Genomic DNA, 57671 nt, shown 5'->3' on the forward strand with positions numbered 1-57671 from the left:
GCGTTGATGAGCCGCCCCGCGAAGCGCACACGCACGCGCGAACCCACCGTCACCACCTGCGCAAGGTCTGCGGGCACCAGGTAGTCGAAGGGCCTATCGAGGTGCGGCAGGGCGCTGTCGATGCAAACGCGAGCGACAGTGCGGGGCGGGTCAGAGGTTATTGGGCAGCGCTCCGCAGCTGGTCCACACGGTCCGTGCGCTCCCAGGTGAACTCTGAAAGCTCGCGCCCAAAGTGGCCGTATGCGGCCGTGGCCGCGTAGATGGGGCGGCGAAGCTCGAGGGCGTCGATGATTGCCGACGGGCGCAGGTCAAAGACCTCGTCGATGGCGCTCGCGATGCGGGCAGGATCCACGGTTTCCGTGCCGAAGGTCTCAACGTAGAGGCCAACGGGGTGCGCGGTGCCGATCGCGTAAGCCACCTGCACCTCGCATCGGCGCGCGAGACCCGCGGCGACCACGTTCTTGGCCACCCAGCGCATCGCGTAGGCGGCGCTGCGGTCCACCTTGGAGGGATCCTTGCCGCTGAACGCGCCGCCTCCGTGGCGCGCCATGCCGCCGTAGGTATCGACGATGATCTTGCGTCCCGTCAGCCCCGCGTCCCCCGCAGGGCCGCCCACCTCAAAGCGACCCGTGGGATTGATGAGCGAACGATGGCCGGCGCTTTCGATCTCGAACGCAGCGAGCACGGGCGAGATCACCTCTGCCTCGATCGCGCCACGCAGCTCACCAATGGGCCATGCCTCAGAATGTTGGCTCGACACCACCACGGTGTCGACAGAGCGCGCAATGTCGCCGTCGTAGGCGATGGTCACTTGTGCCTTGCCGTCGGGGCGAAGGCCCTCGAGTATCCCCTCCGTGCGCACTTTCGCGAGGCGCTGCGTGAGCGCGTGGGCCATGGCGATGGGCAGTGGCATCAGTTGCGGGGTGTCGTCGCACGCGTACCCGAACATGAGGCCCTGGTCTCCTGCGCCCAGCTCGTCATCGCTTGAGTCGGTGGCGTGGCCAACGCCCTGCCAGATGTCGGGGCTCTGTTCGCCGATGCTCACCGACACTCCGCACAGGGCGCCGTCAAAGCCCACCTTCGAGGACGTGTAGCCGATGTCCGTCACGACCTTGCGGATGATGCCTGGTATATCGACGTACGACTCGGTGCTGACCTCGCCGGCAACGTGGACGAGTCCGGTAGTCACCATTGTCTCGACGGCCACTCGCGAGAGCGGGTCTTGCTCGAGCATCGCGTCGAGGATCGAATCGGAGATTTGGTCGCAGACCTTGTCCGGGTGGCCCTCGGTCACGGATTCGGAGCTGAAAAGGCGCATGCGGCGAGTCTAGTGCGAGCCTCAGACGCTCTTGCGGATTGTCCCCAGACTCGCGATGGCGTCCAACACCGCGTGGGCAACGGCGAGCTTTGAGCCGGAGGCCGCGGCCACCTCCGCACCTGCCGCGTCGAGGATCCGCACCGAGTTGGGAACGTCGCCAAACCCCTTGGTGGTGCCCACCTCGTTAAAGACGAGCAGCGCGGCACCCTTGCGCCGCGCTTTGGCCGCCGCATGTTCCGCGGCGCTCGCGGCGTCATCGCCCGTCTCCGCGGCAAATCCCACCACAACCGGAACGGTTCCACGCTCCACGAGCCCTCGCAGCAGGTCCTCGGTGGGCACCAACTCCAGAGTGAGGCCGCCGTTTCCTGCCTTCTTGATCTTGTGATCGCTGCGCTGCGCTGGCGCGAAGTCCGCGACTGCGGCCGCCATGACCAGCACGTCGCATTCGTCCTCGACCGTCTCGATCGCGTGCGCCAGCTCCGTCCCCGTGGACACGTCGATGCGATTCACTCCCTCGGACACGGGAAGCGACACGTTCGCGGCGACGACGGTGACCTCCGCGCCGCGCTCTCGAGCGGCCTCCGCGATCGCGAAACCCTGGTGCCCGCTCGAGCGATTGCCCAGGTAACGCACCGGATCGATCGGTTCCCGCGTGCCTCCTGCCGTCACCACCACCCGGACGCCTGCAAGGTCACCCCACCCAGCGTCGGGCCCCTGCGAAGGCAAGCCAGCGCCCTCGGCGACCGCGTACGCGGCGGCCACAATAGCGTCGGGCTCGGGTAGGCGGCCGGGGCCACTATCGGCCCCCGTAAGCCGCCCGACGGCCGGGTCAAGCACGTGCACGCCCCTGGCTTTGAGCGTGGCGACGTTAGCTTGGGTGGCGGGGTGCTCCCACATTTCGGTGTGCATCGCGGGCGCGACCAGAACGGGAGCGTGCGTTGCGAGCAGGGCGTTTCCGAGGAGGTCCCGCGCCTCTCCGCGCGCGTATGCGGCGAGGAAGTCAGCCGTGGCGGGTGCGACGAGCACGAGGTCGGCGCTCTGGCCAAGGCGCACATGCTGCACCGAGGGGACATCCTCGAAGGTGTCTGTTGGCGCGGGGTGGCCGCTCAGCGCCTCCCATGTGGCGCGCCCAACGAAGTTCAGCGAGGCGGCGGTGGGGATGACGCGGACGTCATGGCCGTCCTCTGCGAGGCGGCGCAAGACGAGCGCCACCTTGTACGCGGCAATGCCGCCGGTCACGCCCAGCAGCACACGCATGGTTAGTCCTCGGTGCGTCCAAGCTCGAGGAGGCCGCCCTGGTTGATCTCGCGCAGAGCGACAGAGAGCGGCTTGTCAGTGGAGTCGGCCTCGACAAGCGGGCCAACGTTCTCAAAGTGACCCTCAGTCAACGCCTCGTAGTAGGCGTTGATCTGACGAGCGCGCTTGGAGCTGTAGATCACGAGCGCGTACTTCGAGTCCACCTTGGCGAGCAGCTCGTCAATGGGAGGGTTGGTGATGCCCTCGGGGGCGGCAACGGTTCCGGCCACAATTACTCCAATGCTTGTTTCAAACCGCTTAAGTCTACCGTGCGGTTGCCTGTTTGGCCCCCAAGCCGGGTCAGGTCCGTCGCTGCTCCACACAAACGCGGCGTTGAACCTCAATGCGAAAAGCATCATGCCTGGTATATGACATGGCGGTCATCGCCGCACTGCAAAATGTGTGGAGAGGTGATCAGCGCGTAGCGTCGATGAGCGCCTCAAGCTGCTCGGCGGCGTGCTCCACTGTGTCGTTGATGATGACCTCGTCGAACTCGGCCTCCGCCTCAAGCTCCTCGCGAGCGGTCTCGAGACGCCGCTCCTGCTCCTCGGGCCCCTCGGTGCCGCGCCCAACGAGACGGTTAACGAGTTCATCCCATGAAGGCGGCGCCAAGAACACGAAAAGCGCATCCGGCATCGTCTGCTTGACCTGCCGGGCACCCTGCAGGTCGATCTCCAGCACCACGGGAACACCCCGCGAAAGGTGCTCCTCAACCGGCGCCCGCGGAGTGCCGTAACGGTGCACCCCATGCACAACTGCCCACTCCAAGAGCTCGCCGCCAGCGATCATCTCGTCGAACCGCTCGGGCGTCACAAAGAAGTAGTGGACGCCGTCGATTTCCCCTGGCCGCGGCGCGCGCGTGGTCGCGGACACGGAAATCCAGAGATGAGGTTCGCGCTCGCGAAGGGCGCGAACCACCGTGCCCTTGCCCACGGCCGTTGGCCCGGCAAGGACCGTCAGTCTGCTCATCTGCCGCGAATCACCTGCGCTCGCGCTCGATGAGCGCGGCCACCTGGTGCTGGCCGAGCCCGCGAATGCGGCGAACGTGTGAGATCCCAATCTCGTCCATGATTTGCGTGGCACGCTTGGGGCCAATGCCGGGCAGGCACTGGACAAGGTCGTGCACGCGAATGCCGGCGAGGGCCTCATCCCCCTTGGCGCGGTCGATTGCGGCGGCAAGCGTGAATTCTCCAGCCGCCAGCTGCTCCTTGAACACGCGGCGTGCACTTCGCACTGCCGTGGCCTTGACCAATGCGGCGGCGCGTTGCTCGTCGGAAAGCTCCGGAGTTGCCATGGTGTTCCCTTCCCCTAATCCTCGTCTACGGGAGTGAGGATGTACGCGGCGGCCCCTGCGGCCGCCTGAATAGCTCCGCGGAGCTTCTCAATGAAGGGGCCCGCCTGCAGCACCCCTCGTGATTGGCTGACGAGCACCCTGCTCGTCGCGTTCCCGAACACCTTCGCCACATCGGCGGGTGTCGCGCCCTGGGCGCCAACCCCAGGTGCGAGCAGCGGCCCATTCGCCGCTGCAAGATCTATGCCCAGTTCGGCGGCCGCGTCGCCTACGGTTGCACCAACAACCAGCCCGACGCTACCCATGGGTTGGGCGCCCCTGTTGAGTTCGGCGGCGGCTTCCACAATTGCTCTGGCCACGGGCCCGTCGCGCCCCTCGGCGTGCTGAACGGACGCACCTTCTGGATTGGAGGTGAGGGCGAGCACGAACACGCCCTTGCCATTGGTTTCAGCCAGCTCTAGCGCGGGCGCGAGCGAACCGAAGCCGAGGTACGGGGAGAGCGTTACAGCGTCGGCCTCAAGGGGTGCCCCAGGCTTGAGGAAGGCTTCCGCGTACGCCTGCATCGTGGAGCCAATGTCTCCGCGCTTGGCGTCGAGGATCGTGATGAGGCCCTGTTCGCGAGCGGATCCGAGGATCCGCTCCAGCGCCGCGATTCCCCGTGCACCATGGCGCTCGAAGAAGGCCGCATTGGGCTTGACTGCGGCCGCGGATCGGACGCTTGCTTCGATGACGGCCTCGCCAAAGGCGAGCAGCGACTCTGCGGTGTCCGGAAGACCCCACTGCGCCAAGAGCGAAGGGTGCGGATCGATGCCGACGCAGAGCGGACCCCACTCACGCATGGCACGATCGAGCCGCTCACCGAACTGCAAGGTCACTCCCCCATTCATCGGTTAGTCGCCATGTTACCTGCGCCAACGTCTGTAGGCGCGGCGGCGTCCTGAAGTGAAAGAACATCGAATTCGCGATGTTGAATCACCTCGATGGCCAAAACCGCGGCAGCCAGTTGCTGAGTGGTGGTGACGATGGCACTGTCGGCGGCGGTCGCGGCCGCGCGAATCTCGTAGCCGTCGGCTCGCGCGCCCTGCCCCGAAGGTGTGTTGATGACGAGCGCCACCTCGCCATTGTTGATGAGGTCAACGATCGTGGGCTCGCCGTTGGGGCCGCGTCCCTGGGAGTTCTTGCGCACCACGGTCGAGGGGATGCCGTTGCGCTGGAGTACGAGTGCGGTGCCGTCGGTGGCGAGGATCTCGAACCCAAGCTGGCGTAGCCGCGCGACGGGGAACGTGATGGAGCGCTTGTCGCGATCCGCCATCGACACAAACGCCTTGCCGCCCTTCGGCAGGCCACCAAAGGCGGCGGCCTGGGACTTGGCGAACGCGAGCGGGAAGGTGGTGTCGAATCCCATGACCTCGCCCGTGGAGCGCATCTCCGGGCCAAGCACGGTGTCAACGACCGTGCCCGCGTGAGTGCGGAATCGCTTGAACGGGAGCACTGCCTCCTTCACCGCGATGCGCTGTTCCGGATCGATGCGCGTGGCGTCGTGGTGCGGCAGCACCCCGCTCGCGCGAAGCTCCGCGATCGAGGAGCCGGCCATGACGAGCGCCGCGGCGGTCGCTAGCGGAACGCCCGTTGCCTTCGCCACGAACGGCACGGTGCGGGACGCGCGCGGGTTCGCCTCGAGCACGTGCAGCACGTCGCTGACGAGCGCAAACTGCACGTTCATGAGGCCGCGCACGCCGATTCCCCGGGCGAGGGCCTCCGTGGAGACGCGAATGCGCTCAAGTTCCATCTTGGACAGCGTGACTGGGGGCAGCACGCAGGCCGAGTCGCCGGAGTGGATTCCCGCCTCTTCGATGTGCTCCATGACGCCGCCGAGGAACAGTTCCTCGCCGTCGTAGAGCGCGTCCACGTCGATCTCGATCGCGTCATCCAGGAAGCGATCTACCAGGAGTGGAGCATCCGACGCGTGATCACCCACGAGGTGCATTCGCGTGCCGTAATCCTCGAGCTGAGCGCGGTCGTAGACGATCTCCATGCCGCGCCCGCCGAGCACATACGAGGGCCGCACCAAGACCGGGTAGCCGATCCCCTCCGCGATCTCGATCGCCTCGTCGATGCCGTGCGCCGTGCCGTACGCGGGAGCCGGGAGGCCCGCCTCTGCGAGCACGCGCCCAAAGGCCGCTCGGTCCTCGGCGTTGTCGATCGCCTCAGGCGACGTGCCAAGAATGGGCACCCCAGCGTCGGCCAGGCGCTGCGCCAAACTGAGCGGCGTCTGCCCGCCAAGTTGCACGAGCATGCCCTTGACCGGACCCGCGGCAACCTCGGCGTCGTAGACCGCCATGACGTCCTCGAAGGTGAGCGGCTCAAAGTAGAGGCGGTTCGCGGTGTCGTAGTCGGTGGACACGGTCTCGGGATTGCAGTTGACCATGATGGTCTCGAACTCGCCCTTGAGGCTCAGCGCCGCGTGCACGCACGAGTAGTCGAATTCGATGCCCTGGCCGATGCGGTTGGGGCCGCTGCCAAGAATGATGATCGCTTCGCGGTCGCGCGGCTGCACCTCGTTCTCGGCGTCGTAGGAGCTGTAGTGGTACGGCGTGCGCGCCTCGAACTCGGCGGCACACGTGTCAACGGTCTTGTAGATGGGCGTCACCCCTGCTGCCCGACGCTGGGTAAAGACCGCGCTCTCCTCAAGACCGCGCAGGCTGGCAATTTGGGCGTCCGCGAGGCCGTGCTCCTTCGCGAGGCGGAGGATCTCTGGGGTGAGTTCCGCGGCGTGCGCGACGTCATGCGCCACCTCGTTCATGAGGAGGATCTGGTCGAGGAACCAGGGGTCGATGCCCGTGGCGTTGTAGACGTCCTCGAGGTCGGCGTGACCCGCGCGCACTGCTCGCAGCACCTGCTGGGTCTGCACGAGGCGGTGCTCGGTGGGAACCGTGATGGCCTCCAGGAGCTCGGTGAGCGCCTCTCCTGTGGGGAAGTCGCCGTCCCAGTGGAAGTTCGCGGCGCGCTTGTCGATCGAGCGCAGCGCCTTACCGAGGGCCTCGGTGAAGTTGCGGCCAATGGCCATGGCCTCACCAACGGACTTCATGGTGGTGGTGAGCACGGGATCGGCTGCAGGGAACTTCTCGAACGCGAATCGCGGCACCTTGACGACAATGTAGTCAAGGGTGGGCTCAAAGCTCGCCGGCGTGGAGCCCGTGATGTCATTGGGGATTTCATCGAGCGTGTAGCCGATTGCCAGGCGGGCCGCGATCTTGGCGATCGGGAAGCCCGTTGCCTTGGAGGCGAGCGCGGAGGAGCGGGAGACACGCGGGTTCATCTCGATGACGATGAGCCGGCCCGTGTTGGGCTCGATCGCGAACTGCACGTTGCAGCCGCCCGTGTCTACGCCCACCTCGCGGATAATCGCAATGCCAACATCGCGCATGCGCTGGTACTCGCGGTCGGTGAGGGTCAAGGCGGGGGCCACAGTCACCGAGTCGCCGGTGTGCACGCCAACGGGGTCCACGTTCTCGATCGAGCAGACCACAACGACGTTGTCTGCCTTGTCGCGCATGAGCTCGAGCTCGAACTCCTTCCAGCCCAGGATCGACTCCTCGAGGAGCACCTCGGTGGTGGGGCTGTAGTGCAGACCGGCGCCAGCGATGCGGCGCAAGTCCTCCTCGTCGTACGCGAAGCCAGAACCAAGGCCTCCCATCGTGAAGGACGGGCGCACGACCACCGGGTACTTGAGGTCCTCTGCCGCCGCGAGGCACTCCTCCATCGTGTGACAGATGTGGCTGCGTGCGCTGTCCGCGCCGCAACGCTCCACCACGCCCTTGAAGAGCTCGCGGTTCTCGCCGAGGTTGATCGCCTCGAGGTTGGCGCCGATGAGTTCCACGCCGTACTTCTCAAGGATCCCCGCCTCTGCCACCGCGATGGCCGCGTTGAGGGCCGTCTGGCCGCCGAGAGTCGCGAGCATCGCGTCGGGGCGCTCCTTGGCGATGATCGCCTCGATGACCTCGGTGGTGATGGGCTCCACGTAGGTGGCGTCAGCAAACTCGGGGTCCGTCATGATGGTGGCCGGGTTCGAATTGAGTAGAACTACTCGGATTCCCTCGCTGCGCAACACGCGACACGCCTGCGTACCTGAGTAGTCGAACTCACATGCCTGGCCGATGACGATGGGGCCGGAACCGATGACGAGAACGGAGTTGATGTCCTGGCGCTTTGGCATTACTTGGCATCCTCCATGAGGGCGTCGAAGCGGTCAAAGAGGTACCCGGCATCGTGCGGGCCGGCAGCGGCCTCCGGGTGGTATTGCACCGAGAACGCGGGGATGTCGAGGCACTCGAGGCCCTCGACCACGTCGTCGTTGAGGTTCACGTGGCTCACACGCACCTTTCCGAACCCTGCGGGGCTGTCCGACGCTCCCTCCAGTGGGGCGTCGACGGCGAACCCGTGGTTGTGGGCAGTGATCTCGACCTTGCCGGTGGTGCGGTCCACGACGGGCTGGTTGATGCCGCGGTGCCCAAACTGGAGCTTGTAGGTGCCATATCCGAGCGCGCGGCCAAGAATCTGGTTGCCGTAGCAAATGCCGAAGAACGGCACTCCCGCGCGCAACACGCCCTGCAGGGTCTCCACGGAGGCGTCGTCCGCACCAGGGTCGCCGGGGCCGTTGCTGAAGAACACCCCATCGGGCTTCTTCGCGAGGATCTCCTCGGCCGTGACGGTCGCAGGCACCACGGTCACGCGCATGCCGCGAGCCGCCATGAGCTCCGGCGTCATCGCCTTGATGCCAAGGTCCACGGCCACCACGTGGCGCGTGACCGGCGTGCCCGCTGGGGGTTCCACGGTGTACTCGTCCGGCACGGAGACCTCGCGGGCGAGCGCGGCACCCTTCATGTCGTCCCCCGCCTTGACCCGCGCCACCAGCTCGGGCACCGGAGCCAGCGCATCGCCGGAGAAGATCCCCGCCTTCATGACGCCGCTGGACCGCAGGATGCGCGTCAGCTGGCGCGTGTCGATACCACTCAGCCCCACGATCCCTTCCTTAGCCAGCACCTCGTCAAGCGAGCGCTTCGAACGCCAGTTGCTGGGCCGTCGGGCGGGATCGCGCACCACGTAGCCGGCCACCCAAATCCGGCGGCTTTCCGGGTCCTCGTCATTCATGCCGGTGTTGCCGATGTGCGGCGCCGTCATGACCACGATCTGCTTGTGATAGCTGGGGTCCGTGAGCGTCTCTTGGTAACCCGTCATGCCCGTGTTGAAGACGATCTCGCCCAGCGTCTGCCCCTCGGCACCGTAGGCCTGGCCCTCAAAGGTGGTGCCATCTTCCAGGACGAGTACCGCGGCGCTCATGCAAACAGCCCTTCGAATCGATCATCTAGGTACGTGGGCGCTCCGCGCAGGAACGTGGCCACCGCGCGGCCGGGCAATTCGATCCCGCCAAACGGAGAGTTGTTGCTGCGGCTCGCAGTCTTGGTGGGGTCAACGGTCCAGGCCAGCGCCGGGTCTACCAGCGTAACCGTTGCGGGCTCGCCCTTCGTCAGCGGGCGGCCATGCTGGGCATCCACTCGCCCGATGCGCGCGGGCGTCGAAGACATCTTCTGCGCCACGTGCGCCCACGTCAGCAGGCCCGTGTCCACCATCGTCTTCTGCACAATTCCGAGCGCGGTCTCAAGGCCGATCATTCCCATCGCGGCCGCGCCCCACTCGCAGTCCTTGTCCTCGTCTGGGTGAGGCGCGTGATCCGTGGCGACGATGTCGATGGTGCCGTCCGCAAGGCCAGCGCGCACCGCGTCAACGTCCGCTTGCGTGCGCAACGGAGGATTGACTTTGAAGCGGGGGTCGTAGCCGCGAACGGACTCGTCCGTGAGCAGCAGGTGGTGTGGCATGACCTCCGCCGTGACGTTGATACCGCGGCTCTTGGCCCAGCGGATGATGTCCACCGAACCGGCCGTCGACACGTGGCACACGTGCAAGCGCGAGCCCACATGGCCCGCAAGGAGCACGTCGCGAGCGATGATCGACTCCTCGGCAACCGCGGGCCACCCGGCGAGGCCGAGTTGTGCGGAAACCACTCCCTCATGCATTTGGGCGCCATCCGTGAGGCGCGGATCCTGGGCATGCTGCGCGATGACGCCGTCGAACGTCTTGGCGTATTCAAGGGCGCGGCGCATGATCACGGGATCGTGGACGCACTTGCCGTCATCGCTGAAGACGCGCACGTGCGCTCGCGACATCGCCATGGCGCCCATTTCGCTGAGCTGGGTGCCCCCAAGTCCAACCGTGACGGCGCCCACGGGGAACACGTCAACCAGGCCAACTTCGCGCCCTCGAGACCACACCTGCTCCACGACGCCTGCCGTGTCCGCAACCGGCGTGGTGTTGGCCATCGCGAACACCGCGGCGAAGCCTCCCCGGGCCGCGGAACGCGAGCCGGACTCGATCGTCTCCGCATCTTCCCTGCCGGGCTCGCGCAAGTGCGTGTGAAGGTCAACGAGACCCGGCAGCGCCACGAGGCCACTGCCGTCGATCCTGACCGCATCGTCAGGTGCGCTCGCAGGATCCGCGAGCAGGCCGTCGGACAGGAAGAGCGTTCCGTCCTCCTCGCCAAGCAGCGAGACATTCTCAATGAGCACGGCGCGCGACGTCATTCCGCGGCCTCCTCTCCAGCAAGCAGCAAGTACAGGGCGGCCATGCGGACCGCGACGCCGTTCGCCACCTGCTCGACGATCACGGAACGGGGCGAATCGGCGGCCTCGGCGCTGATCTCGAGGCCGCGGTTCATGGGCCCAGGGTGCATGACAATCGCGTGGTCAGGGAGGCGGGCCATGCGCGCGGCGTCAAGGCCATAGAGGCGCGTGTACTCCTCGGGGCTGGGGAAGAAGGCCGCTCCCCCGCCGGTCATGCGCTCGCGCTGCACGCGCAGCATCATGATCGCGTCGTAGTCGTGGGCGTCGAGTGCGTCGTCGAGCGTATAGAAGACCTCAAGCTCGTCCCTGGCGCCGAGGCCAACGGGAAGCAGCGTTGGCGGTGCCACCACGGTCACATCAGCGCCAAGCGTGGGCAGCAGGTAGCCGTTGGACCCCGCCACGCGCGAGTGCAGGATGTCCCCAACGATCGCCACCCGCAGGCCATCGAGCCCAGCGCCCTCAGGCGGGCCGACGAGGTGCTTGCGGATCGTAAACGCGTCTAGGAGCGCTTGGGTTGGGTGCTGGTGCGTGCCGTCGCCGGCATTCAGCACGCTGCCATGAATCCAGCCCGACGTTGCGAGCCGCTCCGCCGCTCCGCTCGCCCAGTGCCGCACCACCACGGCGTCGGCGCCCATGGCCTGGAGGGTCAAGGCCGTGTCCTTGAGGGACTCGCCCTTGGAGACCGATGAGCCCTTCGCGGAGAAGTTGATGACGTCCGCGCTGAGCCGCTTGGCCGCGGCCTCAAAACTGATGCGCGTGCGCGTGGAGTCCTCGAAGAAGAGGTTCACCACCGTCTTTCCGCGCAGCGTGGGCAGCTTGCGGATCTCGCGCTCCTGGGTGGCCGCCATCTGGGCGGCCGTGTCGAGGATGAGAATCGCGTCCTCGCGGGAGATCTCCTTGGCATCGAGGAGGTGCTTCATGACTCGTCCCCGCCCTCTTCATCCTGCGCGCGGCGCAGGATGACCTCATCCGCGCCGTCAATCTCGCTCAGGTGCACGTCCACCCGCTCGCTGCGCGAGGTGGGGATGTTCTTGCCCACGTAATCCGCGCGAATGGGAAGTTCGCGGTGGCCGCGATCCACCAGCACAGCAAGCTGCACAACATCGGGCCTGCCGAAGTCGCTGATCGCATCCAGCGCGGCACGAATGGTGCGGCCCGTGTGGAACACGTCGTCCACAAGCACCACTGTGGCGCCATCAATTCCCACGTCAGGAAGCGTGGTGGTGCCGATGGCCCGCGTGGGATGGCGATGCAGGTCATCGCGGTACATCGTGATGTCGATGGCCCCCGTGCGTGCCGCGTGGTCGAACGCAGGCTCGATCCCGGCCAGAGCGTGGGCCAGGCGGTGTGCCAGCGGAAGCCCACGCGTGGGGATACCCAGCAGAACAATGGATGCGGCGCCGTCGTTGCGCTCCACGATCTCGTGAGCGATGCGCGTGATTGCCCGTTGGATGTCGGGCGCGCCAAGAATGGTCCCAGTCACCTGGCGACCTCCTTCCCCGCCTCGCAGGACGGACTTAAAGGATGTCGGTTTTGGGTAAGCGTACCGGACTCAGGTCACCCGCGCGGCACGACGCTTCGCCGTGCCGCAACGAGTGCCTACTTGCGAGTGACGCTTGCCGTGCTGCTCGCCACCGAGTAGCCAAGCGCGTTCTTCGCATACACCTTGAAGTACACCTTCTTGCCCTTGGTGCCCTTGGTGGTGGTCACCTTGAGCGTCGAGGCGCTCGTGGTCTTGAGCGTGTACCAGGTCTTGTTGTTCGTGGAGTACTTCACCAGGAACGACGTGATCGCCGAGCCGTTCGAGGACGGCTTCTTCCACGTCACCGTGATGACGCCCTTGGACGATGTGGCCTTCACTGAGCTTGGGGCCAGCGGCTTGCCCGCGGGAGTTGCGGCCACGATGCTCGAGTACGTTCCCGTGCCGTTCGCCGTCTTCGCCACCACGCGGAAGTTGTAGGCGGTGCCGTTGGTGAGGCTCTTCACCTGGTACGTGAGCGTGGTGCCGCTCACGGTGGCCGCGGTGGTCCACGTTCCCGTGGTGCCAGTCCGCTTTTCCACCACGTAGTTGGTGATGGTGCCGTTGGGCTCGAGCGGCGCCGCCCACGTGATCGTGGCGACCTTGTCCCCGCGCGTCACCTTCACGTCCTGAGGGGCCGACGGCGTGCCAAGTGTGCGCGTACTCACCTGAGTGGATGGCCCAGTACCGATGAGGTTCACGGCCGCCACGGCGATGTCGTAGTCCGTGGTGTTGATCAGACCCGTGAGCGAGTACGTGGAGACCACGGGAATAGTGGTGTACGTCCACTCGACGTCTCCGCTGCGGCGGTGAGAGACCAGGTAGCCGGTGATGGGGCTGTTGCCGTTGGCGCCGACGGTGCCGATCTTCAGTTGCACCTCGCCCACCTTTGGCGTTGCCGTCACCGTTGGCGCCGCAAGCGGGGCCGACGCTGTGGCCAGCTCCACTACCGTGGACCACGGTCCCGTGCCTTCCGTGTTCTTGCCGGCCACACGGAATTCGTAGGTCGTACCAGGGGTGAGCTCCGGGATCGTGACGCTCGTGGCGAGAGCGGCCGTGGTGACCTCGGTGGCTGCCGACCAGTCTCCCGTGACGCTCTTCTCGCGGTACGCCACCACGTAGGTGATGGGGTCGTCAGTACCGGCGTTGGCTCCGGTGAGCTGCGTCCACGAGGCGGTGAGGCCAACTCCGGCCCGCGTGAGCTTGAGCCCTGTCACCTGCACGGGGGTGGTGCGGGCGGTGAACGACCCGTTCGCGGAGGTGGCCAACACCTTGAGCGCGGTCCCGGAGCCCACGGGCTCAGAGAGCGCCTTGACGCGCCAGAAGTACTGCTTCGCGGCGACGAGCGCGTCCGGAATCGCGAACGAGCTCGCCACGGTCTCGTACGTCTTGATGTCTTGAGAGAACGCGGCATCGGTGGCGAACTGCACCTGGAAGCGCGTGGCACCCTCCACCGACGACGTCCACCGCAGCACACGGTCGTTGAGGGCGAGCACGGCCGTGCCGTCCAACTCGATTGCGGAAGAAGCGGCGCCAACGGAGAACGTCTGGGTGGCCGAGTATGCGCTCACGTTGGACGTCTGGTTGGAGGCGTCGTGCGTGCGCACCTGCCACTCGTAAGGGCCGTTGTCGAGGCCGTTGATCGTGGCAGCGGTCTGCGAGATGTTGGCGACCGTTGTCCAACTCGCGGTGCCCACCTTGCGGTACTGCAGCGAGTATTTGAGCGCGCCGGGGACAGAGGCCCACTCAACGGTCGCGGCGCTGCCAACCACCTTCGCGGCCTCGGTGACCTCGGGAGCGACGATTCCAACGCTGAACTTGCCGGAGCGGGTCACGGGGCCCGGGTTGCCGTTAGCGTCAAGCGTAGCAACATCAAACGAGTAGTTGTTGCCTGGAGGCAGCGGAGTGTCTGACGGGGTGCTTGGGAACTCGCCCTCGCTGTTGGAACCCGCCTTCTGCGCCATGAAGAAGGGGAACTCCACCTTCTTCGCAATGCCCTGGATGACGTCGCCGTTGTAGACCCGCACCTGGTAGCCGCGGCTGCCGCCGTCTTCGATACCCGTGACTGCTTGCGGGCTCCACGAGAGCCGCACCGAGCCGTCGGACAACGTCTCCGTAGCCAAACCGGTGAGCGGGTGGCTCGCCTTCTCCCAAATGAAGGAGTCCGTGGTCTCGTTCTCGATGCCGCCCACCACGCTGATATTGGCCGAGCTCCAGTTACCGGGCACGATGGGCCGCACGGACGCGTAGTACGGGTTGGCCGTGGTGTTATCCGCGAAGACGGCATTGATGCGAGCCGTGGTGCTCGGGGTGCGGAAGCGCGCAATCTCTGCGGTGCGCTGCGGGTTCTTGTAAAGGATGACCTCGTAGCCGTCAACAAACGCCCAGTTCCCATTGACGATCTGCCCGGAGGCTCCCCACGTCATCAGCGGTGCGGGCTGGCCCGCGATGTCGGTGGGGTTGTCATCCGTGAACGCCCCCTGATCAAGGGTGATCGGGAACGACGTGGGGATCGTGCGGTCCTCGGTCTTCACGTAGAAGTGGCGCACGGGAGACCAGCTCGAAAGCTGAGCACCCGCAGGCAGGCTCCCCTGGTAGGACGTCGAGGAGGCTCCGGACAGGTCCACGGCACGCACGCGCCAGTTGTAGTCGCGGCCAGACTGGATGCGCTTCGCGGCCTCAGAGTTCCACAGGCACGTCGCGGCGCCCTTGAGCACCTGGCTGGTGCCACTGTTGTCGAGGCCGTCCGCGTAGTACGCGATGATCGTCGCAGACGTGTTGGGCGTGTTGCACGTCATGACGTTCGAGAGGTTGTCGCGCACCTCCACCTGGTAGTACGTGGCCCTGTTGAGGGGCTCCCACTCGAGGTTGAGGTCGGAAAGGTATATCTGCGGCATCGACGCGTAGTCCGTGGAGCCGGTGATGGTCTCCGGCGCTACGTCGCCAAGGTCCGCGGGAGCAGAGGGAGCGATCTGCGTTCCCCACTTCTTGCGGTACTGGTGCACGGCCGACGGCGTGCCCAAGTTCCCTGCATAGTCCAGTGGGGTGACCTGCCAGAAGCGCGTGGTGTCAGACACCTGCGCGGTGGGGATGTAGGTGGTCGTGTAGACGTCCCGCACGATGGGGTTGAGGATCGTGATGTTCTCGCCGCTACCCTCAACGGCGGTGCCGAACGTGACGCGGTACTTGGCCGCTCCGGCAACCGCGTCCCAGCTGAAGGACAGGTCCGAGTGCACCGTGGTGACCTCGTCTTCCGGGTACAGGTTGGTTGGCTGATCCGTCCACGAGATCCGGAACTCGCGCGCCGCGGACCACGCGCCGTACACCTGGTTGGTGGCGGAACTGGTTGTGCCGTTGTAGAACTGCGCGCGCACGTGCCACTTCCACGTGAGCACGTTGCCGCCGTTGTCAACGCGAGCAAGTGGGTTGGCGGGCGTATATGCCGCGCCGGGAACGGTGACGGCGGTGATGCCGGAACTGCCATCAAGGCTGTCCGACGTGTACTCCAACTGGTAGGCGATCGCGCCCGGCACGGGCTCCCACGCGAACACGGTGGGGTCTGGGTACGTGATCTCCTCGATGCCGTCGGCAAGACCAGGGCTCGTGGGGACTGGCGCGGACTCGAGGCCGGTGGTGACAAGGCCAGTAGACGAGGGGTCGCCAAGAGTCGCCACGCTGAGCGCCGTGCCGAACGCGGAAACGCGCCAGTACAGGTCCGTGGAGCTCGTGACGTAGGGCTGCCAACGCGTCACGTAGTCGAGCGCGTACGTGTCAACCGAGGTCACCGTTCCCGTGGCGAAGCCAGGATCAACGGACCACTCCACACGGTAGCCACTTGCTCCAGGCACGGCGGCCCACTCGAAGTGAACCGTGCCGTCGGCCTGTGCCTCCGCGGCGAGTCCGCCGGGTGCCACCGGGCCGGCCGCCTGCGCGGGCATAGCCACCAGTCCAGCAACAACGAGCGCGCCAACTACGGCGCTCGATACGACGCTACGAAGTCTCATTCCCCAGCTTCTTTCTCACAGAAAGCAACGCCAGCACCCTCTACTGGCGATTCGAGATGACGTTACCCCGGAAATCGGCCCAAACCCCATGAAAATGAGGGTGCTTGTGACCCATTTCACCCGTGCAAAATGCACGCAAAACGGGGCGTTGACGAGCGGTCTGCGCTACTCCGTAGAAGAGGGAAGCGCGGGGGCGTCACGCGCAATAGTCCCGAGCACGCCATTCACGAACGACGGCGAGTCGTCGGTGGAGAGATCGCGAGCAAGCTCCACCGCCTCATCGATGGCCACGGAGGTGGCGACCTCGGCATTTGCCAGGATCTCCCACGCACCAATCCTGAGAATTGCACGGTCCACTGCGGGCATGCGCTGCAGCGTCCAATCGGGCGCCGCGGCGTCCGAGAGCAGGGTGTTGATTTCGAGCCAACGCTCGGCGACTCCGCGCACAATCTGCGCGGAGTACTCCGGTAGGGGCGTCTCCCTTCCGGACTCGGAAAGGCGTGAGTTCAGCACCTCAAGCACGTTCTCGCCGCGCTGATCGGCCTCAAAGAGCACGTCAAGCGCGCGCTTGCGGGCCTTGGTACGTGCTGCCACTAGTCGTTGACGCGGCCCAGGTAGTCGCCGGTCTCCGTGTTGACCTTGACCTTCACGCCAGTCTCAAGGAACAGGGGAACCTGAATCTCCTTGCCGGTCTCAAGCGTCGCGGGCTTGGTGCCGCCAGAGGAGCGATCGCCCTGCAGGCCGGGCTCGGTGTACGTCACCTCGAGCACCACGGATGCGGGAACCTCAAGGAAGATGGGGTTGCCGTTGTTGGAGCCGATCACCGCGGTGTCGTTCTCGAGCAGCCAGTCGGTGGCGTCGCCCATCACGGCGGGCGAGACGTTGATCTGATCGAACGTGTCGGGGTCCATGAACACGTACGACGAGCCGTCGTTGTACAGGTACTGCATCGAACGGCGGTCCACCGTCTCGAAGTCCACCTTGGTGCCCGCGTTGAACGTCTTGTCCACGACCTTGCCGGTGAGCACGTTCTTGAGCTTGGTGCGGACGAACGCGCCGCCCTTGCCGGGCTTCACGTGCTGGAACTCGATAACGGACCACAGGTTGCCGTCGAGGTTCAGTACGGAGCCGTTCTTGATGTCGTTTGAGGTAGCCACGAGGGGCAATTCTAGCCGACGCGTGCGGCAATGGCCTCTAGGGCAAGCCGGTACCCGTCCACGCCAAAGCCCGCAATGGTGCCCGACGCTACGGCTGAGATCACCGAGACGTGGCGGAATTCTTCCCTCGCCGCAGGATTGGTGAGGTGCACCTCTACCAAGGTGACCCCAGCGTCGGGCAGAAGGGCGCACGCATCTCGCAACGCGTACGAGTAGTGCGTGAACGCCGCTGGGTTGAGGATGACGTGGAAGCCGGAGTCGGCGGCCTCGTGAATCCAGTGCACCAGGTCCGTCTCAGAGTCGCTCTGCCGCACCACCGTCTCGAGTCCAAGGCCCGCGCCCCACTCGGCAATCAGCGCCACCAGCTCGTCGTGCGTCGTGGAGCCGTACTTCTCCGGCTCGCGAGAGCCGAGGCGGCCTAGGTTGGGACCGTTGAGGACCAGGACTGTGCTCATGCGGCAACTCTAGCGAGCGGCTCCGCAAGCGGCGTGGAGCCACCCGGTAACCTGCGAGCGTGAAGATCACGAGCGAGAGCAGCAGTTCCGACCAGTTGCGCATGTCGCTCGCAAAGTATTGGCCCTGGGCGTTCGCGGCCGCCGTCACCCTTGCGCACCTCGTCATCGCGGCCCGCTCCGTTGGCGCGCTGTACGTGCGAGAGGAGGGCGCGTTCATCGCGGGCGCCAATGTGCTCGCGGGCCAAGACGTGGCCTGGTCGATGTGCGGCACCTTCTCCCCCGCCGGTTACGCGGGGGTGCTCGCACCGCTGTGGCTGCTGCCGATGGGCCCGCTCGAGGTCTATCAGTTCGCTGCGTATCTTGGCGCCGCCATTGGGGCGCTCGCGATGTGGCCCGCCACCGCACTTGCCAAGCGTTTTGGGGCTCGCGGCTTCGTGGCGCTCGCGATTGGCGCGATCGTCACGCTTGTTCCCGCGCGCGCGCTCATGGACAACTACGTCCTGTCCGCCAACCTGCTCACGGTGCTGGTGCTGTGCTCCGCGCTGCTCGCGGTACGCATCGCGCAGGATGACCGGCGCATCGACGCGGCGCTGCTTGGCCTCAGCGTGGGTGCGGCCGTGGTCGTTGACCCGCGCGCGCTGCCGCTCGCGGTGGTGACAGTTGCGTGGCTCGTGGTGCGCGGAGCAGTTGGGAAGTCGCGGTGGCTCGACGTTGCGGCAGGCTCCATTGTTGCGGCCGCGCTCGCGGCGGGCGGGCTGTATGCGCAGATGGCACTCGGAGCCGAGATCTTTGGGGAGGGCACGTCGTCGGCCGTCGCAGCTCTCGGCGCCTCTCGCTTCCTCGACGTCTTGCTTGGGCAGGCCTTCACCCAAGCAGTGTCTTGGTCGCTGCTCACCGTGCTGGGGCTTCTCGCGTGCGTAAACAAGGCACGGGCCGACGCTCGCGCCGGTTGGGCGCGCGGCCTCGCGTCCGCGTGGGGCTGGCTGGCAGCAATGGTGCTGGCACAGGGCGCGTTTGTGGTGTGGCAGCTGACCGCGCTGAAGCCGTGGGCGGACACCTCAGACGTGCCTTTCACCGGCTCCACTTTGGACACCTACATGATTCCGCTCGCGGTACTTGGCGCCACCACCCTGTGGCTTGGTGTGCGAGCACGGCTCACCAATGTGGCGGCCGTCGCGGTTCTCGTTGCGATCGTTGCGTTCATCGCGGTGAGCATGCCGCGCTTGGCGCCGGACCTCGCATGGCGCAACTCCGCCGTCCCGGGGCTCGCGATGTTCCGTGACCTTGTGGCCACAGACCTACGGTGGACCATCGTGGTCGCGTCCGGATTCGCCATTCTCGCGACGGCGTTGTTGTGGATCTCTCGCGGACGCACGCGAAACGGCGTGGTGGTGACCCTCGTGGTCGTGGCCGCGCTCTCCGTGAGCGCCGACCTGTTCCGTGTTGATCCCGCGGAGGGCGAAGCGCGTGCGCAGAGCCTCATCGCCTCGACGTTGTACAAGACCCCCGATCACACCGCCACGCTCGCGGCGGATCTGCTCCCCTGCTACGAGCGCAATAAGTTGCAGCTTGAGCTCGCGGGTATCGCTGCGATCGTCCCTGCGGACGGTGACTACGGCGACGACCTTGTCGTTGGCCCCGCCGAGTGGCCTGAAGCGGAGGACGCCGGGTGGAAGAAGGTGCAGTTCGCCACCTTGGGCGACGCCGCGTTGTGGGCGAACGTTACGGGTAGCTGATCTCGTCGTAGGCGGCGGTCAGCAGCGCGGGGTCTGGGCCCTCCAGGCGAACCGGGTTGCCGATCCCCTGCAGGATCACAAACCGCAACAGGTCGCCGCGCGTCTTCTTATCGCGGCGCATCGCCGTAAGCAGCGCATCCCACCTACCGGCCGGGTACGTGGTGGGCAGCCCAAGCCCGTCGAGAATGCGACGGTGGCGATCAAGGTCCTGCTCGGACAGCTTTCCCGCCAAGTGGGCGAGCTCCGCGGCGAACACCATCCCCACCGAGACCGCAGCGCCGTGACGCCACTGGTAGCGCTCGGTGTACTCGATCGCGTGCCCAAAGGTGTGGCCGTAGTTGAGGATTTCGCGCTCGAACGACTCCTTGAGGTCTGCGGCGACAACGTCGGCCTTCACCTGCACCTTGCGGCGGATGAGCTCCTCAAGAACGTCCAGGTTGTCCTCTGTGGCGCCGCCCGCGAGGCTCTCGAGGTTCGCCTCGGCGATGTCGAGGATCTCGGTGTCGCGTATGAAGCCGCCCTTAACCACCTCAGCGAGGCCCGCCACCACGTGATTCTGCGGCAGCGTGAGCAGCGCGTCGAGGTCGCACCACACAGCGGTGGGCTCGTGGAAGGCACCAACGAGGTTCTTGCCCTCCTCGGTGTTGATTCCTGTCTTGCCACCCACGGCGGCGTCGACCATGCCGTTGAGGCTCGTCGGCACCTGGACCACCGCAATTCCGCGCAACCACGTGGCGGCAACAAAGCCAGCCAAATCTGTGACGGCGCCGCCGCCAAGGCCAACCACAACGTCGGACCGTGTGAAGTCCATCTTTCCCAGCACGGTCCAACAGAACGAGGCGACCGAACCGGTCTTGCCGGCCTCAGCGTCGGGCACTACGGCGGTGACCACCGTGCGGCCCGTTGCCTCCATGGCCTTTTTGAGCGCGGTGGCGCGCTCGGAGAGAACCTCCGAGTGGATGAGGAGCACGCGCTTGGCCTTGGGGGGAAGGCCATCGGCGATCGCTTGGGTGAGGCCGCGGCCGATGGTGACGTCGTAGGGGGCCGCGGTGGCGACGTGAACGGTGTGCGGCATCAGATTCCCTTGTCGATGAGCTCGCGGGCAACGCGGTCTGCCCTGATGTGATCCGTATTCACGGTATCGGTGGACAGCGCCTCGTAGATGGGGCGACGTGCCTCCATGAGGTCAGCCCACTGGCGGCGCGGGTTGCCCACCAAAAGGGGGCGCGCATTGTTGAGGCCCACGCGGGGTGCAACGGCGGTGAGGGACACGTCGAGGAACACCACGCGGCCCCCGTCAGCGACGTAGTCGATGAGCAACTGCTGGGTGCTTTCGTCGAGAATCGCACCGCCGCCCAAGGCGAGCACGCCGGCGTGTTCCGCCATCGCGGTGGCTACGGCCTGGCGCTCGAGGGCGCGGAAGGCGGGCTCGCCGTCGTCGAGGAATATCTCTGCGATGGGCTTGCCTGCCGTGCGCTCCACGTCTTGGTCGGTGTCCCGCCGTGCAACCTGCAACGCGCGCGCCAAGGCCCGTGCCACCGATGACTTCCCGGATCCGGGCGGCCCGATGAGCACAACGCGGGGGCGAGACATCAGGACAGCGTGCTCGGAATCGCGGCCTTGTAGGCGGCGATGTTGCGCTGCACCTCGGCGAGCGAGTCGCCGCCGAACTTCTCGAGCAGCGCGTCCGCCAGGGTGAGCGCGACCATCGCCTGCGCCACCACGGCAGCGGGGGCCACGGCGCACACGTCAGAGCGTTGGTGGATGGCCTTGGCAGCCTCGCCGGTTGCGGTGTCGATCGTGTCGAGGGCGCGCGGCACGGTGGAGATGGGCTTCATCGCGGCGCGCACGCGAATGGGCTCACCATTGGTCATTCCGCCCTCGATGCCGCCGGCTCGGTTGGTGCGGCGCGTGACGTGTCCGTCCTGGTATTCGATCTCGTCGTGGGCCGCGGAGCCGCGCCGGGCGGCGGTGCGCAGACCGTCACCCACCTCCACGCCCTTGATGGCCTGAATACCCATGAGGGCGCCAGCGAGGCGCGAATCCAGCCTGCGGTCCCAGTGCACGTGGCTGCCGAGGCCAACGGGCACGCCGTACGCGACTACCTCGACCACTCCGCCGAGCGTGTCGCCGTCCTTCTGGCACTGGTCGATTTCCGCGACCATCGCCGCGGATGTCTCCGCGTGGAAGCAGCGGATGGGGTCGTCGTCGAGCTGCTGGGTGGCGTCTGCCGGGGGCAGTGGCGCGTCGTCGGGAACGGTGACGGGTCCCACTTGCACGGTGTGCGAGACCAGGCGGATGCCGGCGGCTTCGCTGAGGAAGGCCTCCGCGACGGCGCCCAGGGCGACTCGTGCGGCGGTTTCGCGGGCCGACGCTCGCTCCAGTACGGGACGAGCGTCGTCAAAGCCGTACTTGGTCATGCCGACGAGGTCCGCGTGTCCGGGGCGCGGACGCGTGAGCGCCGCTCCCCTGGCGCCCGTGAGCTCCGCAGGGTCAACGGGGTCCGCGGACATCACGGTTCCCCACTTGGGCCACTCGGTGTTGCCCACCATGACGGCAACAGGGCCGCCCTGGGTGAGGCCGTGGCGCACGCCCCCGAGGAAGGTCACCTCGTCCTGCTCAAAGGACATGCGGGCTCCCCTGCCGTAGCCAAGGCGACGGCGCGCGAGGGCCTCGCGTACAGCGTCGGACGTAATGGGAACGCCGGCCGGGAGGCCTTCTAGCGTCCCAACGAGCGCAGGGCCGTGCGATTCGCCGGCGGTGAGCCATCGGAGCATGGTTGACATTCTTTCAGATGCGCCACAGCCCGCCGCACCGGATGGCCGGGCGGCGGGCTGGGCGCTGTTGGCTAGTTGCTGGGCTCTGGCGAGGGAGACGGGCTGGAGCCGTCGGTTTCGCCTTCTACCGGCGTCTCCTCGGTGAGGCCCGTGCCCGTGAGCACGAAGGTCTCGCTCGTGAAGGTGGCCGTGGTGGTGCCCTCTTCTGCGTCGGGCTCGGTGGACGGTGCAAGCTCCACGCCCGTGACCAGCACGATGCGGTTGGCGCCGGTCTGCAGGTCGTTGAGCGCGGAGAGGACGTCGTCGTACTTGCCCTCGATCGTGAGCGTCACGGGGATCGAGTAGAGCTCGGACTTGTTGGCGTTGGCGGAATTACCGTCGTCTCCGGCAGCGGGCTGCTCAGCGGCGGGGTCCTCCTCCGTTGCGGGCTCTTCCTCGGCGGTGGGGTCCTCTTCGGTGGCCGCGTCGTCCTCCGCTACCTTCTGCTGCTCAAGCATGGTCGCGGTGCCAAACTCCAGGCTCGTGATGACGACGTTGCGCTTCGCAGCGACGTCCGCGAACATGCGCTGCAGTTCCGCGTACATCTGCGTGGGCGGGATCTGCACCTGGAGCTCGGTTAGCTGGGCCTCGTACTGCGGCATTTCCGCGTACTGCTTCTTGAGCTTGTTCACCTGAACCTGAGTGTTCTCGTTGGCGTCCTCTTGCTGCACGGCCTGCTCACTCGCCTCTGAGGCGCTGGCAAGCACGGGAGAGATCAGCAGGAACCACGAGGCCGCGATGATGATGACCGCCGCCAAGGCGGTGAGCATCACGATGTTGCGCGAGGCTTGATTGTTCTTCATGTTCTTAGCCCTCGTCCCCGTCTTCTGACTCGTCTTCGGCCACCGGTTCCTGATCCGGGAAGGTGCGGTTGGCGAGCGCCTCTTCCGTCACCTGCACGGTTGAGGTCACCAGGTAAAGCTCCGTGCCATCCTCGTCTTGGAGCACCGAGCTCTGCAGGTTTGCGTCTGCAAGGCCAGGAACCGAGTTGAGGGCGTCGATCCACGCTGAGGCGTCGGGGAGAGTCTCGGAGAGCGCGGTAAAGCTGATTACCGCGATACCCGCGCGCGTCAACTCGTCCTGTCCGGGAGCGAGCTCCGCACCGGGGCTGATGCCCGCCACGTTGACGGTTTCGACCGTCACACCCGTTGGCAGAACCGCCTGGATCGAGTAGATGTAGGCGTTCCAGTTGACCTCGGTGCTCAGCGCGAAGGTGCGCGAGTCCTTGGTCTTGTTGATGCTGTTGAGAACCTGCGTCACCGGCGAGTACTTCTTTTTCTCCGCCGTGAGCTGGTCTGCCGCAGCGAGGGCGTCGTCGTGGCGCCCCTCTGCGCTAGCGCGGGAGAGGAAGGCTAGTGCATACACCGCGATGCACACCAGAATCAGCGCGGCGATCACCCAGATCATGCGCTTTTTGAGTACCGCGGTGTCGCGGCCCTGGAGCACCTCCGGCGGCATGAGGTTGACCTGCGGCCGCGGCGGGATGTTGTACTTCCCCGTCTTGGGAGCGCTTTCCACCTTGGGCTTCTTTGAGCCCCCGCCAAGCTGCCTCTTGAGGAGCGGAACCTTCTCCGTCACCTGGTCTTCGGTAGTCATGCCGCCACCCCCATTCCAAGGCCGATGGTCATCGCGAGCGTGGCTTCGCGTCCGCGTAGCGCATCCGCCTCGCGAACCTGCTTGCTAACCTGCACTCCCTCGAGCGGGTTGCCGAGCACCGTGCGCATGCGCGTTGTCGAGGCGATCGCCTGGCCAAGCCCGGGAACGAACGCGCCGCCGCCGGAAAGCACCACCGTGGTAACGGGGGCCCCTGGGGTTGTGGACGCGTAGAACGCGATGGAGTTGCGGATGCCGTCAACGAGGGTGCGCACCGTGCCGCCGAACGGCCCTGCGGCGCCCTGGTACTCGGCGGCGTCGGTGGCCGCGAGTCCGCGAGTGCGGAGAACCTGGAAGGCCTCCTCCAGCGAGATGCCCGTAGCGCGGGCAAAAGAGTCCGTGAGGTCTTGGGCGCCATTGGGAATGTTGCGCACAAACTTGGGCATGCCGTCGGTCGCTACAACCACCGAGGTGCCGCGTGAGCCGATGTCCACAAAGGCCACCGTTCCGCCGCTGAGTGCGCCGCGCGCCATGATCCTCAGGAGGGCAAAGCCAGCGAGGTCAATCACCACGGGGTTGAGGCCTGCCGCCTCGACCACCTGGAGGTTGGTGAGCACCGTCTCGCGGGCTGCTGCTACCAGCATGCCGTCGAAGGCGGGTGATCCGTCCGCGCCGGAGATCGAGGTGGTGGGGTAATACCCAAGCAGCGCCTCTTCAACGGGCATCGGGAGCAGATCCTGCACCTGGAACGGCAGAGCCGCCTGCAGTTGCTCCATGGGCAGCTGCGGCATCGTCAACGGGCGCACGGCCACGCGCTGGTTGCCAACGCCCATGATCACGTCCTTCGACGTGAAGCCACCCTTGGCCCACAGCGCCTTGAGGCCCTGCACCACCGTGGCGGCGTCCATGACTTCGCCATCGCGCACCGCGTTGAGGGGAAGGGGAATCTCCGCGTAACGCTGCAGCTCTACCTTCGTGCCTTTGGCGTCGCTTGACACCTCGGCAGCGCGCAGCGCCGTGCCTCCTATATCGAGGCCAATCGCAAGCTTCTTAGCCACGCCCATCCTCCTCCCGCGGAACGGATGTTCCACGCATTTGTGCTACGCCAGACATCGACATGTCGGCGGCAAATCTTGAGTTCGTCATGACGCCCATATCCCGGTGTAGGCGTCCCACAGTTGAGTTCCACACGCGATTCCCACCGCGGCTCCAGCGAACATGAACGGGCCGAACGGAACTCCGCTGCGTCGCCCCGCCTTCTTGATCGCGATCAGCGCTACCCCAACGATTCCCCCGATGATGAATGCGGAGAACGCTCCCACCACCAGCGGGCCCCACCCCAGCCATCCGAGCGCCATTCCCAAGACGCCGGCCAACTTCACATCGCCAAAGCCCATCCCGCCTGGATAGACCAGCGCCGCCACAAAGTAGAAGGCAAAGAGCGCCACGCCGCCGATCGCCGCCTGCGCGAGGGGCCACCAGTCCCCCGTGACGAAGCTCTCCGCCACGAACAGCACTGCTAGTACTGCGTACGACGGCAGCACCAGCGAGTCCGGAAGTCGGTGGTGTTCCAGGTCGATGACCGTGAGAGCCACGGCGATCGCCGCGAGGTAGGCATACGCGACGAACTCGATGCCCAGCCCAAACTTCCACCACACCAGCACAAAGAGCACCCCGGTGATGAGCTCCACCACCGGATACTTCGCCGAGATGTGTGCCCCGCAGTCCCGACACTTGCCACGCAGGATCAGCCACGACAGCACCGGGATGTTGTCTCGCTTGCGGATCTCGTGACCACACTGCGGGCACGCGCTTGGCGGGCTCACGATGGATTGACCATTGGGCACGCGCCAGGCCACCACGTTCAGGAACGAGCCGACGATGAGCCCCACGAGCCCCACGAATACCGGTATCGCCCATGTCACTGCGCCAAACTCTCCGGTTGCAGCCAGCGTCATCAGTCGGACCGTCCGGTCACTTCCTCGAAGTCACCAACGGAGGCGCCAACGGGAGTGTCCGGGACGTTCCACTTCTGCTTCTCATCGCTCGCGTTGCACGTGGCGACAATGACGGCGGTCCAGTTCTTGGCGCCGGAGGTGTCCGCCGAGATCTTCAGGTCGCTTGCGGAGAGACACCTGTTCCACTTATCGCGGATCGTGTATGCGAGCGCGGGATCCGAGTTGTACCCGTAGCGCGTCCACTTCGCTGCATCGCTTGAACAGTTGGAGTTGAACTTGGGGAAGCGGTAACTGTTGTTGGTGCCGTTACCAGGGCTTCCTGACAGCCCGGTCGACTCCGTCGACGTGAGGCAGTACGTGGTGGTGTTGTTCTCCTTCACCGTCACCGTAGTCTGCACCGACTCGATGTTCTCTCCAGGCTCGGCGTAGTACCACTTGTGGTTCCAGTCAAAGCCGCCGCTCCCTGTTGGGTCCTGCTTGCAGGGGTACGTAATCATGTACGAGTACCCAATGCTCTGGTTCGTTACGTCGAGGCAACGCCCAAACTGGTTCTGGTTCACCACCTGGTTTGTCGCGTACGAGGCATTTCCCTTACCTACCGCGGAGAGAGGCTGCAACGACGCGTACGTCACGGTGTTGGCGACGGACAAGCGGTCGCCTGCGTCGACGTGGTTGTCCGAGTTGACGATGTACGAGTTTGCATACGCGGTGTTGGCGGCGTTCTGGCCGCGCCACGTGTAAGAACCGGTCCACGAGAAGCGTTGGCCGAGCGGGTCCGCGGAGCCCGTGTCGCACTTCTGCAAGGTCATGGCAACAGGAGTGGCGTTAGCCGTGTTGCGCCCGGACCAGCACAGCGGGATCTTGCCGTCTCTGTCCGTTGACGTGAGGTGAATCATGTAGTCGTCGCGCCAGCTCCACGAGTTGAGATCCGTCTGATCCGCGCACGCGGCAGAACTCGCCGCTTGATACTTGATCTGCGAGTTCACGGCCGCACTGTCCGCGACCAAGCAGAAGGCGCTATCGGTATCGAGCACCATGCCACCACTCATCTTTCGCGTGGTGAGCTGGAACGTGTACGCGGCCTGAATCACGCGGTCCGCACGGTCGACGATCACCGTTGCAGTGTCGTCGAATCCCTCCGAGGTGATGATCGCGAAGTGCGGCACCTTCTTGAGACCGCCATTGACGCCCGTTCCTGTGAAGCACGGGAGCTTGTTCGAGGCCTTCCATGCGTCGTTCTTGCCGTCTGGGTCCTCAACAAAATACGAGACGGTCGCGGAGTAGTGCGCCTCGCCGCCCGTGCCGTCCACGGTGCCCGTGACGGTGCACGGCAACTTGTGGATGTCTCCCATCCACGCGCCGCTGACGTCCTTGGTGGTGGCGTTGCGGAATTGCGCAACCGCCGAGTCGATACCTGCCTGGGCGGCCACGATGGTGCGGCTGCTCTTGTTGGTGTAGAGCGTGGGAGTCACTTGCGAAATCACCAGGCTGAGCACAATCATCGCGAACATCGCGAGCACCGTCATCAGCAGGATGACGGAGAGCAGCGCCACGCCGCTGTCATCGCGCCTCGCGAGCAATTCACGGATCTTTGTCATGGTCGTTGCACCGATCCAGTCAGGCACACCTTGGTGACGCCGGGATTTGTGAGGGAAGCCGTGGAGGAGTTCTGTGCCACGAAGGACACGGCAAGCTGGCTACCGCGGGTGTCGCCGCTGGTGCCCATCCCTGCATCGAGGAAGATGTCGAGGCTCTGGTGCAGATACACCTTGCTACCGATCGTGCCTGCGCGGTGCACGGTGAAAGGCTGCTGCGCGGTCAGCGAGAGGTTGTTCCTGAGCCCTGTCACCATCGTGCGCCACGACGTCACGCTCGCCGGATCGCCCTGCTCCCATGTGCGTCGCTGCAGCTCATTGGTTGACTTCACGTAGCGCCACTGCACGCACTGGCTCTCTCCAGTGCCCGCGTTCTGCGGCACCCAGTACTCCACGTAAATGGACCCGCCCGCCGTGCCAGGAGTGTTGATATCGCTCGCGTACCGCAATTCCTTGTCGAAGCGCTGGAAGACCGTTCGCAGCTGCGACGAGGCGTCGGACGATGCCTGGCTCTTGACTGTGGTCTGCGCCATGGTGGACACGGCCGCCATGAACACTACGAGCACCACCGAGAAGATACCCATGGCAACGATGAGTTCCACCAAGGTCATGCCCTCGTCGCCCTTTGCATCGTCGCGCCGACGCGTGACACGTGCCCTAACTGCCGCAATCATCGAGTCACCGTCATCGTGGCGGTCGCGGAGAGCACCTGCGGAACGTACGTCGCTGCGGGAGTCGTCGCCGTCCAGGTTGTCTTGTAGGTCAGCACACAGTTTGTGCCCGCTGACGTTGCCGTGTACGTGATCGTGAACCGCAGAGGGTTGGTGGTGGTGGGCTGCGTGATCGTGGCGCTGCAGTTGCCACTGACTCTGGTGATCTCCTTGATCGTCAACCCCGAGTTGGGGTTGAAGTCGTTCGTCGTGCCAGTGGGGTTGAGGCTCACGTCATACGTGCGACTGTACGTGCCACTGCTCGAGACCAGAGACGTCACCGCTGCCGCCGGCGGCACCGGGACAACCGAGACCGTGATGGTGCTCGCCGCCGACGTAATCGTGCCGCTTGGAGAAACTGTCTGGTACGTGATGACGTAGTTGCCGATATTCGCGCTGGGGATGAACGTCAGCGCGGTCCCGGTGGCATTGAGCGCCGCGTTGCCATCGATCTTCACGGAGTTCCCAGGGGTGCCTGGCCCAGTGATGTTCGTGACCCTGATCTTGGTACCCGTGGGGTTGCCGGTCTCGGTGCGCCAGTCAATGGTCTGCGCGGTGGTGGGCGCGGCCGGGTACGTCTTGGTGATCGCCTTGGACGTTGGCGAGTTCTCGGTGGTGATCTTCACCTTCACCGGAGTGGGGTTTGGGTAGCGGATTCCGGAGCCCTTGGGGTCGTCTACGAGGTAGTACCAGAACTCTGTGGTCGTCTCAGTTGACGGCGCCGTGAAAGTGACATCGCCGGTGCCCGACACCGTGATACCAGCAGCAGCGAGGCTAGCCTTGTCGGCGGCACGCGCATCGAGCATCGCTTGGGTGACATCTTCAGTAGCGAACTGGTCTACGGTCTGGACCCACGCGGGAACGATTGTGGTCTTGCGATTCGTGGGGTCAATGTTCGTGACGCCAAAGTCGTTGCCCGTGAGCAGGTTGTTGATGACCGTGGTGCTGCCCGAGGCGACATAGAAGTTGTCCACCACCGGCGTGGGAAGCACGTGGACGGTCACGGTGCCCGGATCCACCGAGATTTCACCACTCGTTCCCTGCACCTTGTAGGTGAAGGTGGCCTTGCCGGAGACCGTTGTTGGAGCGGTGTAGTCGACGCCGTTGACGCCCTTGGCCGTATTGATAGCCACAGAGCCGGCGGAGCTGGGGCTCACCGCAGAGAGGTTCTTGACGGGGCTGGTGGTGCCCGATTCGTTGTAATCAACGGAGTCGTTCGCGACGATCGCGTGATACGTGGTACCGGATCCCGCCGCCACGCTGAACTCGTCGTCGTACGCGTACGGCATCAGCACGGTGTTCCACGTGGCATCTGCCGTGGGATCAATAAGCGTGCTGAGACGGTAGCTTTGCGCGGCGGAGCCGTCCGAGCTCTCATCCCAGCGCACCACCACACGAACGCGGTACATCTCGATGTAAGTGCCCGTATGTGCGTCCGCGGTCGGCGATATGGGAGCAGGGTTATCTTTCACACAGTTCTGGCTAGTCCCTGACGCGGCTTTGAGGCGGTAGCAGGTGCCAACGAGCGTGTCGATCGTGTACGTCTGGTTGTCTACCACCGCGGTGGTGCGGACTGGCACCCACTGATCGGCAACGGCGAGGCCCGTCTCGGGATCCCACTTGACGTTCATGTCCGCCGTGTCGGTTGCGTCGAGCGAGGTCGCATCCGTCCACACGGCCTTCACCGCCGACTCGGAGCGGCCCTTGATGGTGCCGATGGTTCCCACTGCGGTCACCGCGCCGCTCGAGACGGAGCGGGCCTTGTCCATCGCAGAGTTCGCAAGCGCCACGGCTGCCTGCTGCTTCTGCACGTGAGCGATGCTCTTCATGCCGTTGATGAAAAGCCCAAGCGCCGCCATCGCGATGAGTCCGAGCAGGAACAGCGCCCAGATCACCTCAACCAGGGTGAAACCCTCATCATCGCTAGCCGTGATGGCGCGTAGGCGCCTACGAATCGCGTTGATCATGGTGTCACCCCTCTCCCTTTGTTGGTGTGAATTGCCTCGGTGGTGGGGGCGGCTGACGCCGCCCCCACCACGCGGGACTCCAGGTGGATTGCCTTAGTTGGCGAGGCCACCGTCAGCGCTGTTGTAGACGATGCCAGCACCTGCGGCAATGTCGCCCTTGGTGTTGGTACCCGTCAGGATGTAGGACTCGCCGCCGGCCTGCAGGGCATAGTTGACGGCAGTCAGGTCGTCCGAGAGCTGAACGGTCACGGCGCCAGCAGTGGTGGACGTGAACGAGAACACGCCAGCGGTTCCCGAGGCGGTTGCCGGGTACGCCTGGTCGTCAACGTATGCCGTCTCGAGCTCGTTCGCGATGGTGCGGAGGTCAGACTTGACACCGGTGTCCACAGCCTTCTTGCGCTGGTTCATGAACACGGGGATCGCGATGGCGGCAAGGATGCCGATGATGATGATGACGACGAGAAGCTCGATAAGGGTGAAGCCCTTGTCCTTCTTCTCCATTGCCTTGTGAATGCGAGCGATCATGCTCGTTCTCCTTTTTCTGTATGAAGGGTGGCGGGGTGCCACCGGGTTCAAGCCGCCTTGCGGCGGAGCGGGCCGGCCCCACTTCACGGTGCCTTCCCTACTTCTTTCACACCCGGGCCACGGAGCCCGGACGCCCCCACTTTCGTGGAAGATTGCTGTTTTCACTATGGATTTGTGACGAACTCAACTAGCTGATCTGGTCGTAAATCGAGAACATGGGCAGATACATCGTGATGACCATGCCGCCGATCATGATTCCCACGAAGAGGATCATGATGGGCTCGATAAGGCTGGTGAGCTGCTCGGTGGTGGATTCGATCTCTTGGTCGTAGAAATCGGCAATCTTTTCCAACATGTCATCGAGCGCTCCGGTGTCCTCACCCACGGCCATCATTTGCGCCATCATGGGCGGAAACACGGGGCTCGCCTGTAGGGGCGCCGTGATGGAACGACCCTTGCGCACGGCGTCCATGATCTCTTGCGACGCCTGCTCCACGACCACGTTGCCGCTCGCCTCACCCACGATGTCGAGCGCCTGCAGAATCGGCACGCCGGCCGCGAGCATCGCGCTCAGATTGCGCGAGAAGCGAGACAGCGCGATCTTCTTGTTCAGGTTGCCGAACACGGGCATCTTGAGCTTGATCGGGTCCAAGAACTCGCGGATCTTGCGATCGTTCTTGTGCCCCCTCCACCACCAGGCGAACACGATGAGCAGCAGGATGATGGGGATGATCGCCACCTTGAGGAAGTCGGAGAGCGACATGAGGAAGCGCGTGGGCGCGGGGAGTTCGCCGCCCATCTCCGAGAACATGTTGCCGAACACCGGGATGATGAACAGCAGCATGGCGGTGGCCGCGATGATCGCGATCGCGAACACGACGATGGGATACGCCATCGCGGACTTGATCTTGCCGCGCAGCGCCACTTCCTTCTCAAAGTTCTCGGCTAGCGAGATAAGCGCCTTGTCGAGGAAGCCGCCAACCTCACCCGCCTTGACCATGTTGATCATGATGGGCGGGAACACCTTGGGGTGCTTCGCCAGGGCCGACGAGAACGAGCGACCGGTCTCCACCTCGGAGCGAACCTCGGTGAGGATCGCCGCGAGAGCCTTGTTCTCCGTCTGCTCCACGAGGATCATGAGCGCGCGCAGCAGAGACAAGCCCGAGTTGATCATGGTGGCCAACTGACGCGACATCACGGCCACGTCCTTGAGGCTGATCTTCTCCCCCATGCCGGGGATCTTGATCTCCATGTTCATACCGGTAGGCGTGGCATCGGTCACGGAAACGGGCGTCAATCCACGCTCGCGAAGTCGCGTGGCAACAGCCTGCTCGGAGGAGCCGGCCATGACGTCCTTGACGGTGTTTCCGCTCGCGTCGCGAGCGATGAAGTTGAAGCTCTTCGTTGCGGTAGCAGCCATGATTACGCTCCAACCCGTCCACACAGGCGGTTGAACTCTTCAACCGAGCGGCAAATCTCACGAGCGTTGTCGTAGCCAACCGCTCCGGATTTCACGAGCTCCGCGAGGTGCTGGTCCATGGACTGCATACCCATCGCCGCACCTGCCTGCAGCGCGGTGTAGATCTGGTGGGTCTTGCCGTCACGGATGAGGTTGCGGATGGCGGGCGTGGCCAACATGACCTCCACGGCCACCGCACGGCCGGGGCCGTCGGCACGGCGAAGAAGCGCCTGGCAGACCACGCCTTGGATGGCGGTACCGAGCTGAGTGCGCACCTGGTCCTGCTGCTCAGCCGGGAACACGTCGATGACACGGTCGATGGTCTGAGCGGCGTCTTGCGTGTGCAGCGTGGCGAACACAAGGTGACCGGTCTCTGCTGCGGTGAGCGCCACCTGGATGGTCTCGAGGTCGCGAAGCTCACCGATGAGGATGATGTCAGGGTCTTGGCGCAGCACGTGGCGAAGGGCGTTACCGAACGAGTGGGTGTCCGTTCCCACCTCGCGCTGGTTGACGAGCGAGCGCTTGTGGCGGTGCAGGAACTCGATGGGGTCCTCGACCGTCACAATGTGCGCCGCGCGGTTGCGGTTCGCAAGGTCGATGAGCGAGGCGAGCGTGGTGGACTTTCCGGAACCCGTGGGGCCCGTGACAAGCACCAGTCCACGCGGTAATCCCGCGAAGCCGGCAACCGCGGCAGGGATGCCAAGGTTCTCAAGCGGCTTGATCTCGTAGGGAATCTGGCGGAACACGGCGCCCACGGCGTCGCGCTGGCGGTACATGTTGACGCGGAAGCGGGACTCCCCAACGAGAGCATGGGAGAAGTCCAGCTCGAGGTCTTCCTCGAACTTCTCCCGCTGTGCCTGCGTGATGATCGAGTACAGCGAACGCTGCAGGCCGTCCGGCTTCATGCGCTCGTAGCCGGCTACCGCGGCCAGCTGGCCGTCAAGGCGCACCATGGGCGGCGAACCGGCCGTCAGGTGCAGGTCCGAGGCACCGAGGGCGACCATCTGGCGAAGCGCCGTGTTGATGTCGATGTCGTCCTCGTGGTGCTCTTGCGTCATGCCGATGCGCTGACCGGTCTGGGCACGCTGCGCGGCGGACTGACCCGCATTCGGAGCAGCAGCGGGCTGCGCGGGAACGGCGGCCGCAGCGGCCGCAGCAGCGGCGGCAAGCGGGTTGGCAGGAGCAGCCGGCGGGGCTGCGGCGGGAGCCTCAGGCTGAGCGTCCATCGGCGCCCACTGGCCAGCCGCAGGAGCAGCAGGAGCCGGCACTCCAGGAGCAGCAGCAACCGGTGCAGGAGCAGGCGCACCAGGCGCCCCAAGAATCGGTTCGGGGTTGTACGTCATGAGCGCGGCCCTCCCTTGGCTTTGGCGCGGGACGCCACGTGTATCGGCGCAAAACGGACGGCGCTGTAGATGGTCTTCATCACTTCACCACCCGGAACAGCTCTTCGAGCGAGGTGGTGCCCTCGACGACCTTGGCCCACCCGTCCTCGAGCAGCGTCTCCATGCCTGCGTCCTGCGCGGCACGCATGATGTCAGCGGTCGAGGACTGGCTCACTGTGAGGCGCTCAATGGCCTCGTCCACCACCATGATTTCGTGCAGCGCCACACGGCCGCGGTAGCCCGTGTTGGAGCAGCGCGAGCACCCAACGGCCTTCATGAGCGTGGGCACCACGTAGTCGGCTGGCATGCCAAGCGACTTGGGCAGCTGCTCCACCGTCACGCCCGTGTGCTCCTCGGAGCAGTGCGAGCACAAGCGGCGCGCAAGACGCTGGGCAACCACACAGTCAATAGCCGATCCCACGAGGAACGGCTCAATGCCCATCTCGGTGAGTCGCGTCATCGCGGACGGCGCGTCGTTGGTGTGGAGCGTGGAGAGCACAAGGTGACCGGTGAGTGCGGCCTCGATCGCGATCTGCGCGGTCTCGTGGTCACGGATCTCACCAACGAGCACAACGTCGGGGTCGGAACGCAAGATGGAACGCAGCGCGGACGCAAACGTCAAACCAGCCTTGACGTTCACCTGCACCTGGTTGATGCCGGGGATGCGGTACTCCACCGGGTCCTCAACGGTGATGACGTTGATCTCCGGGCGCGACACCTGGTTGAGCGTGGCGTACAGCGTGGTGGATTTACCGGAACCGGTAGGCCCGGTGACCAGGATCATGCCGTACGGCTTGGTGAACGACTCCGCGTAGCGATCGTAGTTGTGCGGCCGCAAACCGAGATCTGCCAGGTCCAACGTGGCCGTGGAGTTGTCGAGAATACGCATGACGACCTTCTCGCCCCACACCGTGGGAAGCGTCGCCACACGAAGGTCGATCTTGCGGCCTTGGTGGTTCACCGAGAGGCGGCCGTCCTGAGGCTTGCGGCGCTCCGCAATGTCGATGTCGGCCATGATCTTGAGGCGAGACGTCACGCCAGCAGAGATCGCCTTGGGCGCCCGCTGCATCTCGTGTAGCACGCCGTCGATGCGGTAGCGCACCGTGAGGTCCGTCTCCGTGGGCTCAATGTGGATGTCAGAGGCCCGGTCCTGCACGGCCTGCGTGATAAGCAGGTTCACGAAGCGCACGATCGGCGCGTCGTCCTCCACCGCTGCGGAGAAGTCGAGTGACTCAAGAGACGTTGCCGCCTCTTCTTGCTGCATCTCCTCTTGCAGGCCCTCGAGTTCGTTGTCCGCGCGACAGTACCGGTCGATCGCCTGCACCACGTCGTCGTACGTGGCCACGAGCGGCTCCACGGGCATGCGCGTGAGCGTGCGGAAGTCGTCGACGGCAACCACGTTGCCGGGGTTCGACATCGCGATCTTCAACACGCCGTCGGCGATCGACACGGGAATGGCGTTGTGCCTGCGGCATACGGATGCGGGAACCAGGGCGATTGCGGTGCGGTCAACGGGGTATTCGCCGAGTTCGACGAACTCCATCCCCACCTGGCTGGCAAGAGCGCGCACAAGCTGGGTTTCGCTGATGATGCCCAGCTCAACGAGCGTGCGACCGAGGCTCTGGCCCCGGTTCTGCTGCTCGTCGATGGCATCCATCAACTGGTCCTCGGTGAGCGCACCGCTCTCCAGGAGGATCGAACCCAGTTGCTTCACGGAGACTCCCTCAGCCCGCAAATCCCAATCGCACCAAATCGGTACGGATGGGACGTTATCAGCGCCGCGGGTCCGGTTTCACGTCCGTGTTAGGTATTCAACACGGCACCCAGAGCGGCGTTCATCTCCTCTATCGGCGCGCTGAGCCCAGTCATGAGTCTCACTTGTTCCGCGGCCTGGTGCAGAAGCATCCGCTCGCCCCCAACGCGCGCCCCACCGGCCGCCTCCCACGCCTCGCCAAGCGGCGTCACAAGCGGTGAGTACACCACGTCTAGCAAGGTGCCCGACGCTGTGGTGAGTTGAGCGCCCACGCTGCCTCCAGCGTCGGCCGGGATGGTGGAAATGGTGACGTCCGCTCCCCCGGCGAACTGCGCGGCCTCCGTGAGATCGGCAAATCGAATGGTGACGCCCATCTTGGTGGCGGCGCGCAGCAGGGCGCCTGCGCGCGAGCGATCGCGCACCGCCACAACGGGGGCCGTCACGCCCAGCTGTCCAAGCGCGGCCATCGCGGAGGTTGCCGTGGCTCCCCCGCCAATGATCACGCCCGTGGTCGCGGAGGTCACTCCGGCCTCGCGCAGCGCGGCAACGATGCCCTGCACATCCGTGTTGGCGCCCACGAGATGGCGCTGATCCGCGAAGCGCTGAAAGAGCACCGTGTTGACCGCGCCGACGATCTTGGCCATGGGCTCGATGAAGTCCATCAGGGGCACGGCCTCCACCTTGAGAGGCATCGTCAGCGACAGTCCAGCCCACTCGGGGCCAAGACCGTCGATGAACGCCGCAAGCCCGCCCGAATCGACGTCAACGGCTTCGTAATGCCACGGCAGACCTAGCGCCTGGTACGCGGCGCGATGCAGCACGGGCGAGAGCGAGTGCGCAATGGGATGGCCTAGGACGGCCGCGCGGCGAGTTTCAAGCACCCCGTGATTCAAGCACAGGAACGGCTACTTGCTTGGGTGCTCGTCCAGCCACTTGTTCAACTGCTTCTGGTACTTCAGGTGCTGCTGGTACGTCTTGGCGTACTTGGTCTTGCCCGTGTCGAGGTTCACGGTGACAAAGAACAGGTAGTCCGTCTCCGCGGGGTTGACCACGGCAGCGATCGACTCCTCACCGGGGCTCGCGATGGGACCCGGCGGCAGGCCCGTGTTGAGGTGCGTGTTGTACGGGGAGTCCGTGGCCAGCTCTGACTTGGTGAGCACCGCGCCCGCATCCGGGAGGATGTACTTGAGCGTGGAGTCGAATCCGAGCGGCATGCCGTCCTCGATGCGGTTGTTGATGACCGACGCGATGAGCGGGCGGTCCTCGTCAAGCTTGGCCTCGCGCTCCACGAGCGATGCCTCGGTGAGCACGGCCTCGCGCTTCTTGGCGGGGACGTCGTACTTGTCGAGGATCGTGACCGTCTTGGCAACCATCGTGGTGAGCACTTCGGTGGGGGTCACGCCGGGGTTGAAGTCGTACTTCGCGGGGAAGAGCCAGCCTTCAAGGTTGCCCTTTGCCTCCGCGGGAAGGCCCAGCGCCTCAGTGTCCTTCGCGGCAGCCCGCACATCTTCGATGCTCGCTCCAGTACCAGCGGCGATGCGCTCGTAGAACTTCTCGAGCGTGGAGCCCTCGGCAACGGAAACCGTCTTGAGGTCGCGGTTGTCAGGGTCAAGCAGCGACTGCAGCGCGTACTCGGCCTTCATCTCGCGATGCATGAAGTAGTAGCCGGGGACGATCGACTGCGAATCGGGGTTGGCGTTCCACTCCTGGAGGAAGGCCTGGCGGGACGCGATGACGCCGGAGTCCATGAGGGTGGTGGCGATGTCCGCACCGGTGTCCCCGGAATTCACCACCACCTGGATGGTGCCCTGGCCCGTGCCCGTGTAGTCCGCGATCTCAGTCTTGGAACGCTCAAACGTGCCTACGAAGTTGTACGCCACGGACGCGCCAAGGGCGAAGATGACGACGCCAGCAACGGTGGCCACAAGGGTCCACTTGCGGCGGGTTGCGCGGCGCTTATTGCGCTGCAACCGACGCAAGTCGAGCGTCGTGGTCGTGGCAGTTTCAGCCTCAAAGAGATCAGTCATTGTTTCCCTCGTGCGGAATCCTCTTGGTCACAATACCCAGATTCCCTCGTCTGTCTACGTCTAGTGCGCTCTCAAGGATCACCACCGCGGCTGCCTGGTCGATGACCTGGCGCTGCTTCTTGGCCGACCTCCCCGCACCCGTCAGGGCGCGCGAAGCGGTCGTCGTTGAGAAACGCTCATCGATCAAACGAACGTCGGCGCTGGTGAGTTCCGCAACTCTCCTCGCAAACTCCTCGGCCATCGCCGCGCTCGTTCCCTCACCGCCCCTGAGCGTCTTGGGAAGCCCAATGAAGATGGCGATGGCGTTCCTGTCCGACGCTATGGCGGCCACGCGCTCGGCGTCACCTTCGCCGGTGGTCACGGTTTCCACGGGGAACGCCATGATGCCGTCGGGGTCGCTTGCTGCGACGCCGATCCTCACGGATCCGACGTCGACTCCAAGCCGCACTCCTGCGTCCATGGATCCTTAGCCGCGCCCAGCCAGCGCGGCCTCGATAGCCGCCACAGCGTCGGGCACCTTGGTGACGTCCGTGCCGCCTCCCTGGGCAACGTCTGCCTTGCCGCCGCCGCCACCGCCGAGGATCTGGCTTGCGGTCTTGACCAGGTCGCCGGCGGCGAAACCCTTGTCGCGAGCGGCGCCGTTGGTGGCGATCACCACGCTTGGCCTGTCGCCCGCGTTGAACAGCGCAACCACAACCGGCTCGCCCTCGCCGAGGCGCGCACGAACGTCCAAGACAAGGGTGCGCAGGGTGTCTCCACTCGCACCGTCCGCAACCGCGACTACGGCCTTGACGCCGCTGATCACGGTGGCTCCCGCGGCGAGGGTCTCTGCGGCGCGCAGCGCGGCCTGCTCCTCGAAGGCCGCGAGCTTCTTCTCGGTGGCCGCGAGGCGGCTCACGAGGCTCTCCACCCTGCCAACGAGCTCACCAGGTTGGGTCTTGAGGCTGCTGCTGAGCTCGCTCACAATGGCGCGTTCAGCGGCGAGGTGCTTGAACGCGTCGGCGCCAACGAGCGCCTCGATGCGGCGCGCACCGGAGCCAACGGAGCCTTCGCCCGTCACGGACACTAGGCCAATCTCGCTCGACGAGCCCACGTGGGTGCCGGCGCACAGCTCGCGGCTGAACGGGCCGCCGATCTCCACCACGCGCACGCGATCACCGTACTTCTCGCCGAACAGCGCCATCGCGCCGAGCGCCTTGGCCTCGTCGAGCGCCATGACCGTGGTGGTCACGGGCAGGTTTTCGCGAATCGTGCGGTTGGCGATTCCCTCGATGTCTTGGCGCGTCTCGTGGCTCACCGGCTGAGTCCACGAGAAGTCGAGGCGCATGTAGCCGGGCTTGTTGTAGGAGCCCGCCTGGTTCGCGTTCTTGCCGAGGGTCTCGTGGATAGCGGCGTGAATGAGGTGCGTTGCGGAGTGAGCGCGGCTCGCGTCACGGCGGTTGATCACGTCAACCTCCGCGGCTACGGGGTCACCCTGCGCGATCTCACCCTCTTCAATGGTCACCGTGTGCACGATGAGGTCCTTGACGGGCTTCTGGACGTCGATGACGTTGAGCGTGCCGTGCTGGCCACGAATCGTGCCCGTGTCGGCGTCCTGGCCACCTGACTCGGCGTAGAACGGGGTCTCGTCGAGCACCAGCTCAACCGTCTCGCCCACACGGGCGGCCGGAACCGTCACGCCGTCCTTGATGATCGCCACCACTTGCGCGGAGGCTTGAAGCTCGTCGTAGCCGCGGAAGTGCGTGGCACCGTGAGTGAGTAGGTCCTGATACACCGCGGTGTCCGCGTGCCCGCCCTTCTTAGCCTTAGCGTCGGCCCGTGCCCTGTCCTTTTGCTCCTGCATGAGCGCGCGGAAGCCGGCCTCATCAATGCTGAGGCCTTGTTCTGCGGCCATTTCGAGCGTGAGGTCGAATGGGAAGCCGTAGGTGTCGTGAAGCTGGAAAACGTCCTTGCCGGGCAGGCTCTTCGAGCCCGCGCTCTTCGCTTTCGCGACGGCGGTGTCGAGGATGACGGTGCCGTTCGCGAGGGTGCGGCGGAACGCGTCCTCTTCTGTGTACGCGATGCCGCTGATGCGGTCGAAGTCGGTGGCGAGCTCCGGATAGGAGGGGCTCATGGCGTCACGGCTCGTGGTGAGCAGCTCCGGCATCACCGAGTCGTCAACGCCAAGAAGGCGCATCGCCCGAAGGCTGCGGCGGAACAGGCGGCGCAGAACGTAGCCGCGCCCCTCGTTACCAGGCACAACGCCATCGCCGATGAGCATCAGGCTAGAGCGGACGTGATCGGCGACCACGCGCATCCACACGTCGTCCGTCTGGTTGGCTCCGTACGCGCGGCCGCTCAGCTCCTCGGCCTTGCGGATGACGGGGATGACCTCGTCGATCTCATACATGTTGGCGACGCCCTGCTTGAGGTAGGCGACGCGCTCCAGGCCAAGGCCGGTGTCGATGTTCTTCTGGCGCAGCTCGCCGAGGATGGGGAAGTTTTCCTTCTCTCCCGCCCCGCGCTGGAACTGCATGAACACGAGGTTCCAGATCTCGATGTAACGGTCCTCGTCGACGACGGGGCCGCCATCAAGGCCAAAGTCCTTGCCGCGGTCAATGTAGATCTCGCTGCAGGGACCCGCGGGGCCCGGCTGGCCCGTGGACCAGAAGTTGTCCTTCATGCCGCGGCGCTGGATGCGCTCTTCAGGAAGCCCGGCGATCTCTCGCCACAACTGGAAGGCCTCGTCGTCGTCCTGATAGACGGTCACCCAGACGTCATCGGGGTCGAAGCCGTACTTGCCCTCTGATTCGGCGCCCGTGACGAGGTCCCACGCATACGTGATGGCGCCCTCTTTGAAGTAGTCACCAAAGGAGAAGTTGCCGTTCATCTGGAAGAACGTGCCGTGACGGGTGGTCTTGCCCACCTCTTCGATGTCAGGGGTACGAATGCACTTTTGCACGCTCGTGGCGCGCGACCACGGGGGCTGCTGTTCCCCCGTCATGTACGGGATGAACGGCACCATGCCAGCCACCGTGAAGAGCAACGACGGATCCGGCGAGATGAGCGATGCCGAAGGCACCACCGCGTGGCCGTTGGACTCGAAATAGTCCAACCAACGCTGACGAATCTCGGCGGTACGCATGTTCTCCTCCTGATACAGCAACGCCGCCGAACCCGTCAGCGAAAGCCTGGGTTCGGCGGCGATAGCTTGTGGCTAACTAACCCTACTAGCGTGCGTAGTACTCAACGACGAGCTGCACGTCACACGTGACGGGCACCTCGGCACGCTTGGGGCGGCGCACCAGCTTGGCGGTGAGCTTCTCGAGCGTGACGTCGAGGTAGTCCGGAACCTCGGGGAGCACATCGCGGTGCGCACCAGCGGCGGCAGCCATGTAGGGCTCGAGGGTCACGGCCTTGGGCTTGATCTGGATGGTCTGGCCAGGCGTCACGCGGAATGACGGGCGGTCCACGATCTTGCCGTCAACGAGGATGTGGCGGTGCAGCACCGTCTGGCGGGCCTGCAGGATCGTGCGGGCAAAGCCGGCACGCAGCACGAGGGCGTCAAGGCGCATCTCGAGCAACTCGACAAACGCCTCACCGGTAAGACCGGACTCCTTCTTCGCCTCGGCGTAGGTGGAGGTCATCTGCTTCTCACGAAGGCCGTACTGGGCGCGCAGACGCTGCTTCTCGCGCAAACGGACGGCGTAGTCGCTTTCCTTACGGCGCGCGGTGCGGCCGTGCTCGCCCGGGGGGTAGGGGCGCTTCTCGAAGTGCTTGACGGCCTTAGGCGTCAGGGCGATACCGAGGCTGCGCGACAGGCGAACCTGGCGACGTGCCTTCTGAACTGAAGTCAAGGTGAATCCTTAAGTGTGGTGAACGCGCAAGCGTGTTCGTATGCCAAAAAAGCTTGTGAATTGTCGCGGGAGCAGCAGCCAACCGCCCGCGAGGGCTCATCAAGTGTAGCAAAGGGCGCGTACGGACGCCAGCAAACCCGTCGGCCAACTCCGTCTCGCCGATCACCCCTCCACACACGGCGATCGCCTCTCCACACAATCTGCTGGTCCATCTTGAGGTCCAGGCGATCTACCAGGGACGTCACTCCGGGCGAGCCTGAGTAGCGCGGGAAATGTGTGGAGGGGCGATCGCCGTGTGTGGAGGGGTGTTCAGGATTCGCGGCCTAGGAGCTTGCGGATTACCGCCCGCCGCTCCCCCAGCGTGCGCTCAAAACCATGGTCCGTTGGTTCGTAGTAGATGGCGTCCGCAACGGAGTCCGGTAGGTACTGCTGGGCCGCGACCCCGTGCTCGGCATCGTGCGCGTACTGGTAGCCCTTACCGTGGCCGAGACCCTCGGCGCCCGCATAGTGGGCATCCCTCAGATGAGGAGGGACGGTGCCCGCGCGGCCAGCGCGCACGTCCGCGATCGCGCGGTCGATGGCCAGGTATGAGCGGTTGGACTTGGGCGCGAGGGCAAGGTACGAGGTGGCCTCGGCGAGCACGATGCGGCCCTCCGGCATGCCGATAAAGCTCACGGCGTCCGCAGCGGCCTGCGCAACCACGAGACCCTGCGGATCTGCGAGGCCCACATCCTCTGCCGCGAGGATAACGAGGCGCCTCGCAATGAACCGCGGGTCCTCCCCCGCCACGACCATGCGCGCCAGGTAATGCAACGCGGCGTCGACGTCGCTGCCGCGCACGGACTTGATGAACGCGCTGATGACGTCGTAGTGCTGATCGCCGGACTTGTCGTAGGCGACGAGCGCGGCGTCCATGGCGCGCTCCGCGAGTTCACTCGTCACCGTGCCGCCGGGTCCAGCGGCGTCCGCGATCGCCTCGAGCAGCGTGAGTGCCTTGCGAGCGTCGGCGCCCGCGACGCGAACGACGTGGTCCTTGGCCTCCTCCTCCACTGCCACGGCGCCCGCGAGCCCACGCTCGTCATCGATGGCCCTGTCGAGAAGGGTGCGAACGCTGTCTTCGGTAAGCGGCTTGAGCGTCAGCAACAAGCTGCGGCTCAGCAGCGGGCCCACCACGGAGAAACTCGGGTTCTCTGTAGTTGCGCCAATGAGAGTGACCCAACGGTTCTCCACGGCGGGCAACAGCGCGTCTTGCTGCGTGCGCGTGAAGCGGTGAATCTCATCAACGAAGAGAACCGTTTCCCGCTCGCCGGTGGCGATGCGGCGCTTGGAATCGTCAATGACCGCCCGCACGTCCTTGATCCCCGCGGTGACGGCGCTGAGCTCAACGAAGCGCCGATTGCCGGCAACGAGGTAGGCGAGCGTGGTCTTACCCGTGCCAGGAGGACCCCACAGGACAATCGAAGCTGCCGCGGCGTCGGGCCCAATGAGGCGTACCAAAGGCGAGCCGTCCGCGAGGAGGTGCTCCTGGCCAACCACCTCGCCAAGCTCGCGGGGGCGCATTCTCACCGCGAGTGGCGCGTTGGCGGCTGGCTCGGGGACGCCCGTGGCAGACGTCGCCTGCGCGTCGAAGAGGTCCACGCCGCAAGCCTACGTGGGCGGCGCGCCACGGTGGCCCTGCGTGTGCCGTACTGGGCGCCAACCGGAGTAGCGTGTCCTGAGGAAATTGGAGGCGACGTGACATTCGCGATCGGCAAGCCTGCTATCAATCAGGACAACAACGGCATCACCATCGAGTCAGAGCTGACGTTCGGTGGATCGAGCACGCACGTGTGGTTCCGCGTGCCGGAGAGGTACGCGCCCAGCGAGGAGTCGATCGGCGATGCGTTCCTCGCGTCGATGCTTCCCGTCGCCATGGGGCGCGGCGAAGACGTCGTGATTGACGCTCCCGTGAGCGCGAAGCTCCTTGAGGGCATCGAGAGCATTCAGGCGATCTACGCCTCGTGGTACCCCAAGGTCATGAAGCGCGTGAGCATCGAGGTGGAGGCCGCGGTGACACCGCAGCCAAGCGGTCTTGACCGCACCTTCTCGTGCTTCACGGGTGGCGTGGACTCCTTTTACACGCTCGTCAAGAACAAGGACGACCTCGACGCGGTGCTCTACGTGGATGGGTTCGACGTGCCGCTCGGCAACATCGTGCTCGCACGCAAGGTGCACGAGACCGTGCAGTCCGTTGCCGATTTCCACGGCAAGGACGCGGTGTTCCTCGCCACCAACCTCAAGGGCTTCACCGATCGCGAGGCCAACTGGGGTCTCGTTGCGGTTGGGCCGGCGCTCGCAGGCGCGGGCCTCATCCTGCAGGGCAACTTCGACACGATGCTCATCCCGTCGTCGCACTCGTATCGCCAGATGTTCCCGTGGGGCTCGCACGTCATGCTTGATCATCTGTGGACGTCCGACCGCCTTACCGTGGTGCACGACGGCGCGGACGCCTCGCGCATCGACAAGACGCTTGCCATCAGCACTGAGCCAAGCGCGTTCAACTATTTGCGAGTGTGCTGGCAGAACAAGGGCCCGTACAACTGCGGTCAGTGCGAGAAGTGCCTGCGCACGATGACGGCGCTTGAGATCATGGGCGCGCTCAAAGACTTCACCGTCTTTCCTGAGACGGACCTGCCGGCCGCCCTTCGCGCCCTCAAGATCTCCGGCCAGAACGGTCTCGAGTTCCAGTTGGAGAACCTGGAGTATGCGGAACTCATTGGCAGCACGTCTGCTGCCGTGCCCGCGCTCACCGCGGCCGTGGAGAACTTCCAGAAGCGCAGCGGAGGCGCCACCGGCCCCGCCCCCACGCCGTACGCCGGCAGCCGCGCGGCGTACGTTCCCGCGTTGCGCAGGGAGGTTGCGGGCCTTCGCAAGGAAGTCGCGCGCCTCACCAAAGAGACCGCGGCGCTGCGCGCCGAGGTTAAGGGAAAGTCGTCAAACCCCAGCCTGCCCACGCGCGCATGGCGCAAGGCAAAGCGCACAGTGGCCCCGAAGAAGGCGTAACCCTGTCGCCCACCTGAGGCGCCTAAGCGTGCGCTACATTGACTTCCGAACTCGGAGGGAATGTGGACTTTCGCATCGCGCTGCCGACCGTCAATGAGGCCGACGGCGGGTACACGGTTGAGGCCGAACTCACCTTTGGGGACATGAGCCCGTACTTGTGGTTCCGCGTGCCCCAGGCGTACCAGACCTCCCCTGACACCATTGGCGACGCGTTCCTCGCCTCGATGCTCCCGGTGGCGATGGCGCGCGGCGAAAACATCGTCATAGACGCGCCCGTGAGTGCAAAACTGCTCGAGGCCCTGCCCCAGATCCAGTCGATCTACGCCGATTGGTACCCCGACGTCCTGACCCGCGTGGAGATCACGGCCGCGGAGGCGGTGAGCGCGGCGCCGCAAGGTAACCGCACGGTCTCATGCTTCACGGGAGGCGTGGATTCGTTCTACTCTCTCGTCAAGCACAAGGATGCGCTCGACGCGGTGCTGTACGTGGACGGCTTCGACGTGCCGCTTGCGAACCTCGTCATGAGCCGCACGGTGAAGTCAACGATCAGTGCGGTGGCAAGCGACTACGGCAAGGAAGCAACCTTCCTGAGCACCAACCTCAAGTGGTTCACCGACAAGGAAGTCAACTGGGGGCTCATCGCCCACGGCCCTGCTCTCGCGAGCATCGGGATGATCCTTCAGGGTCACGTAGGAACCATGTACATTCCGTCGACGCACTCGTTGAAGCAGATGTTTCCGTGGGGATCGCACGTTCTCGTTGACCACTTGTGGTCCACGGAACGGCTCACCTTCATTCACGACGGCGCGGACGCCTCACGTGTGACGAAGACGCAGACCATCAGCCATGAGGGGCCTGCTCAACGGCACTTGCGCGTGTGCTGGCAGAACAAGGGCCAGTACAACTGCGGGCGGTGCGAGAAGTGCTTGCGGACCATGACGGCTTTGGAGCTGCTCGGCGTGCTGGAGGACTTCACGGTGTTCCCCGAGACGGACCTTCCCACCGCTGTGGGCAATCTGCGCATCGCGAACCGCAATGGGCTCGAGTTTCAGCTTGAAAACCTTGAATACGCGCAAGAGATCGGGAGCGAATCTCCTGTAGTTCCCGGCCTCATCCGGTCTATCGATGACTTTGTGGCACGCAAGGGCCTTGGCGGCGAGGTCAAGCCACCGTTCGCCGGGAGCCTCGCAGCCAAGCAGGCGCGGGTGCGGGCAGAACTCGTGGCACTGCGCAAAGAGACCGCAAAGCTCCGCAAGGACGCGGCCCGGCTCACCGCAGAGAACGCGCGCCTCACCGCGCGGCTCGCGGAGGCAGAGAAGACGCTGCCGCAGCGCGCCCGCAGGCGCCTTGGGCGCATCAAGCGTCGCTTCGTGCGCTGACCGCGAGCACGATGCGCGCTGGCCGTTACCGTTACTGTGACCCACTCTGGCGGGAAGCACGATGCGCCCTAGCCGTGAGCACGATGCGCCCTGGCGGCAACGAACAGGTCGCATCCGGCTCTTGCGACGCGTTGCGTGCCGCAGGGGCGCTTTCGGCGTGGGCCACGGCGGAGTTGGCTACGCCGCAGAACCTTGGGCGCTGGCCGCGACCGTGACCCACTATGGCGGGAAGCACGATGCGCCCTAGCAGTGAGCACGATGCGCCTTGGCGGGCAGCATGATGCGCGCTGGCGGTAGCGAACAGGTCGCATCGGGCTTATGCGACGCGCTCTGTGCCGCAGGGGCGCTTTCGCCGCGGGCTACGCCTGTGCCGGCTCCTCTTCGGCCTCCGGCACAAAGTCCACGCCGGCCTCTGCACGCTGCTCCGGCGTGATGGGAGCAGGCGCATCTGTGAGCGCGTCGTAGCCGCCACCGGACTTGGGGAACGCGATCACGTCGCGAATCGAGTCGAAGCCGCCGAGCAGCATCACCACGCGGTCCCAGCCCAGCGCAATTCCGCCGTGCGGCGGCGCCCCGTACTGGAACGCGTCAAGCAGGAAGCCGAACTTCTCCTGCGCCTCCTCCGGCCCAATCCCCATGACCGTGAAAACGCGCTCCTGCACGTCGCGACGGTGAATACGGATAGAGCCGCCGCCGATCTCGTTGCCGTTGCACACGATGTCGTACGCGTAGGCGTTCGCCGGGCCGGGGTCGGTGTCGAACGTGTCGAGGAACTCGGGCTTTGGCGACGTGAACGCGTGGTGCACTGCGGTCCACGCCGAGTGGCCGAGCGCCACGTCGTCGTCGTCGGACTTCACCGGCTTGAACAGCGGCGCGTCCACGACCCACACGAACTCGAAGCGGGAGTCGTCGATGAGGCCCACGCGGCGCGCAATCTCGTTACGCGCGGCACCAAGCAACGCCTGGGAGGCGTCCCTCTCCCCCGCCGCGAAGAAGATGCAGTCGCCGGCCGACGCCCCGGTTGCCTCCGCGAGGCCCGCAAGTTCAGCGTCGGACAGGTTTTTGGCGACAGGCCCCCCAAGGGAACCGTCCTCGCCAACCAGCACGTACGCGAGGCCGCGCGCACCGCGCTGCTTGGCCCAGTCCTGCCAGCCGTCGAGCGTCTTTCGGGGCTGCGAGGCGCCGCCGGGCATGACCACAGCACCGACGTAGGGCGCCTGGAAGACGCGGAAGGGCGTCGAGGCGAAGTACGACGTCAGCTCCGTGAGCTCAAGCCCAAAACGCAGGTCCGGCTTGTCCGAGCCAAAGCGGTTCATCGCGTCCGCGAACGTGATGCGCGGGATGGGCAGGGACACCTCGTAGCCGATGAGCGCCCACAGCTCGCGCACGATCTCCTCGCCGAGCGCGATTACGTCATCCTGGTCCACGAACGACATCTCGATGTCGAGCTGCGTGAACTCCGGCTGGCGGTCCGCGCGGAAGTCCTCATCGCGGTAGCAGCGCGCGATCTGGTAGTAGCGCTCCATGCCGGCCACCATGAGCAACTGCTTGAACAGCTGGGGGGACTGCGGCAGCGCGTACCAAGAGCCCGGCGCCAGGCGCGCTGGCACCAGGAAGTCGCGCGCACCCTCGGGGGTGGAGCGCGTCAGCGTGGGCGTCTCGATCTCAAGGAAGTCGTGCCGGTCAAGGACGCGACGCGCAGCCTGGTTGGCACGCGACCTCAACACAATCGCGGAACGCTGCGCAGGGCGGCGAAGGTCCAGGTAGCGGTGCTTGAGGCGCGCCTCCTCGCCAACGGTGACGTGCTCGTCGATGGGGAACGGCGTGGGCGCTGAGGTGTTCAGAATCACCACAGACGTGCCAACAACCTCGATCTCACCCGACTCCAGGTTGGGGTTCGCGGAACCCTCTGGGCGCAAGCGCACCTCGCCCGTCACCTGCACCACGAACTCGTTGCGCAGCTCGTGGGCGATGTCCTCGCGCAGCACCACCTGAGCAAAGCCAGAGGCGTCGCGCAGATCGATGAACGCCACCCCGCCGTGATCGCGGCGCCGGCCTACCCAGCCAGCGAGCGTGACGGTAGCGCCGGCGTCTGCGGCGCGGAGGGATCCTGCGAGATGGGTGCGGAGCACGGTTGAGCCTTTCGAAACAGCGAGAAGAGCAGGGACCAGTCTAGCCGCGCGGGGTTTTGGGACCGCACCGTTTCAGGCACGCACCGTGCGCGGCCAACGATCCTCTGCAGGCGGCTCCCAATTACGTACGTCCGCTGGCACCTGCACGCCCGAACGAATGTCTTTGACCTCGCCGGTCTCCGGGAACCACACGAACGGGATGCCGCGCCGCTCCGCGTGCTGAATCTGCTTGCCAAACTTCGCGGCGCTCGGCGCCACCTCGGCAGGGATTCCCCTCGCACGCAGCGCGTCGGCGATCTCGTCGGATGCACGGCGGTCGTCTTCGCTCGTCACAGCAACAAGCACGGCCGACGGCACGGCCCTGGTTGCGCTCGCAAGTCCAGCCCCCAGTACGCGGCTTACCAGGCGGGACACACCAATAGACATGCCGACGCCGGGGAACCCGCCGCCTGCCACGAGAGAGTCATAGCGGCCGCCGGAGCAGATGGAGCCCAGGTCCTCGTGGCCCTCAAGCACGGTCTCGTAGACGGCACCCGTGTAGTAGTCGAGGCCACGCGCAATCCGCAGATCCGCCACGGCGGTGCCGGGCACGGCCGCATTGACGGCGCTCACGAGCGCCGCGAGTTCCGCAATGCCTTCCGCGAACACCTTCTCGGCGGCTTCGTCGCCTGTGGTGAACGTGGTCTCCCACAGGTCCTCGATCGCGTTCACGAACGAGGTGTCGCGAGAGTGGATCTTGGCGAGCTCCAATACGGCATCCTGCGCCGTCTCGCTCACGCCCTTCTCGCCTAGCTCCTTGCGCACCCCGTCCGCGCCGATCTTGTCGAACTTGTCGACGGACCGCAGTGCTCCCGCGACATCCTCGATTCCCACTGAGCGGTAGAAGCCTTCGACGAGGCGGCGATTGTTGATGTGCATGGTGGCCTTAGGGATCGGCAGCGCCGCGAGGGCGCGCGCCATGACAACAGCCACCTCCGCCTCGATGTGGGCCGGAAGCACGTCGCGGCCTACCACGTCGATGTCCGCCTGATAGAACTCGCGATAGCGGCCCTCTTGTGGGCGCTCTCCGCGCCACACCTTCTGGATCTGGTATCGCCTAAATGGGAAGGCGAGCTTGGACTGAAACTCCTCTACGTACCTGGCAAAGGGCACGGTGAGATCAAAGTGCAAGCCAAGCCGAGCGTCGGCCCCTTCCTGGGCGGCAAGCCGAGTGAGCGCGTAAATCTCTTTTGCGGCGTCCGAGTCGCCAGCCAGACGTGCCACGGGTTCCACGGCGCGCGTCTCGATCTCCGCGAAGCCATGCAACGCGAAGACCTCCCGCAAGGTGGAGATAAGAGATGCCTCAACAACCCGCTCGGCGGGGCTCCATTCGGGGAAACCGGAAAGTGGCGTGACGCGCGACATGCGGCCATTGTTCCATCGAGCACGAGGGCCGGTGGGCACCGGGCCGCGCAGGCTGGGTATTGTTGGGACGTTGTCCCGGCTGGTACCCACCTCGAAACGGCGCGTGCCAGCCATGTCCGTCATCAACCAAGAGGTGACCCATGAGCTCGCAAGACGCCAGCGAGACCACGCCCGCCGCGGCCACCGAGGCCGCTCCCGCCACCCCCAAGCCCCGCCCCGTTCCCAAGCCGGGCTCGTTCAAGGCCCCTAGCCCCGCCGTCGTCGCGGCGCACGCCACGCACCCCGTGAAGGTGCCGGTTGCTGCAGACGTTAGTGACGAGGACAAGGCCGCGGCCGCCGCGTTCGGCACGGTCGCAGACGACGTGGTGAGCGTGAAGGATGGCAAGGACACCCACGAGGTAGGTCCGGCTCAGGGCGACGAGCCCCTCACGCCCTACGTGCGCGCCTACTTTGACCTTAAGGCAAGCGTGGAGCGCCTCGGCGCCCGCCTCACGGCGTCCGAACTCAGCATCAAGGACATCGACGACGCTCTTGCCACTATTCGCACGGCGCTCGCCGAGCCCAAGGTGGTTGGCGACCTCGCGGCGCTGCGCGCCGAGTTCACGCCGATCGAGGCGGATGCGGTCGCCGCGCGCGACGCGCTCGCCGAAGAGCGCCGCAAGGCCCGCGCGGAGGCGCTAGAGCGCCGTGAGCAGATCGTGGCGCGAGCAGAGGAGATCGCCGCCGCACCCGTGGCGTCCGTGCACTGGAAGAACGACACCACAGAACTGCGCTCGCTGCTGGACTCCTGGAAGGAAGCCCAGCGAGATGGCGCCCGCATTCCCAAGGACGTGGAACGCGAGCTGTGGAAGCGATTCACGCACGCCCGCACGTCGTTTGAGAAGGCACGCAAGCACCACTTCAACGAGGTTGACGGGGCCAATGCGGCCGTCGCCTCGCGCAAGGAGGCCCTCGTCGCGCGCGCGGAGGCGCTCACCGCGAGCGGCGACTTCGAGAAGGGCGCTCGCGAATTCCGCGACCTCATGAACGAGTGGCGCGCGGCGGGACGAGGCCGCCGCAGTGTTGACGACGCCCTCTGGAAGCGATTCCAGGCGGCCCAGGACGGATTCTTCAACGCCCGCCGCACGCAGGCGGAGGCCGAAGAGGCGGCGCTTGCCCCCAACATCGAGGCAGCGGAGGCCGCGGTGAAGGCTGCAGAGGGCGCTCTTCCCATCAAGGATCTCGCGGCAGCCAAGTCGACGTTGCGGTCCGCTCAGGACGCCTTCGAGGCGGCGGGCAGGCTTCCCCGGGCGGAGGCCAGTGCACTGTCCAAGCGCATCGGGGCCGTGGAGCGAGCCGTTCGCGATGCCGAAGACAGCGCGTGGAACTCGAGCAGCCCCGAGCTGGCGGCTCGGCTATCGGGTGCGACCGCCCAGTTGCACGCGGCCATCGCTGACCTCGAGGACAAGCTCGCTGCGGCGAAGACCCCTGCGGAGAAGAAAACTCTCAAGGAGTCTCTCGACGCCCGCAAGGCGTGGCTCAAGCAGATCGAGGGCTAACGCCCCTATCCACAGGCAGCTAACGCGTCACGCGCGCCCCGCCCATACTGGGCACCATGCTGCTCGTGGAACGCACCGTTGTTGGTGCCATCGCGTTCGATCGCTTGGCCCGCGACGGAGTGATCCACGAGGTCCTTGGCGCGTGGGCACTTCCGGCGGATATCCCATCGACGCGGGCGCTGCGCGCGCACCTGGTACGTGACCTGGTGCCTCGCCACGCGTGGCTCACGGGCCTCGCCGCGCTATGGCTCGAAGGTTACGCACGCGCGCCGCGCATGCTCGACGTCGTGGCGGCGCGTGGCGCGCACAGGGCAATCCCCGTTCCCGGCAGCCCTCCCGTGCGCTTGCATGCCGGTTCGCTTCTGGGAGTGCCCGACGCTGGCTCACCTCGCGTAGTAGGTCTCGCCAGGGCGTGTGTAGACGCTTTGTGGCACTCTCCTACGGCGAGCGCCTTGCCAGCCGTAGCGTCGGCCCTTCGCGGAGGCGAGACGAGTGCACGCGAGGTGAGAGGTCTGGCAACCACGTGCGACGTGCGCACGAGGGGGCGAGCGCGCGTGCTGTCGCTCGTGGAGGCGCTAGAGGGGCTCTAGAAGCGCTTGCCGCCAGAGATGCGGTGCGCGTCGTATACGCCCTCGATGCGGCGCACGGCGGCGAGCACGGCACCAAGGTGCGAGGGATCCGCCATCTCGAAGGAGAAGCTGGACCATGCGACGCGGTCCTTCGTGGTGGCGACCTGCGCCGACAGGATGTTGACGTGGTGATCGGAGAGGACCTTCGTGACGTCGCTCAGCAGGCGGTTGCGGTCGAGCGCCTCCACCTCGATCTGCACCAGGTAAGTGGTCTCCGACTGCCCGGTCCACTGCACATCGATGAGGCGTTCCGATTGGTCCTTGAGGCGAGCGAGATTCTCGCAGTCGGTGCGATGCACGGACACGCCAGAGCCGCGCGTCACGAAGCCTTGGATGGGGTCGCCCGGCACGGGGGTGCAGCACTTGGCGAGCTTGACCACGACGTCGGTGAGGCCGTGTACGGAAACGCCGGGGTCTCCCCTGCGCGAGCGCTGCGGGATGCCTGGGCGCGTGATCTCGGTGACGTCTTCGTCGGCGCCCTCATCGCCGCCAACGGCCTCGGTCATGCGCGCGACGACGTCGCTCGCCTGCTCCTTGTGCTCGCCGATGGCCGCGTAAAGGCCGTCCACGTCCTCGTAGTGCATCTCCTTGGCAAGGGCCAAGAGAGTGGACTTGCTCATGAGACGCTGCATCGGCAGGTGCTGACGGCGGATGGCCCGCGCGAGCATGTCGCGGCCCGTCTCGATCGATTCTTCGCGGCGTTCTCGTGTGAACCACTGGCGAATCTTGTTGCGCGCCCTCGTTGACTGCACAAACTCGAGCCAATCGCGCTTGGGGTGGGCGTTCTCATCGGAACTCGTCAGCACCTCGACGGTGTCGCCATTCTCAAGCCGCGAGTCAAGTGGCACGAGGCGCCCATTGACGCGCGCGCCGATGGTCTTGTGGCCAACCTCTGTGTGCACCGCATATGCGAAGTCGACTGGGGTTGCACCCTGGGGCAGCGACAGCAGCTTTCCGCGCGGCGTGAAGACGTACACCTCGGCACGGGATATCTCTCCACGCAGCGAATCGAGGAACTCGCTTGGATCCGCGGTCTCTTGCTGCCAATCGGCGATCTGCCGCAGCCAACCCATGTCTGCCGCACTGTCCGCGCTCACGCCGCTGCGCGCGGTCTCCTTGTAGCGCCAGTGCGCCGCGAGGCCGTACTCGGCCCTACGGTGCATTTCCCACGTGCGGATCTGCAGCTCAACAGGCTTGCCGGTAGGCCCAATCACCGTGGTGTGAAGCGACTGGTAGAGGTTGAACTTGGGCATCGCGATGTAGTCCTTGAACCGGCCGGGAACCGGCTGGTACCTCGCGTGCATCGCGCCCAGCACTGCGTAGCAGTCCCGAACGGAGTCCACGAGGATGCGGATGCCGACGAGGTCGTAGATGTCGTTGAGGTCGCGGCCCCTCACGATCATCTTCTGATACACCGAGTAGTAGTGCTTTGGCCTGCCCGTGATCTCAGCCTTGATCTTCATGGCCTTGAGATCCTTGTCGATCTCCGTGCGCACCTGGTCCAGATACTTCTCGCGCTCCGGGGCTCTGTCCGTGACCACATCCACGATCTCTTGATAGATCTTGGGATACAGCGTCTTGAAGGACAGGTCCTCGAGTTCCCACTTGATCGCGTTGAGACCCATGCGGTGGGCAAGCGGCGCGTAGATCTCGAGGGTCTCTTGGGCCTTCTTGCGTGCGCTCTCCGGCGCCACGAACTCCCACGTGCGCGCGTTGTGAAGGCGATCGCACAGCTTGAGCAACAGCACGCGGATGTCCTTGGCCATCGCCACGACCATCTTGCGCACCGTCTCCGCTTGCGCCGCGTCGCCGTACTTGACCTTGTCCAGTTTGGTCACGCCGTCGACGATCATCGCCACCTCGGCGCCGAACTCCTGCTCGATGCGCTCGAGCGGGTATTCGGTGTCCTCCACCACGTCGTGCAGCAGCGCGGCAGCGATGACGGACTCCGGGAGCCCAAGATCGGCGATGATCTGCGCCACCGCGATGGGGTGGGTGATGTACGGTTCACCGCTCTTGCGCAGCTGACCCTCGTGCGCGACGTTCGCCACGGCGTACGCCTGCTCAATGAGAGCCGTCTTGGCCTTGGGGTACATCCGGTGGTACGTGTCGAGCACACCGTCAATCGCCGTGTGCTCGCGCGCGGGTCTGCGCAGGAAGGAACGGCCGGACGAGGCGGCAGGGCGCGTGTCAGTCATCGCATCCTCCCAGCCTCAAGGAAACACCAGTCTACTTGCGGCCCTTGCGCTTGGGTTGCGCGCCCTGACCCTGGTGCCCGCCTGGCTGCAACGCGCCAACCCTGACGTGACCTTCAGCGTCAACCACAACGTCGGACTTTCCGGATGCACGCATGTCCAGAACTTCCTTGGTGTGCTTGGCGATGCGCTCCTCGCGATCACGCAAGGTGACCTCGAGCGGCGTGGCCACGAAGATCGACGAATACGTGCCGACTGCCATACCTACGAACAGCGCGAGCGAGATATCCCTGAGGGTTCCCGCACCCAGCACGAACGAGCCGATGAACAGAATCGCGGCCACGGGCAGCAGCGCCACCACGGACGTGTTGATGGAGCGCACCAGAGTCTGGTTGAGCGCGAGGTTCGCCAACTCGTCGTAGGTGTACCGGTGCTGGGCGGTGAGGTTCTCCGTGTTTTCACGCACCTTGTCGAACACCACAACGGTGTCATACAGCGAGTAGCCAAGAATCGTCAGGAAGCCGATCACCGATGCCGGCGTGACCTCGAAACCCACGAGGGCGTAGATACCCACGGTGAAGATGAGGTCGTGCACCAGCGCGATGATGCCGGCAACCGCCATGCGCCACGCGCGGAAGTACACCGTCATGACAAGCGCCACAAGGATGAGGAACACGATGAGCGACTGGATCGCCTTCTTGCCCACCTCGGCGCCAAATGTGGGGCCGATCTGGTCCGAGCTCACCTGATTTGCTGGGACGTCGTACGCCGCAGCGAGTGCATCTTCGATCTGGCGTGAGACCTCGATGTCGACCACGCCGATCTGCACGCGGATGTCATCCTCACCGAGGATCGAGATGCGCGCCTCTTGGTCGGGGGCGTTCTCCGCGATGACCTCTTCGGCGATCGCGGGATCGGGGTTCGCGACGTCCGAAACTTGGTACACGTTGCCGCCCGTGAAGTCCACGCCAAAGTTAAGTCCCTTAACGAAGAGCACGATGAGGCACACGAGCAACGCGGCGGCGGAGATGGACAACCACATCTTGCGCTTGGGAACGATCGCATAGGTGCGTTCACCCGAGTGCAGTTGGTTGCCCCATTCGGCAAGGCTGAGCTTCACTTCTGCTCTCCGTTCGTCTCAGAGCCCTTTGCGGCTGCCGCTTTGCGTTCCGCAAGCGTGAGGCCCGACGCTTCCCCACCATCGGCGGGGGACGTCGCCTTGGCAGCGCCATCGGTTACGCGGCCGCGACCCTTGTAGATCGCCGATTTGCCGAGCTGGCGTGGGTCGAGTCCGGACCACTTGTGGCCCTCGCCAAAGAACTTGGTGCGGCCGAGTAGCACGAGCACGGGGTGCGTGAACAGGATCACGACGAGCACGTCGACGAGGGTTGTGAGACCAAGCGTGAAGGCAAAGCCTCGCACAGAGCCGATCGCGAGAATGTAGAGAACCACGGCGGCGAGGAAGCTCACGGCGTCCGAGGCCAGAATGGTGCGCCGTGCGCGAGCCCACCCGTGGTCGATCGCCGCTTGCAGCGATCGACCCTCTCTGAGCTCATCTTTGACGCGTTCGAAGTAGACGATGAACGAGTCTGCGGTGATACCAATCGCGATGATCAGACCCGCAACACCGGCAAGCGAGAGGCGATAGCCCATGCTCCACGAGAGCAATGCGATCAGCACGTAGGTGATGATGCCCGCGACGAGCAGCGAACCCACTGTGACCAGGCCAAGCGCCCGGTACTGGAACATCGAGTAGATCACCACGAGGATCAAGCCGATGGCGCCCGCGATGAGGCCCTTCTCAAGCTGCTCTGTACCCAGCGAGGGGCTCACCGTGTTCTTGGTCTGCAACGTGAGATCAAGCGGGATGGCGCCGAACTTCAACTGGTTCGCGAGTTCTTGCGCAGCCTGCTGGGTGAAGCCGCCAGAGATCGTGGCGGTTCCACCCGTGATGTGCGCCTGTACGAACGGATACGAGATCACGCCGCCGTCGAGCAAGATCGCGAACCGGGCGCGGTCATCCGTGGAATCTGCCTGGTAATACCCGTAGAGGCGCTCGGTGACGTCGGAGAACGTCTGCGCACCCGCGGAGTTGAACTCGAGGTTGACCTGGTAGTCGCCGAGAATCTGACCGTTGGCGCCGTACGCGGGGCCAGAGGTTGCCGTCTTGACGTCGGAGCCATCGAGCTCAACGGGGCCGAGCACGAGCTTGGCGCTACCGTCGGTGGCACATGCGACGTGCCCAGCATCGGGGTCACCTAGGTCTGTTCCCGAGAGGTTCGCAGGATTCGTGCAGTCAAGGGCCTTGTACTGCTCAAGCAGTTCGTCGGTGAGCCAGTCGTAGGACGACGGATCGGTCTCTCCCGGCACCGGGCTGGGGTTGGGCGAGGGGCTCACGCTTGGCGTGGGCGATGCGGTGGCGTCGGGGCTCGCGGTGGCGTCCGGATCGGTGACGGTCTCGTCATCCCCAGCGCTCGCGGTGGGCTCTGGAGTGGCGCTGGGGTCCGCCGAAGCACTGGGATCAGTGCTTGGGTCAGCACTCGGATCAGTGCTTGGCGTGGGGGTGGGCGTGGCGCTCGGGTCGGTCACGACGGCGGGGTCGCCCACCATCAGCACGGGGCGGAACTGCAGCTGAGCGCTCTGGCGGATCAGGTCAATGGTGCGGTCCGACGGCGTACCGGGAATCGCGATGACGATGGTGTTGGAGCCCTGCGTGGTGATCTCTGCCTCAACCACACCGGAGGCATCGATACGGCGGCGAATGACCTCCACGGCCTGCTCGAGGTCGCCCGCATCGATGGTGGCACCGTCCGTGGGCTCCGCCTTCAAAATGAGGGTGGTACCGCCCGCGAGGTCCAGGCCAAGGCCCGGCGTCCACGTCGTCTTGTCGGTGAAAACACCGAGCGCAAGCAGGGAGTACAGGAAGACGATGATGACGCCTAGCCAGATGAGTGCGCGCCTCGCACCCTTGACGACAGTTGACACTCAGCTTTCCTTTGCAATCGAAGGCCCACCGGGGCCCCGACGATTCTAGGCGGTACGCGAAGCGTTCACGACCAGCGACCCGAAAAAGCTCGTGGCTACTCGAACAGTCGCGAGGTCCCGGACGCGCCGCCCTTGACACCGATGTGGGCAAACGCCTCCGCGGTCGCGACCCTGCCGCGAGCGGTGCGCGTGATAAGCCCCTCGCGCACCAAGAACGGCTCGACGACCGCTTCCACGGTCTCCGCCTCCTCGCCAACCGCCACCGCGAGCGTCGACAGGCCAACCGGCCCGCCAGCGAAACGGGTGCAGATCGCCGTAAGCACCGCGCGGTCAAGACGGTCGAGACCGCGCTCGTCTACCTCGTACATCTCCAGCGCGGCGCGCGCGGACGCCAGCGTCCCGTCGCCGTCGCCATGCACCTCGGCGTAGTCCCGCACCCGCCGCAGCAGTCGGTTGGCGATGCGCGGAGTGCCACGCGACCTTGACGCGATCTCAGCCGCAGCGTCGGGCGTGATCGTGAAACCAAGCTTGCCGGCGGACCTATCCACGATGCGAAGCAGTTCTTGCGGCGAGTAGAAGTCGAGGTGAGCGGTGAAGCCAAACCGGTCCCTGAGAGGCGCTGGGAGCAGTCCCGCGCGCGTCGTGGCGCCCACCACTGTGAACCCCGGCAGCGTAAGAGGAATCGACGTGGCACCAGGGCCTTTGCCCACCACCACGTCCACGCGGAAGTCCTCCATGGCGAGGTAGAGCATCTCCTCCACCGGGCGCGCGAGGCGGTGAATCTCGTCGATGAACAGCACGTCGCCCGCCTCAAGGGAGGACAGGATCGCCGCCAGATCGCCCGCGTGCTGGATCGCGGGGCCCGACGTGAGGCGCAGGGCGGCTCCGAGCTCACCGGCGACGATCATCGCCAGGGTGGTCTTGCCAAGCCCTGGCGGGCCGGAGAGCAGCACGTGATCCGCGGCATTGCCACGAGCGACAGCCGCGGTCAAGACGAGCGAGAGCTGCTCACGCACCGATTCTTGGCCCACGAACTCCTGGAGCGAGCTTGGGCGCAGGGCCGCCTCCGTGGACCGCTCGAGCGCGTCCGCGTCGCCCGCCACCAAGCGGTCCACGCCCTCCCACGCCTCGCTTCCGGTGTCGCTCACGAGCGCTGGCCTCCGAGCTTCTGCAGGGCCGCGCGGAGCGTGGATGCCACGTCCGCCTCGGCGACCGGGCCGTCGGCCACCGCATCCACGGCGCTCGCCGCGGCCTTCGCGTTCCAGCCGAGGCTCACGAGGGCGTCGACTACCT

The 57671-nt window shown here is 65.5% G+C and carries 48 protein-coding genes (2 of these 48 running past the window's edge); 5 read left to right on the top strand and 43 right to left on the bottom strand.

Annotated elements, in window-relative coordinates; all coding sequences use genetic code 11:
* The 16 genes from QM618_RS01685 to aroQ all read right to left on the bottom strand — a co-directional run.
* Window positions 1–242, bottom strand: the beginning of a protein-coding gene (locus QM618_RS01685) for a primosomal protein N' (RefSeq protein ID WP_428094489.1). It extends 1819 nt beyond the left edge of the window; 242 of the gene's 2061 nt are visible here — the first part of the coding sequence; its start codon is at window positions 240–242; its stop codon lies beyond the left edge, outside the window.
* On the bottom strand, window positions 158–1318 hold the full coding sequence (metK, locus tag QM618_RS01690; RefSeq protein ID WP_428094015.1) for a methionine adenosyltransferase: 1161 nt from the start codon (window positions 1316–1318) through the stop codon (window positions 158–160). Before metK ends, QM618_RS01685 begins: the two co-directional genes overlap by 85 nt.
* A gap of 21 nt (window positions 1319–1339) precedes the next feature.
* On the bottom strand, window positions 1340–2575 hold the full coding sequence (coaBC, locus tag QM618_RS01695; protein WP_428094018.1) for a bifunctional phosphopantothenoylcysteine decarboxylase/phosphopantothenate--cysteine ligase CoaBC: 1236 nt from the start codon (window positions 2573–2575) through the stop codon (window positions 1340–1342).
* A 2-nt stretch (window positions 2576–2577) separates the two neighbouring features.
* Window positions 2578–2844 carry a DNA-directed RNA polymerase subunit omega gene (gene rpoZ / locus QM618_RS01700; RefSeq protein WP_428094021.1) on the bottom strand — a complete coding sequence of 89 codons (267 nt, stop codon included), beginning with the start codon at window positions 2842–2844 and terminating at the stop codon, window positions 2578–2580.
* Between the two features lie 184 nt (window positions 2845–3028).
* The gene (gene gmk / locus QM618_RS01705; RefSeq protein WP_428094025.1) at window positions 3029–3583 is read right to left on the bottom strand and encodes a guanylate kinase; all 555 of its coding nucleotides are present in this window, start codon (window positions 3581–3583) and stop codon (window positions 3029–3031) included.
* 10 nt (window positions 3584–3593) lie between these two features.
* The gene (gene mihF, locus QM618_RS01710) at window positions 3594–3908 is read right to left on the bottom strand and encodes an integration host factor, actinobacterial type (protein WP_428094029.1); all 315 of its coding nucleotides are present in this window, start codon (window positions 3906–3908) and stop codon (window positions 3594–3596) included.
* 14 nt (window positions 3909–3922) lie between these two features.
* Window positions 3923–4792 (bottom strand): orotidine-5'-phosphate decarboxylase, encoded by an 870-nt coding sequence (pyrF, locus tag QM618_RS01715; RefSeq protein WP_428094032.1) that lies wholly within the window; start codon window positions 4790–4792, stop codon window positions 3923–3925.
* On the bottom strand, window positions 4789–8121 hold the full coding sequence (gene carB, locus QM618_RS01720) for a carbamoyl-phosphate synthase large subunit (protein WP_428094035.1): 3333 nt from the start codon (window positions 8119–8121) through the stop codon (window positions 4789–4791). The genes pyrF and carB overlap by 4 nt, the downstream gene beginning before the upstream one ends.
* On the bottom strand, window positions 8121–9245 hold the full coding sequence (gene carA, locus QM618_RS01725; protein ID WP_428094038.1) for a glutamine-hydrolyzing carbamoyl-phosphate synthase small subunit: 1125 nt from the start codon (window positions 9243–9245) through the stop codon (window positions 8121–8123). The genes carB and carA overlap by 1 nt, the downstream gene beginning before the upstream one ends.
* Window positions 9242–10543 (bottom strand): dihydroorotase, encoded by a 1302-nt coding sequence (locus QM618_RS01730; RefSeq protein WP_428094042.1) that lies wholly within the window; start codon window positions 10541–10543, stop codon window positions 9242–9244. Before QM618_RS01730 ends, carA begins: the two co-directional genes overlap by 4 nt.
* The gene (locus QM618_RS01735) at window positions 10540–11502 is read right to left on the bottom strand and encodes an aspartate carbamoyltransferase catalytic subunit (protein ID WP_428094045.1); all 963 of its coding nucleotides are present in this window, start codon (window positions 11500–11502) and stop codon (window positions 10540–10542) included. Before QM618_RS01735 ends, QM618_RS01730 begins: the two co-directional genes overlap by 4 nt.
* Entirely contained in the window at window positions 11499–12065 is a 567-nt protein-coding gene (pyrR, locus tag QM618_RS01740; protein WP_428094048.1) for a bifunctional pyr operon transcriptional regulator/uracil phosphoribosyltransferase PyrR, read from the bottom strand. The genes QM618_RS01735 and pyrR overlap by 4 nt, the downstream gene beginning before the upstream one ends.
* A gap of 116 nt (window positions 12066–12181) precedes the next feature.
* Window positions 12182–16105, bottom strand: coding sequence for a fibronectin type III domain-containing protein (locus tag QM618_RS01745; protein ID WP_428094051.1), 3924 nt, complete (start codon window positions 16103–16105; stop codon window positions 12182–12184).
* A 165-nt stretch (window positions 16106–16270) separates the two neighbouring features.
* The gene (gene nusB / locus QM618_RS01750; RefSeq protein ID WP_428094054.1) at window positions 16271–16699 is read right to left on the bottom strand and encodes a transcription antitermination factor NusB; all 429 of its coding nucleotides are present in this window, start codon (window positions 16697–16699) and stop codon (window positions 16271–16273) included.
* Window positions 16699–17262 carry an elongation factor P gene (gene efp / locus QM618_RS01755; RefSeq protein ID WP_428094057.1) on the bottom strand — a complete coding sequence of 188 codons (564 nt, stop codon included), beginning with the start codon at window positions 17260–17262 and terminating at the stop codon, window positions 16699–16701. Before efp ends, nusB begins: the two co-directional genes overlap by 1 nt.
* A gap of 11 nt (window positions 17263–17273) precedes the next feature.
* Window positions 17274–17717, bottom strand: coding sequence for a type II 3-dehydroquinate dehydratase (gene aroQ, locus QM618_RS01760; protein ID WP_428094061.1), 444 nt, complete (start codon window positions 17715–17717; stop codon window positions 17274–17276).
* 59 nt (window positions 17718–17776) lie between these two features.
* Between aroQ and QM618_RS01765 the strand changes: the two genes are divergently transcribed.
* Complete coding sequence (locus QM618_RS01765; RefSeq protein WP_428094064.1) at window positions 17777–19453, top strand: hypothetical protein; 1677 nt, start codon at window positions 17777–17779, stop codon at window positions 19451–19453.
* Here QM618_RS01765 and aroB read toward each other — a convergent pair.
* From aroB to QM618_RS01865, 20 genes are all read right to left on the bottom strand, one after another.
* A complete protein-coding gene (gene aroB / locus QM618_RS01770; protein WP_428094067.1) occupies window positions 19440–20528 on the bottom strand; it encodes a 3-dehydroquinate synthase in 1089 nt (362 codons plus the stop codon). The two genes, QM618_RS01765 and aroB, sit on opposite strands and share 14 nt — an antisense overlap.
* Complete coding sequence (locus QM618_RS01775) at window positions 20528–21046, bottom strand: shikimate kinase (RefSeq protein ID WP_428094070.1); 519 nt, start codon at window positions 21044–21046, stop codon at window positions 20528–20530. The genes aroB and QM618_RS01775 overlap by 1 nt, the downstream gene beginning before the upstream one ends.
* Window positions 21046–22230, bottom strand: a complete 1185-nt coding sequence (gene aroC / locus QM618_RS01780; protein ID WP_428094073.1) for a chorismate synthase — start codon at window positions 22228–22230, stop codon at window positions 21046–21048. The genes QM618_RS01775 and aroC overlap by 1 nt, the downstream gene beginning before the upstream one ends.
* Window positions 22231–22301: 71 nt before the next feature.
* Window positions 22302–23072, bottom strand: a complete 771-nt coding sequence (locus tag QM618_RS01785; RefSeq protein ID WP_428094076.1) for a hypothetical protein — start codon at window positions 23070–23072, stop codon at window positions 22302–22304.
* Between the two features lie 4 nt (window positions 23073–23076).
* Window positions 23077–23865: a hypothetical protein gene (locus QM618_RS01790; RefSeq protein ID WP_428094079.1), complete on the bottom strand. Its 789-nt coding sequence runs from the start codon at window positions 23863–23865 to the stop codon at window positions 23077–23079.
* Window positions 23862–24920 carry a type IV pilus assembly protein PilM gene (gene pilM / locus QM618_RS01795; RefSeq protein ID WP_428094082.1) on the bottom strand — a complete coding sequence of 353 codons (1059 nt, stop codon included), beginning with the start codon at window positions 24918–24920 and terminating at the stop codon, window positions 23862–23864. Before pilM ends, QM618_RS01790 begins: the two co-directional genes overlap by 4 nt.
* Window positions 24921–25004: 84 nt before the next feature.
* Window positions 25005–25820 carry a prepilin peptidase gene (locus QM618_RS01800; protein WP_428094085.1) on the bottom strand — a complete coding sequence of 272 codons (816 nt, stop codon included), beginning with the start codon at window positions 25818–25820 and terminating at the stop codon, window positions 25005–25007.
* Entirely contained in the window at window positions 25820–27418 is a 1599-nt protein-coding gene (locus QM618_RS01805; protein WP_428094088.1) for a hypothetical protein, read from the bottom strand. Before QM618_RS01805 ends, QM618_RS01800 begins: the two co-directional genes overlap by 1 nt.
* Window positions 27415–28089, bottom strand: coding sequence for a PulJ/GspJ family protein (locus tag QM618_RS01810; RefSeq protein WP_428094092.1), 675 nt, complete (start codon window positions 28087–28089; stop codon window positions 27415–27417). The genes QM618_RS01805 and QM618_RS01810 overlap by 4 nt, the downstream gene beginning before the upstream one ends.
* Window positions 28086–30092, bottom strand: coding sequence for a type IV pilus modification PilV family protein (locus tag QM618_RS01815; RefSeq protein ID WP_428094095.1), 2007 nt, complete (start codon window positions 30090–30092; stop codon window positions 28086–28088). Before QM618_RS01815 ends, QM618_RS01810 begins: the two co-directional genes overlap by 4 nt.
* Before the next feature lie 93 nt (window positions 30093–30185).
* The gene (locus QM618_RS01820) at window positions 30186–30617 is read right to left on the bottom strand and encodes a prepilin-type N-terminal cleavage/methylation domain-containing protein (protein WP_428094098.1); all 432 of its coding nucleotides are present in this window, start codon (window positions 30615–30617) and stop codon (window positions 30186–30188) included.
* A gap of 187 nt (window positions 30618–30804) precedes the next feature.
* The gene (locus QM618_RS01825) at window positions 30805–32037 is read right to left on the bottom strand and encodes a type II secretion system F family protein (RefSeq protein ID WP_428094101.1); all 1233 of its coding nucleotides are present in this window, start codon (window positions 32035–32037) and stop codon (window positions 30805–30807) included.
* Between the two features lie 2 nt (window positions 32038–32039).
* A complete protein-coding gene (locus QM618_RS01830) occupies window positions 32040–33419 on the bottom strand; it encodes a type IV pilus twitching motility protein PilT (RefSeq protein WP_428094104.1) in 1380 nt (459 codons plus the stop codon).
* Window positions 33420–33498: 79 nt separating this feature from the next.
* A complete protein-coding gene (locus QM618_RS01835) occupies window positions 33499–35172 on the bottom strand; it encodes a GspE/PulE family protein (RefSeq protein WP_428094107.1) in 1674 nt (557 codons plus the stop codon).
* Window positions 35173–35261: 89 nt separating this feature from the next.
* Window positions 35262–36092, bottom strand: a complete 831-nt coding sequence (locus QM618_RS01840) for a shikimate dehydrogenase (protein WP_428094110.1) — start codon at window positions 36090–36092, stop codon at window positions 35262–35264.
* Window positions 36093–36116: 24 nt separating this feature from the next.
* Window positions 36117–37238: an endolytic transglycosylase MltG gene (gene mltG / locus QM618_RS01845; RefSeq protein ID WP_428094113.1), complete on the bottom strand. Its 1122-nt coding sequence runs from the start codon at window positions 37236–37238 to the stop codon at window positions 36117–36119.
* Window positions 37231–37698, bottom strand: coding sequence for a Holliday junction resolvase RuvX (ruvX, locus tag QM618_RS01850; protein WP_428094116.1), 468 nt, complete (start codon window positions 37696–37698; stop codon window positions 37231–37233). Before ruvX ends, mltG begins: the two co-directional genes overlap by 8 nt.
* A 6-nt stretch (window positions 37699–37704) precedes the next feature.
* On the bottom strand, window positions 37705–40362 hold the full coding sequence (gene alaS, locus QM618_RS01855; protein ID WP_428094120.1) for an alanine--tRNA ligase: 2658 nt from the start codon (window positions 40360–40362) through the stop codon (window positions 37705–37707).
* An 85-nt stretch (window positions 40363–40447) separates the two neighbouring features.
* A complete protein-coding gene (gene rpsD / locus QM618_RS01860; RefSeq protein ID WP_428094125.1) occupies window positions 40448–41074 on the bottom strand; it encodes a 30S ribosomal protein S4 in 627 nt (208 codons plus the stop codon).
* Window positions 41075–41383: 309 nt separating this feature from the next.
* The gene (locus QM618_RS01865; protein WP_428094129.1) at window positions 41384–42712 is read right to left on the bottom strand and encodes a replication-associated recombination protein A; all 1329 of its coding nucleotides are present in this window, start codon (window positions 42710–42712) and stop codon (window positions 41384–41386) included.
* Window positions 42713–42808: 96 nt separating this feature from the next.
* Here QM618_RS01865 and QM618_RS01870 point away from each other — a divergent pair, with 96 nt between their 5' ends.
* Both QM618_RS01870 and QM618_RS01875 read left to right on the top strand, forming a co-directional pair.
* Window positions 42809–44116: a hypothetical protein gene (locus QM618_RS01870; RefSeq protein WP_428094133.1), complete on the top strand. Its 1308-nt coding sequence runs from the start codon at window positions 42809–42811 to the stop codon at window positions 44114–44116.
* Between the two features lie 62 nt (window positions 44117–44178).
* Window positions 44179–45495 carry a hypothetical protein gene (locus QM618_RS01875; protein WP_428094136.1) on the top strand — a complete coding sequence of 439 codons (1317 nt, stop codon included), beginning with the start codon at window positions 44179–44181 and terminating at the stop codon, window positions 45493–45495.
* Between the two features lie 359 nt (window positions 45496–45854).
* Here QM618_RS01875 and aspS read toward each other — a convergent pair whose 3' ends face one another.
* Both aspS and hisS read right to left on the bottom strand, forming a co-directional pair.
* A complete protein-coding gene (gene aspS, locus QM618_RS01880) occupies window positions 45855–47627 on the bottom strand; it encodes an aspartate--tRNA ligase (RefSeq protein ID WP_428094139.1) in 1773 nt (590 codons plus the stop codon).
* Between the two features lie 72 nt (window positions 47628–47699).
* Window positions 47700–49031 (bottom strand): histidine--tRNA ligase, encoded by a 1332-nt coding sequence (gene hisS / locus QM618_RS01885; RefSeq protein ID WP_428094142.1) that lies wholly within the window; start codon window positions 49029–49031, stop codon window positions 47700–47702.
* 140 nt (window positions 49032–49171) lie between these two features.
* On the opposite strand from hisS, the gene QM618_RS01890 reads away from it, so the two are divergent.
* Window positions 49172–50569 carry a DUF349 domain-containing protein gene (locus QM618_RS01890; protein WP_428094146.1) on the top strand — a complete coding sequence of 466 codons (1398 nt, stop codon included), beginning with the start codon at window positions 49172–49174 and terminating at the stop codon, window positions 50567–50569.
* Between the two features lie 56 nt (window positions 50570–50625).
* Window positions 50626–51159, top strand: coding sequence for a hypothetical protein (locus tag QM618_RS01895; protein WP_428094149.1), 534 nt, complete (start codon window positions 50626–50628; stop codon window positions 51157–51159).
* Here QM618_RS01895 and QM618_RS01900 read toward each other — a convergent pair.
* From QM618_RS01900 to ruvA, 5 genes are all read right to left on the bottom strand, one after another.
* Window positions 51156–53396: a RelA/SpoT family protein gene (locus tag QM618_RS01900; protein WP_428094152.1), complete on the bottom strand. Its 2241-nt coding sequence runs from the start codon at window positions 53394–53396 to the stop codon at window positions 51156–51158. The genes QM618_RS01895 and QM618_RS01900 overlap by 4 nt on opposite strands.
* Window positions 53397–53427: 31 nt before the next feature.
* Entirely contained in the window at window positions 53428–54513 is a 1086-nt protein-coding gene (gene secF, locus QM618_RS01905; RefSeq protein WP_428094155.1) for a protein translocase subunit SecF, read from the bottom strand.
* Window positions 54510–56378, bottom strand: coding sequence for a protein translocase subunit SecD (gene secD / locus QM618_RS01910; RefSeq protein WP_428094158.1), 1869 nt, complete (start codon window positions 56376–56378; stop codon window positions 54510–54512). The genes secF and secD overlap by 4 nt, the downstream gene beginning before the upstream one ends.
* A 95-nt stretch (window positions 56379–56473) precedes the next feature.
* Window positions 56474–57526, bottom strand: a complete 1053-nt coding sequence (gene ruvB / locus QM618_RS01915) for a Holliday junction branch migration DNA helicase RuvB (RefSeq protein WP_428094161.1) — start codon at window positions 57524–57526, stop codon at window positions 56474–56476.
* On the bottom strand, window positions 57523–57671 hold the 3' portion of the coding sequence (gene ruvA / locus QM618_RS01920) for a Holliday junction branch migration protein RuvA (protein ID WP_428094164.1). 439 nt of this gene lie beyond the right edge of the window; only the last 149 of its 588 coding nucleotides appear in the window; its start codon lies beyond the right edge, outside the window; its stop codon occupies window positions 57523–57525. Before ruvA ends, ruvB begins: the two co-directional genes overlap by 4 nt.

It is taken from the genome of Demequina sp. (assembly GCF_049841215.1).
GTDB lineage: Bacteria > Actinomycetota > Actinomycetes > Actinomycetales > Demequinaceae > Demequina.

Excerpts from the sequence above, each read along its gene's own strand:
- metK (WP_428094015.1), bottom strand. The coding sequence starts at position 1,318 with ATGCGCCTTTTCAGCTCCGAATCCGTGACCGAGGGCCACCCGGACAAG.
- coaBC (WP_428094018.1), bottom strand. The coding sequence starts at position 2,575 with ATGCGTGTGCTGCTGGGCGTGACCGGCGGCATTGCCGCGTACAAGGTG.
- gmk (WP_428094025.1), bottom strand. The coding sequence starts at position 3,583 with ATGAGCAGACTGACGGTCCTTGCCGGGCCAACGGCCGTGGGCAAGGGC.
- mihF (WP_428094029.1), bottom strand. The coding sequence starts at position 3,908 with ATGGCAACTCCGGAGCTTTCCGACGAGCAACGCGCCGCCGCATTGGTC.
- pyrF (WP_428094032.1), bottom strand. The coding sequence starts at position 4,792 with ATGAATGGGGGAGTGACCTTGCAGTTCGGTGAGCGGCTCGATCGTGCC.
- carB (WP_428094035.1), bottom strand. The coding sequence starts at position 8,121 with ATGCCAAAGCGCCAGGACATCAACTCCGTTCTCGTCATCGGTTCCGGC.
- carA (WP_428094038.1), bottom strand. The coding sequence starts at position 9,245 with ATGAGCGCCGCGGTACTCGTCCTGGAAGATGGCACCACCTTTGAGGGC.
- QM618_RS01730 (WP_428094042.1), bottom strand. The coding sequence starts at position 10,543 with ATGACGTCGCGCGCCGTGCTCATTGAGAATGTCTCGCTGCTTGGCGAG.
- QM618_RS01735 (WP_428094045.1), bottom strand. The coding sequence starts at position 11,502 with ATGAAGCACCTCCTCGATGCCAAGGAGATCTCCCGCGAGGACGCGATT.
- QM618_RS01745 (WP_428094051.1), bottom strand. The coding sequence starts at position 16,105 with ATGAGACTTCGTAGCGTCGTATCGAGCGCCGTAGTTGGCGCGCTCGTT.
- aroQ (WP_428094061.1), bottom strand. The coding sequence starts at position 17,717 with ATGAGCACAGTCCTGGTCCTCAACGGTCCCAACCTAGGCCGCCTCGGC.
- aroB (WP_428094067.1), bottom strand. The coding sequence starts at position 20,528 with ATGCCGCACACCGTTCACGTCGCCACCGCGGCCCCCTACGACGTCACC.
- QM618_RS01775 (WP_428094070.1), bottom strand. The coding sequence starts at position 21,046 with ATGTCTCGCCCCCGCGTTGTGCTCATCGGGCCGCCCGGATCCGGGAAG.
- aroC (WP_428094073.1), bottom strand. The coding sequence starts at position 22,230 with ATGCTCCGATGGCTCACCGCCGGCGAATCGCACGGCCCTGCGCTCGTT.
- QM618_RS01785 (WP_428094076.1), bottom strand. The coding sequence starts at position 23,072 with ATGAAGAACAATCAAGCCTCGCGCAACATCGTGATGCTCACCGCCTTG.
- QM618_RS01790 (WP_428094079.1), bottom strand. The coding sequence starts at position 23,865 with ATGACTACCGAAGACCAGGTGACGGAGAAGGTTCCGCTCCTCAAGAGG.
- QM618_RS01800 (WP_428094085.1), bottom strand. The coding sequence starts at position 25,820 with ATGACGCTGGCTGCAACCGGAGAGTTTGGCGCAGTGACATGGGCGATA.
- QM618_RS01805 (WP_428094088.1), bottom strand. The coding sequence starts at position 27,418 with ATGACAAAGATCCGTGAATTGCTCGCGAGGCGCGATGACAGCGGCGTG.
- QM618_RS01810 (WP_428094092.1), bottom strand. The coding sequence starts at position 28,089 with ATGATTGCGGCAGTTAGGGCACGTGTCACGCGTCGGCGCGACGATGCA.
- QM618_RS01815 (WP_428094095.1), bottom strand. The coding sequence starts at position 30,092 with ATGATCAACGCGATTCGTAGGCGCCTACGCGCCATCACGGCTAGCGAT.
- QM618_RS01820 (WP_428094098.1), bottom strand. The coding sequence starts at position 30,617 with ATGATCGCTCGCATTCACAAGGCAATGGAGAAGAAGGACAAGGGCTTC.
- QM618_RS01825 (WP_428094101.1), bottom strand. The coding sequence starts at position 32,037 with ATGGCTGCTACCGCAACGAAGAGCTTCAACTTCATCGCTCGCGACGCG.
- QM618_RS01830 (WP_428094104.1), bottom strand. The coding sequence starts at position 33,419 with ATGACGTACAACCCCGAACCGATTCTTGGGGCGCCTGGTGCGCCTGCT.
- mltG (WP_428094113.1), bottom strand. The coding sequence starts at position 37,238 with ATGACTGATCTCTTTGAGGCTGAAACTGCCACGACCACGACGCTCGAC.
- ruvX (WP_428094116.1), bottom strand. The coding sequence starts at position 37,698 with ATGGACGCAGGAGTGCGGCTTGGAGTCGACGTCGGATCCGTGAGGATC.
- alaS (WP_428094120.1), bottom strand. The coding sequence starts at position 40,362 with ATGCGTACCGCCGAGATTCGTCAGCGTTGGTTGGACTATTTCGAGTCC.
- hisS (WP_428094142.1), bottom strand. The coding sequence starts at position 49,031 with ATGTCGCGCGTCACGCCACTTTCCGGTTTCCCCGAATGGAGCCCCGCC.
- QM618_RS01890 (WP_428094146.1), top strand. The coding sequence starts at position 49,172 with ATGAGCTCGCAAGACGCCAGCGAGACCACGCCCGCCGCGGCCACCGAG.
- QM618_RS01895 (WP_428094149.1), top strand. The coding sequence starts at position 50,626 with ATGCTGCTCGTGGAACGCACCGTTGTTGGTGCCATCGCGTTCGATCGC.
- QM618_RS01900 (WP_428094152.1), bottom strand. The coding sequence starts at position 53,396 with ATGACTGACACGCGCCCTGCCGCCTCGTCCGGCCGTTCCTTCCTGCGC.